The 57003-nt window shown below is 41.4% G+C and carries 65 protein-coding genes and 7 tRNA genes (1 of these 72 only partly in view); 5 read left to right on the top strand and 67 right to left on the bottom strand.

The window, feature by feature from the left end; all coding sequences use genetic code 11:
- The 29 genes from GPDM_RS16640 to flgB form a co-directional block, all read right to left on the bottom strand.
- Nucleotides 1-79 carry the 5' portion of an NUDIX hydrolase gene (locus tag GPDM_RS16640; protein WP_158004629.1) on the bottom strand. Its footprint begins 65 nt before the window's first position, so the window shows 79 of its 144 coding nt (coding positions 1-79); the start codon lies at nt 77-79; its stop codon lies off the left edge, out of view.
- Nucleotides 80-104: 25 nt separating this feature from the next.
- Nucleotides 105-569 (bottom strand): hypothetical protein, encoded by a 465-nt coding sequence (locus tag GPDM_RS12205; protein ID WP_008431787.1) that lies wholly within the window; start codon nt 567-569, stop codon nt 105-107.
- Between the two features lie 47 nt (nt 570-616).
- Complete coding sequence (locus tag GPDM_RS12200) at nt 617-1381, bottom strand: hypothetical protein (RefSeq protein ID WP_008431786.1); 765 nt, start codon at nt 1379-1381, stop codon at nt 617-619.
- A gap of 145 nt (nt 1382-1526) precedes the next feature.
- Nucleotides 1527-1877, bottom strand: coding sequence for a PilZ domain-containing protein (locus tag GPDM_RS12195; protein WP_008431785.1), 351 nt, complete (start codon nt 1875-1877; stop codon nt 1527-1529).
- A gap of 20 nt (nt 1878-1897) precedes the next feature.
- A complete protein-coding gene (locus tag GPDM_RS12190; RefSeq protein ID WP_008431784.1) occupies nt 1898-2335 on the bottom strand; it encodes a YaaR family protein in 438 nt (145 codons plus the stop codon).
- On the bottom strand, nt 2336-2773 hold the full coding sequence (locus GPDM_RS12185; RefSeq protein ID WP_008431783.1) for a DUF6115 domain-containing protein: 438 nt from the start codon (nt 2771-2773) through the stop codon (nt 2336-2338).
- Nucleotides 2774-2803: 30 nt separating this feature from the next.
- Nucleotides 2804-3562: a FliA/WhiG family RNA polymerase sigma factor gene (locus tag GPDM_RS12180; RefSeq protein WP_008431782.1), complete on the bottom strand. Its 759-nt coding sequence runs from the start codon at nt 3560-3562 to the stop codon at nt 2804-2806.
- 35 nt (nt 3563-3597) lie between these two features.
- The gene (locus tag GPDM_RS12175; RefSeq protein WP_008431780.1) at nt 3598-4467 is read right to left on the bottom strand and encodes a MinD/ParA family protein; all 870 of its coding nucleotides are present in this window, start codon (nt 4465-4467) and stop codon (nt 3598-3600) included.
- Nucleotides 4460-5569, bottom strand: coding sequence for a flagellar biosynthesis GTPase FlhF (flhF, locus tag GPDM_RS12170; protein ID WP_008431778.1), 1110 nt, complete (start codon nt 5567-5569; stop codon nt 4460-4462). Before flhF ends, GPDM_RS12175 begins: the two co-directional genes overlap by 8 nt.
- The gene (gene flhA / locus GPDM_RS12165) at nt 5566-7605 is read right to left on the bottom strand and encodes a flagellar biosynthesis protein FlhA (RefSeq protein WP_008431777.1); all 2040 of its coding nucleotides are present in this window, start codon (nt 7603-7605) and stop codon (nt 5566-5568) included. The genes flhF and flhA overlap by 4 nt, the downstream gene beginning before the upstream one ends.
- Nucleotides 7606-7629: 24 nt before the next feature.
- Entirely contained in the window at nt 7630-8718 is a 1089-nt protein-coding gene (flhB, locus tag GPDM_RS12160) for a flagellar biosynthesis protein FlhB (protein WP_008431775.1), read from the bottom strand.
- Nucleotides 8719-9498, bottom strand: coding sequence for a flagellar biosynthetic protein FliR (gene fliR, locus GPDM_RS12155; RefSeq protein ID WP_008431774.1), 780 nt, complete (start codon nt 9496-9498; stop codon nt 8719-8721).
- A gap of 6 nt (nt 9499-9504) precedes the next feature.
- Nucleotides 9505-9774: a flagellar biosynthesis protein FliQ gene (gene fliQ, locus GPDM_RS12150; protein WP_008431772.1), complete on the bottom strand. Its 270-nt coding sequence runs from the start codon at nt 9772-9774 to the stop codon at nt 9505-9507.
- A 16-nt stretch (nt 9775-9790) separates the two neighbouring features.
- The gene (fliP, locus tag GPDM_RS12145) at nt 9791-10480 is read right to left on the bottom strand and encodes a flagellar type III secretion system pore protein FliP (RefSeq protein ID WP_008431770.1); all 690 of its coding nucleotides are present in this window, start codon (nt 10478-10480) and stop codon (nt 9791-9793) included.
- Entirely contained in the window at nt 10477-11109 is a 633-nt protein-coding gene (locus tag GPDM_RS12140) for a flagellar biosynthetic protein FliO (RefSeq protein ID WP_008431767.1), read from the bottom strand. The genes fliP and GPDM_RS12140 overlap by 4 nt, the downstream gene beginning before the upstream one ends.
- A gap of 26 nt (nt 11110-11135) precedes the next feature.
- Nucleotides 11136-12191 carry a flagellar motor switch phosphatase FliY gene (gene fliY / locus GPDM_RS12135; protein WP_008431765.1) on the bottom strand — a complete coding sequence of 352 codons (1056 nt, stop codon included), beginning with the start codon at nt 12189-12191 and terminating at the stop codon, nt 11136-11138.
- Entirely contained in the window at nt 12181-13164 is a 984-nt protein-coding gene (gene fliM, locus GPDM_RS12130; protein ID WP_008431763.1) for a flagellar motor switch protein FliM, read from the bottom strand. The genes fliY and fliM overlap by 11 nt, the downstream gene beginning before the upstream one ends.
- Before the next feature lie 13 nt (nt 13165-13177).
- Complete coding sequence (locus GPDM_RS12125; protein WP_008431761.1) at nt 13178-13393, bottom strand: flagellar FlbD family protein; 216 nt, start codon at nt 13391-13393, stop codon at nt 13178-13180.
- 23 nt (nt 13394-13416) lie between these two features.
- A complete protein-coding gene (gene flgF / locus GPDM_RS12120; protein WP_008431759.1) occupies nt 13417-14184 on the bottom strand; it encodes a flagellar basal-body rod protein FlgF in 768 nt (255 codons plus the stop codon).
- Nucleotides 14185-14238: 54 nt separating this feature from the next.
- The gene (flgD, locus tag GPDM_RS12115) at nt 14239-14670 is read right to left on the bottom strand and encodes a flagellar hook assembly protein FlgD (protein ID WP_008431756.1); all 432 of its coding nucleotides are present in this window, start codon (nt 14668-14670) and stop codon (nt 14239-14241) included.
- 16 nt (nt 14671-14686) lie between these two features.
- The gene (locus tag GPDM_RS12110; protein ID WP_008431755.1) at nt 14687-15940 is read right to left on the bottom strand and encodes a flagellar hook-length control protein FliK; all 1254 of its coding nucleotides are present in this window, start codon (nt 15938-15940) and stop codon (nt 14687-14689) included.
- Between the two features lie 4 nt (nt 15941-15944).
- Entirely contained in the window at nt 15945-16430 is a 486-nt protein-coding gene (gene fliJ, locus GPDM_RS12105) for a flagellar export protein FliJ (protein ID WP_008431753.1), read from the bottom strand.
- Entirely contained in the window at nt 16417-17733 is a 1317-nt protein-coding gene (gene fliI, locus GPDM_RS12100; protein WP_008431752.1) for a flagellar protein export ATPase FliI, read from the bottom strand. Before fliI ends, fliJ begins: the two co-directional genes overlap by 14 nt.
- Nucleotides 17714-18511: a FliH/SctL family protein gene (locus GPDM_RS12095; protein ID WP_008431750.1), complete on the bottom strand. Its 798-nt coding sequence runs from the start codon at nt 18509-18511 to the stop codon at nt 17714-17716. Before GPDM_RS12095 ends, fliI begins: the two co-directional genes overlap by 20 nt.
- Nucleotides 18504-19517: a flagellar motor switch protein FliG gene (gene fliG, locus GPDM_RS12090; RefSeq protein ID WP_008431748.1), complete on the bottom strand. Its 1014-nt coding sequence runs from the start codon at nt 19515-19517 to the stop codon at nt 18504-18506. The genes GPDM_RS12095 and fliG overlap by 8 nt, the downstream gene beginning before the upstream one ends.
- Nucleotides 19518-19528: 11 nt before the next feature.
- Nucleotides 19529-21169 (bottom strand): flagellar basal-body MS-ring/collar protein FliF, encoded by a 1641-nt coding sequence (gene fliF, locus GPDM_RS12085; protein ID WP_008431746.1) that lies wholly within the window; start codon nt 21167-21169, stop codon nt 19529-19531.
- A 25-nt stretch (nt 21170-21194) separates the two neighbouring features.
- Nucleotides 21195-21491 carry a flagellar hook-basal body complex protein FliE gene (gene fliE / locus GPDM_RS12080; RefSeq protein ID WP_008431744.1) on the bottom strand — a complete coding sequence of 99 codons (297 nt, stop codon included), beginning with the start codon at nt 21489-21491 and terminating at the stop codon, nt 21195-21197.
- A gap of 292 nt (nt 21492-21783) precedes the next feature.
- Nucleotides 21784-22239: a flagellar basal body rod protein FlgC gene (flgC, locus tag GPDM_RS12075; RefSeq protein ID WP_008431742.1), complete on the bottom strand. Its 456-nt coding sequence runs from the start codon at nt 22237-22239 to the stop codon at nt 21784-21786.
- Nucleotides 22240-22244: 5 nt separating this feature from the next.
- Entirely contained in the window at nt 22245-22646 is a 402-nt protein-coding gene (gene flgB / locus GPDM_RS12070) for a flagellar basal body rod protein FlgB (RefSeq protein WP_008431740.1), read from the bottom strand.
- 387 nt (nt 22647-23033) lie between these two features.
- Between flgB and GPDM_RS12065 the strand changes: the two genes are divergently transcribed.
- Both GPDM_RS12065 and GPDM_RS12060 read left to right on the top strand, forming a co-directional pair.
- Nucleotides 23034-23870 carry a flagellar hook-basal body protein gene (locus tag GPDM_RS12065; RefSeq protein WP_008431738.1) on the top strand — a complete coding sequence of 279 codons (837 nt, stop codon included), beginning with the start codon at nt 23034-23036 and terminating at the stop codon, nt 23868-23870.
- Nucleotides 23871-23888: 18 nt separating this feature from the next.
- Nucleotides 23889-24731 (top strand): flagellar hook-basal body protein, encoded by an 843-nt coding sequence (locus GPDM_RS12060; RefSeq protein ID WP_008431736.1) that lies wholly within the window; start codon nt 23889-23891, stop codon nt 24729-24731.
- Nucleotides 24732-25100: 369 nt separating this feature from the next.
- On the opposite strand, the gene flgL is transcribed toward GPDM_RS12060, so the two are convergent.
- From flgL to GPDM_RS11995, 13 genes are all read right to left on the bottom strand, one after another.
- Complete coding sequence (gene flgL, locus GPDM_RS12055) at nt 25101-25982, bottom strand: flagellar hook-associated protein FlgL (protein ID WP_008431735.1); 882 nt, start codon at nt 25980-25982, stop codon at nt 25101-25103.
- A 27-nt stretch (nt 25983-26009) separates the two neighbouring features.
- Nucleotides 26010-27278, bottom strand: a complete 1269-nt coding sequence (flgK, locus tag GPDM_RS12050; protein ID WP_008431734.1) for a flagellar hook-associated protein FlgK — start codon at nt 27276-27278, stop codon at nt 26010-26012.
- 23 nt (nt 27279-27301) lie between these two features.
- Nucleotides 27302-27787, bottom strand: coding sequence for a flagellar protein FlgN (locus tag GPDM_RS12045; RefSeq protein ID WP_008431732.1), 486 nt, complete (start codon nt 27785-27787; stop codon nt 27302-27304).
- A 30-nt stretch (nt 27788-27817) separates the two neighbouring features.
- A complete protein-coding gene (flgM, locus tag GPDM_RS12040) occupies nt 27818-28087 on the bottom strand; it encodes a flagellar biosynthesis anti-sigma factor FlgM (RefSeq protein WP_008431730.1) in 270 nt (89 codons plus the stop codon).
- 19 nt (nt 28088-28106) lie between these two features.
- Complete coding sequence (locus GPDM_RS12035; RefSeq protein WP_008431728.1) at nt 28107-28523, bottom strand: flagellar protein; 417 nt, start codon at nt 28521-28523, stop codon at nt 28107-28109.
- Between the two features lie 70 nt (nt 28524-28593).
- Nucleotides 28594-29019 carry a flagellar basal body-associated FliL family protein gene (locus GPDM_RS12030; protein WP_008431726.1) on the bottom strand — a complete coding sequence of 142 codons (426 nt, stop codon included), beginning with the start codon at nt 29017-29019 and terminating at the stop codon, nt 28594-28596.
- A gap of 10 nt (nt 29020-29029) precedes the next feature.
- A complete protein-coding gene (motB, locus tag GPDM_RS12025; protein WP_008431724.1) occupies nt 29030-29800 on the bottom strand; it encodes a flagellar motor protein MotB in 771 nt (256 codons plus the stop codon).
- Nucleotides 29784-30584, bottom strand: a complete 801-nt coding sequence (motA, locus tag GPDM_RS12020; protein WP_039863381.1) for a flagellar motor stator protein MotA — start codon at nt 30582-30584, stop codon at nt 29784-29786. Before motA ends, motB begins: the two co-directional genes overlap by 17 nt.
- A 331-nt stretch (nt 30585-30915) precedes the next feature.
- Nucleotides 30916-31290 carry a flagellar export chaperone FliS gene (fliS, locus tag GPDM_RS12015; RefSeq protein ID WP_008431720.1) on the bottom strand — a complete coding sequence of 125 codons (375 nt, stop codon included), beginning with the start codon at nt 31288-31290 and terminating at the stop codon, nt 30916-30918.
- Nucleotides 31291-31308: 18 nt separating this feature from the next.
- Nucleotides 31309-31698: a hypothetical protein gene (locus GPDM_RS12010; RefSeq protein WP_008431719.1), complete on the bottom strand. Its 390-nt coding sequence runs from the start codon at nt 31696-31698 to the stop codon at nt 31309-31311.
- The gene (fliD, locus tag GPDM_RS12005; RefSeq protein ID WP_008431716.1) at nt 31698-33194 is read right to left on the bottom strand and encodes a flagellar filament capping protein FliD; all 1497 of its coding nucleotides are present in this window, start codon (nt 33192-33194) and stop codon (nt 31698-31700) included. The genes GPDM_RS12010 and fliD overlap by 1 nt, the downstream gene beginning before the upstream one ends.
- A gap of 18 nt (nt 33195-33212) precedes the next feature.
- Nucleotides 33213-33557: a flagellar protein FlaG gene (flaG, locus tag GPDM_RS12000; RefSeq protein WP_008431713.1), complete on the bottom strand. Its 345-nt coding sequence runs from the start codon at nt 33555-33557 to the stop codon at nt 33213-33215.
- 127 nt (nt 33558-33684) lie between these two features.
- Complete coding sequence (locus tag GPDM_RS11995; RefSeq protein WP_008431711.1) at nt 33685-34422, bottom strand: glucosaminidase domain-containing protein; 738 nt, start codon at nt 34420-34422, stop codon at nt 33685-33687.
- A 197-nt stretch (nt 34423-34619) separates the two neighbouring features.
- Here GPDM_RS11995 and GPDM_RS11990 point away from each other — a divergent pair, with 197 nt between their 5' ends.
- The gene (locus tag GPDM_RS11990; RefSeq protein ID WP_008431709.1) at nt 34620-35504 is read left to right on the top strand and encodes an LAGLIDADG family DNA endonuclease; all 885 of its coding nucleotides are present in this window, start codon (nt 34620-34622) and stop codon (nt 35502-35504) included.
- Nucleotides 35505-35547: 43 nt separating this feature from the next.
- Here GPDM_RS11990 and GPDM_RS16505 read toward each other — a convergent pair whose 3' ends face one another.
- From GPDM_RS16505 to GPDM_RS11955, 8 genes are all read right to left on the bottom strand, one after another.
- On the bottom strand, nt 35548-35724 hold the full coding sequence (locus GPDM_RS16505) for a YjfB family protein (protein WP_008431708.1): 177 nt from the start codon (nt 35722-35724) through the stop codon (nt 35548-35550).
- Between the two features lie 57 nt (nt 35725-35781).
- The gene (locus GPDM_RS11985) at nt 35782-35916 is read right to left on the bottom strand and encodes a flagellin (protein WP_008431706.1); all 135 of its coding nucleotides are present in this window, start codon (nt 35914-35916) and stop codon (nt 35782-35784) included.
- A gap of 321 nt (nt 35917-36237) precedes the next feature.
- Nucleotides 36238-37533 carry a flagellin N-terminal helical domain-containing protein gene (locus GPDM_RS16940; RefSeq protein ID WP_008431705.1) on the bottom strand — a complete coding sequence of 432 codons (1296 nt, stop codon included), beginning with the start codon at nt 37531-37533 and terminating at the stop codon, nt 36238-36240.
- 175 nt (nt 37534-37708) lie between these two features.
- Nucleotides 37709-37933 (bottom strand): carbon storage regulator CsrA, encoded by a 225-nt coding sequence (gene csrA / locus GPDM_RS11975; protein ID WP_008431704.1) that lies wholly within the window; start codon nt 37931-37933, stop codon nt 37709-37711.
- A gap of 3 nt (nt 37934-37936) precedes the next feature.
- Entirely contained in the window at nt 37937-38392 is a 456-nt protein-coding gene (gene fliW / locus GPDM_RS11970; protein ID WP_008431703.1) for a flagellar assembly protein FliW, read from the bottom strand.
- Between the two features lie 91 nt (nt 38393-38483).
- Nucleotides 38484-40313, bottom strand: coding sequence for an adenylate/guanylate cyclase domain-containing protein (locus tag GPDM_RS11965; RefSeq protein WP_008431702.1), 1830 nt, complete (start codon nt 40311-40313; stop codon nt 38484-38486).
- A gap of 10 nt (nt 40314-40323) precedes the next feature.
- Nucleotides 40324-40668, bottom strand: coding sequence for a DUF3307 domain-containing protein (locus GPDM_RS11960; RefSeq protein WP_008431701.1), 345 nt, complete (start codon nt 40666-40668; stop codon nt 40324-40326).
- Nucleotides 40665-41816, bottom strand: a complete 1152-nt coding sequence (locus GPDM_RS11955) for a GAF and HD-GYP domain-containing protein (protein ID WP_008431700.1) — start codon at nt 41814-41816, stop codon at nt 40665-40667. Before GPDM_RS11955 ends, GPDM_RS11960 begins: the two co-directional genes overlap by 4 nt.
- Before the next feature lie 453 nt (nt 41817-42269).
- Here GPDM_RS11955 and GPDM_RS11950 point away from each other — a divergent pair, with 453 nt between their 5' ends.
- On the top strand, nt 42270-44087 hold the full coding sequence (locus GPDM_RS11950; protein ID WP_008431699.1) for a putative bifunctional diguanylate cyclase/phosphodiesterase: 1818 nt from the start codon (nt 42270-42272) through the stop codon (nt 44085-44087).
- A 49-nt stretch (nt 44088-44136) separates the two neighbouring features.
- Here the strand turns inward: GPDM_RS11950 and GPDM_RS11945 are convergent, their stop codons facing one another.
- The 10 genes from GPDM_RS11945 to GPDM_RS11900 all read right to left on the bottom strand — a co-directional run bounded on the left by GPDM_RS11945 (nt 44137) and on the right by GPDM_RS11900 (nt 55019).
- Nucleotides 44137-44955: an STAS domain-containing protein gene (locus GPDM_RS11945; protein ID WP_008431698.1), complete on the bottom strand. Its 819-nt coding sequence runs from the start codon at nt 44953-44955 to the stop codon at nt 44137-44139.
- A 221-nt stretch (nt 44956-45176) separates the two neighbouring features.
- Nucleotides 45177-46979: a glutamine--fructose-6-phosphate transaminase (isomerizing) gene (glmS, locus tag GPDM_RS11940; RefSeq protein WP_008431697.1), complete on the bottom strand. Its 1803-nt coding sequence runs from the start codon at nt 46977-46979 to the stop codon at nt 45177-45179.
- 817 nt (nt 46980-47796) lie between these two features.
- Complete coding sequence (gene glmM, locus GPDM_RS11935; protein ID WP_008431694.1) at nt 47797-49146, bottom strand: phosphoglucosamine mutase; 1350 nt, start codon at nt 49144-49146, stop codon at nt 47797-47799.
- A 73-nt stretch (nt 49147-49219) separates the two neighbouring features.
- Nucleotides 49220-50188 carry a CdaR family protein gene (locus GPDM_RS11930; RefSeq protein WP_008431692.1) on the bottom strand — a complete coding sequence of 323 codons (969 nt, stop codon included), beginning with the start codon at nt 50186-50188 and terminating at the stop codon, nt 49220-49222.
- On the bottom strand, nt 50181-51017 hold the full coding sequence (cdaA, locus tag GPDM_RS11925) for a diadenylate cyclase CdaA (RefSeq protein WP_008431691.1): 837 nt from the start codon (nt 51015-51017) through the stop codon (nt 50181-50183). Before cdaA ends, GPDM_RS11930 begins: the two co-directional genes overlap by 8 nt.
- 102 nt (nt 51018-51119) lie before the next feature.
- A complete protein-coding gene (locus tag GPDM_RS11920; RefSeq protein WP_008431690.1) occupies nt 51120-51755 on the bottom strand; it encodes a zf-HC2 domain-containing protein in 636 nt (211 codons plus the stop codon).
- Between the two features lie 12 nt (nt 51756-51767).
- Nucleotides 51768-52331, bottom strand: coding sequence for an RNA polymerase sigma factor SigW (gene sigW, locus GPDM_RS11915; RefSeq protein WP_008431688.1), 564 nt, complete (start codon nt 52329-52331; stop codon nt 51768-51770).
- Nucleotides 52332-52579: 248 nt separating this feature from the next.
- The gene (gene rocF / locus GPDM_RS11910) at nt 52580-53488 is read right to left on the bottom strand and encodes an arginase (protein ID WP_008431686.1); all 909 of its coding nucleotides are present in this window, start codon (nt 53486-53488) and stop codon (nt 52580-52582) included.
- Nucleotides 53489-53558: 70 nt separating this feature from the next.
- The gene (locus tag GPDM_RS11905; RefSeq protein ID WP_008431684.1) at nt 53559-54122 is read right to left on the bottom strand and encodes a GNAT family N-acetyltransferase; all 564 of its coding nucleotides are present in this window, start codon (nt 54120-54122) and stop codon (nt 53559-53561) included.
- A 15-nt stretch (nt 54123-54137) separates the two neighbouring features.
- Nucleotides 54138-55019 (bottom strand): LysR family transcriptional regulator, encoded by an 882-nt coding sequence (locus tag GPDM_RS11900; protein WP_008431682.1) that lies wholly within the window; start codon nt 55017-55019, stop codon nt 54138-54140.
- A gap of 103 nt (nt 55020-55122) precedes the next feature.
- On the opposite strand from GPDM_RS11900, the gene GPDM_RS11895 reads away from it, so the two are divergent.
- The gene (locus GPDM_RS11895; RefSeq protein ID WP_008431681.1) at nt 55123-56202 is read left to right on the top strand and encodes a citrate synthase/methylcitrate synthase; all 1080 of its coding nucleotides are present in this window, start codon (nt 55123-55125) and stop codon (nt 56200-56202) included.
- Nucleotides 56203-56272: 70 nt separating this feature from the next.
- Here the strand turns inward: GPDM_RS11895 and GPDM_RS11890 are convergent.
- The 7 genes from GPDM_RS11890 to GPDM_RS11860 all read right to left on the bottom strand — a co-directional run bounded on the left by GPDM_RS11890 (nt 56273) and on the right by GPDM_RS11860 (nt 56943).
- A tRNA-Ala gene (locus GPDM_RS11890) sits at nt 56273-56345 on the bottom strand.
- A gap of 31 nt (nt 56346-56376) precedes the next feature.
- A tRNA-Lys gene (locus tag GPDM_RS11885) sits at nt 56377-56449 on the bottom strand.
- Between the two features lie 11 nt (nt 56450-56460).
- Nucleotides 56461-56535, bottom strand: a tRNA-Gln gene (locus GPDM_RS11880).
- Between the two features lie 20 nt (nt 56536-56555).
- Nucleotides 56556-56639: transfer RNA gene (locus tag GPDM_RS11875), tRNA-Tyr, on the bottom strand.
- A gap of 20 nt (nt 56640-56659) precedes the next feature.
- Nucleotides 56660-56735 (bottom strand) — tRNA-Val (locus GPDM_RS11870).
- Nucleotides 56736-56739: 4 nt separating this feature from the next.
- Nucleotides 56740-56814 (bottom strand) — tRNA-Glu (locus tag GPDM_RS11865).
- Between the two features lie 56 nt (nt 56815-56870).
- Nucleotides 56871-56943: transfer RNA gene (locus GPDM_RS11860), tRNA-Thr, on the bottom strand.
- Between the last annotated feature and the right edge of the window lie 60 nt (nt 56944-57003).

Genomic DNA, 57003 nt, shown 5'->3' with positions numbered 1-57003 from the left:
GTTCATGAACCGTCTGTCGACTCGCTACGCCTTGTGCTACTCGGTGTTCATCGTAAACACGTAACTGTTCTGTTTCCATTTTTATTGCCTCATTTTCCATAATATTAAGTATATTGATTAAAAAGAGTACCATCAGGTGCAACATGTTTAATAAACAACAAATCTTCTTCCGTTACATCCGGAACAAAAAATTCAGTTCCCCAATGCTCTGAAGAAAAAACATGTTGTTCTCCATTACTTAAAAACACGGAAAACCACGGTAGTCTTTTTCCTGCATTCACTGGTCGCGTGATCAAAAATTCAGCGATTTCTACGGTTAGTAAACCTGTAAAAATTGTCATGCCATTTTTTTCTGTAAGTTCGAACAATCCCGGCACATTTGACGTAAACTCTTCAATGGCGACCACTTCGTCATTCCAACAATGAATTTCAAAACTATCGGATTTGGCTAAAAAATACTCCATTAATAAGAGCCAATAATCATAATTGCCACGAGCCGGTATTCGTTCTTCTCCTCGATTGTCTGCAAACTCTGTCAGTTCAAACTGCAATTGTGTTTTAAGTTCCATACATATGTCACCTGCCCTTTTTTATTGCAGCTTATCGATACTATTATTCATTTTTTTAAATCTTTATAGTAACTTAAAGCTTCTAGTAAAAATTCTTTTTCATACTGTGTTTTTTCATGAATTCTTGCTACCCAATCTTGTAAGGTTTCAACATTTGAATCCCGATACAGCCCTGTTTTCGTACTCCAAAAGCTATGCCAATTATCAAATTCCCAGTGGACGGTTTCATCTTTAACCTGTAACCGAACTTCCACCAGCGGCTCCGGACGGATATGGTGTTGAGAATATTCGGCTGCTTCCCAAAAGTATTCACGTTCAATAGGTTCTGTCATATAAACTTGACTGGACTTTTTGCCATTCGGTCGAAAATACACAATCTCAAACCCTTTTTCAACCGGCCGTACTTGCACTTCCGCTCCCGGGAAAAAACCCGTCTGTTTATTGCTATCAAACGCTGTACTCGTAAAGTCGATTAAAATCGGTTGAATCCACTGGTCCCCCAAATCACATAAAAATCTCCGACCAGACTGATCTTCAGCTAGTATGGCTGCATGAGCTTGTTCTGTTTTCAAGTGGCTGCCTATTGGATACGCTTTGATCCCTGCCTCATCAAAAGCTGACAGCAACCAAATCGCCAAATCAAAACAATTTCCTGTGATCTTGTACTGATGGTAATGTGCCTGCATTTGTTCCACGCTACGTTGCTTATTTTTGCCTGAGCGCTGGTAGTACCAAGTCTTGGTCAACGTCTCCATTGGAAAGCCATCAAACTGGTGCCATACCGTAAGAATTGCTGCTGGTGCTTCTATCATATCCACCTTCTTCTTCTTATTCGCTTGGCTATTACTTCTATTTTTTCTTTAGAAATTCCTTCTCGCAAGTAAAACCACTTTCTATCTAATTTTACGAAACAAAAAAGAACAGGCACATGGCCTGCTCTTTTTTGAGGGGGTGAAGTTAATCCTCCAATAAACTTTTGCGCTGACGAATTTGATAGTAGTTTAGTTGCTTGAATAATTCCGAAGATGCTCCTTGGCTTACAGAAAATTCTACTCCGCATTCCACTACATCTACTCCTGTTGCTTTTCGCACAATAGCTCCTTCAAGTAAAAAGTCTTTCTCTAATAATTCAAAGCTACAAGACACGCTTTCTCCTATTGGGAGATTGAGGGGGGAAGAAAATACTAGGCCCCCTGCACTTACATCATAAATTTGAATCGGTAAAAAACTGCCTCCATACACTGAAACTTTTCCACTCAAAGCTTGATTGAAACTAACTCGAAAAAATTCACGACGATTTTCTGACATTTCGCCCTCTCCATCCTTACTCACATGTATAAGTTAATGAGCAACCCTTTGATTTCACCAACTAGATCTAAAGTACTGATACCTTCTTTTTCATTATCCAATATTTGGTCTTGAATTTCAATTAGTTTTTTATCGATAATTTTCACAATTTGTTGCGGCTTTATACTACCGTCTGAAGTAAAACTTTGTTCATCTGATAGATGCAGGCCATATTGAACCGATTCACTAACAAATTTCTTTACCGCTTGTTTGTAACTAACCAAATTTTCAAAGGTCCGCTGATTTGCTAGCTTTTGTCCTTGTTTGTCTACATGTTCCATTAACCGATTTAATGAGTCGTGATGTAATTTTGATTGAGACTTGTTCATAGCTGAGGCAAAAGGGGTGTTCGTTTTGCTATTGGTTAATTGTTTAGATACCCTGTCATTCTGAATAGTCGTTTGGCTATCAATGCGCAATTACAACACCCCGTTCCCTTTGGAGTTGCTTCGCTTCATGCTATTCATATGAACAATAAGATCTACTTTGCCATAATCGATTTGTAGCACCTTAGCAATTTGCTTAGGAGAAAATCCTTGTTTGGAAAGTTGCATAATTTTCTCTATTTCTATAGAAGTTTCATAAGGCATGGCTTTTTCAAGAAATGTTGATACTTCTCTTTTTTCCAATTGCTTGATCCGTTCTGATAGTTGCATTTCACTATTTTTTATATAGGTGGTTAATTTATCGTAAAGTTCATTGTTTTCTTCTTCGAGTTGCGTTACAAAATTGGCCATGCTTTCATAGACTCCATCTGAGCCCTCATCATTTCTCTTACTTTTGACTGTCAGCATCAACAAGAGATTTAGCAACAACAGAAAAATACTCGCAGCAATTAATAAATATTCCATTGTCATCACTTTGGCCTCCAATCTGTTTTTTTACTTTTAGTAATTGTCATGTACAGATAAAATTGAAGCGTGTAATCGAAGCATTGCTTTTGAGTGAAGCTGAGACACTCTAGAGACGCTAACATTTAGAATTTCAGCGATTTCAGTTAACTTCATTTCTTCAAAATAACACAAGGACACTGTAATTTTTTCTTTTTCAGGAAGTCGTTCAATCGCACGTACCAACGACTCTTTTCTCATTTGTTCTGATAAGTGTCGCTCTGGTGAATCTACATGGTAATTTACAAGCTTTCCTTGTTCTTCGAAATTGTCATCGTCCATTGATATCATTGTTGATAAAGCCGCTTCAGAAACGGTTTTATTGAGCTCTGCTTTCGTAATTCCTAAATAAGAACTCACTTCTTCATCCGAAACCGAGACGCCACTTTGCTGCTCTAATAACAGAAAGGCTTTTTCAATTTTTTTCACTTTGTCTCTAACAGACCTCGGGAGCCAATCACTTTGGCGGAGTCCATCAATGATGGCCCCTTTAATCCGCCAAGAAGCATAAGTTTCAAATTTCAAGTCTCTCTCAATATTGAATTTGCTGAGAGCATCAAGCAATCCCTCATAAGCATAACTGCGAACGTCATCTTTTTCGACAGTCTTGGGCAAACTGATCATGAATCGTTGAATCACGTAATCGACCAAAGGAAGATACTGTTCCACTAGGTATTCACCAGCATCTGGGTCACGGTGTTGTTGCCAGTCACTCCAACAAACGAGCTCTTCTTTTGATAATTTATGATTCAGCATGATTTTCACCACCATTTCCAAGCGGGAAGCCGCTATTATTTAAATAACATTTTCATGATAAATCCTTTAAGACCTAATTTATAAGGCATCCGGAGTTGTAGAAATTCCCCGGTCATTTGGCGAATGGCTATGGCCGATTCACTAGATGGATAGGCCAACATGAGCGGCTGCTGCTTTTTCACTGCTTCTGGAATGTGGGAATCGTTAGGAATAGATCCTAAGGTTCCAATTTCTTTTCCTAAAAACTGCTCAGCTGCTTGCTTGAAGTTGGCAGCTGTTCGCTGTCCTTCTTTCAAACTAACGCATTGATTTACCACTAACTTCATGTGAACATTGGGATCTTTTCCATGGACCATTTTTACAATCGAATAAGCGTCTGTAATCGAGGTTGGCTCAGGAGTTGTTACCAAAATCACATCATCCGCAGCCAAAATATATCGAAGGTTCTCATAAGACAACCCTGCACCTGTATCCAATATGATGTAATCAACTTGACCTTGAAGCGTCCCTAATTCTTGGAAAAACTTTTTAAGTTTCAAGTCGTCCATTCGAAACAACTCATTAAAGCCGTTGCCGCCGGAAATAAACAGCAAGCCATTCGGTCCTTCTTCAATGATGTCGTAAACCGTTAAATCTTTTTCAATCATGGTAGCAATGGTTTCCCGTGGCATTTGCCCGAGCAACACATCAATATTGGCAAAGCCAAGATCCACATCAAAAATCAATACTTTTTTATTTTGTTCTACGAGACTTAAACCAAAGTTTAGCGCGAAATTGGTTTTCCCCACTCCGCCTTTGCCACTCGTAACCGCTAATACTCTTGTTTTCTTTATGGGTTTTAAATCAAGGACTCCAGACTTCTTCTTCAGCATTTTTTCTCTTAACTGGCTCACTTGGTCAAGCATGATTTTCTTCCCCCATGACAAAATCCGCTACCAATTCAGGAGTGAGTGCCAATAAATCATCTGGCACATTTTGTCCATTCGCAATATAACGGATTGGAATATCGTAATGACAAATCAAGTTCAATATGGCTCCCGAAGAGCCTGTTTCGTCTTTTTTTGTTAGTAGCAACTCATTCGTTGAAATCGATTGGAAGTTGTCTATAATTCTTTTCATGTCTTCATATTTAGCGGTAAGGCTGAGCACTAAATGCACTTGCACATTGCTGTCAGCCGGCAATAAATTCTTTAACTCTTCGACATATTCCGTTTGTTGATAATTGCGTCCTGCAGTATCAATTAAAATAATGTCACAATCCTCGAAATCCTCAATTGCTTTTGTTAAATCCGCTGATGACTCAATCACCTGGACTGGGATATTCAAAATGCCACCGTAAGTTTTCAATTGCTCAACAGCCGCGATACGATACGTATCCGCTGTTATCAATCCTACTTTTTTATCGCTATTTAATGTGTGACTCGCTGCAATTTTAGCAATTGTTGTCGTTTTTCCGACACCGGTTGGCCCAATAAAGCACGTAATTCTTGGATTTTCAGCGGTAGAATGTGTTTGGTTTTCCACGATCATGCTGATTAGCTTTTCGCGAGCTACTTGCCACGTATTCTCTGTAGCAGGCGCTGTCTCCGACTCGTCTCTCGTCATTAACTTTTCAATTAATTTTTCTTGAACATCAGCTGAAACTTCTTGTTGCGTCAATCGCTCTTTCACTACTTGCAACTCTTTTGGAAGGCTTTCTTGTTTGATTTGGTGCACCATAAACTGCTTAATGTTCTTTAATTCGTTGATCAAGTCAGCCGAGGTATCTTGTTGCACGTCTAAATCTGTAGGGGGTTCTGCTTCTACTTCTTCAATCTGTTTGCGTTTTTTTGCTGCTCCTGGATCGATAGCAGCCGTAACTTCTAGCTTGTTTTTTTTGAAAAGCCCTAAAAATCCACCCGTCTTGATCTTTTTTGTATTTAGTATTAACGCGTCCTCACCCAAATCCCGTTTGATCATCGGAATTGCTTCAGCCATTGTGCTGACGATATATGTTTTTAATCTCATGAGATGTTCACCACTCCAACACTTTGAATTTCGATTTCCGGTTCTAATTCATTATAGGACAAGATGGGCAGGTCCGGTGCAAAACGCTCAACAAATTGCCTCATGTAAATGCGAATTGCAGGAGAGGTCAGTAAAATTGGCTGAACGCCACTTTGCTGAAGCTGTGCTGCTTGTTCTGTGATCCTCTGAAAAATCGTTTGGGAAGATTCTGGATCAATAGACAAGAAATTACCTTGTTCTGTTCGATGCACCGAATCAGCAAATTTCTTTTCTAAGCTTGCTCCTGCTGTGATGACTTGCAGCGGTTCTTTCGGTGTTGCGTACTGCAAAGTAATTTGGCGGGATAAGGCTTGGCGAACATACTCGGTCAACAAATCGGGATCTTTTGTCTGCGAGGAATAGTCAGCTAGTGTTTCCAAAATCGCTAGTAAATTGCGAATCGATACTTTTTCTTTTAATAACTTCATGAGTACTTTTTGCACTTCGCCAATAGTCATTAAGTTTGGCACCAATTCTTCGACTACCGCTGGTGCGGTTTCGCGCATATTTTCAATGAGTGATTTCACTTCTTGTCTGCCGATTAATTCATGAGCATGACGTTTGATCACTTCAGTTAAATGAGTGGACACAACAGATGGTGGATCGACAATGGCGTAACCTGCCATTTCTGCTTCTTCTTTCATATCTTCATCCACCCATAACGCTGGCATACCAAAGGCCGGTTCAATCGTTTCAATGCCTTCTACTGATTCGTCGTCAACACCCGGGCTCATAGCTAAATAATGATCCAGCATAATTTCACCTGATGCCACCCGGTTGCCTTTGATCTTAATAACGTATTCATTTGGTTGCAATTGGATATTGTCACGAATTCGGATGACTGGGACAACTATGCCTAACTCCATCGCACATTGACGACGAATCATAATGACACGATCGAGCAAATCGCCCCCTTGGTTTTTATCCGCAATCGGGATAAGACCGTAACCAAATTCAAATTCAATGGCATCTACGTGCAACAAGTCGATGACGCTTTCAGGACTTTTCATGCCTTCTATTTCTTTATCGTCTTTGCCTATTTCAACTTCTTGTTTTTCTTCAGACTTTAATGTTCGTTGCATTTGGAATGCGCCATAAGCGATAACGGCCGCAATCGGACCTACTAACATCGGGCTAATTGGCGTAAAGACTGCAAACATCACTAACGTTCCGGCAACAATGTACAACATCTTTGGATATGCAAAAAGTTGCTTTGTAATATCTGAACCTAAATTACCTTCGGATACGGCACGTGTCACAACAATACCCATCGCTGTTGAAATCAAGAGCGCAGGAATTTGTGAAACTAACCCATCTCCAATAGATAACAATGCAAACAACTGAGCAGCTTCTGCAAACGGCAAACCATGGACCATGACACCAATTAATAGACCACCAATAATATTTATGATAGTAATAATGATACCGGCAATGGCATCTCCTTTAACAAATTTACTAGCACCGTCCATAGCCCCGTAGAAATCTGCTTCTGAGCCGACTTTTTCACGGCGATTTTTGGCTTCTTGGTCCGAAATCATACCCGCACCAAGGTCAGCATCAATACTCATTTGTTTACCGGGCATCGAGTCAAGCGTAAAACGTGCAGCAACTTCGGCTACTCGCTCAGACCCTTTTGTGATAACAAGAAACTGGATAATCACTAAGATCAGGAAGACCAAAATACCAATAATGGCGCTTCCCCCGACCACAAACGAACCAAATGTCTCAATCACTTGCCCACCTGTTTGATTGGTTAAAATCGAACGAGTCGTTGAAACGTTTAATCCTAATCGGAATAATGTTGTTAACAATAGTAACGTAGGGAAAATAGAAAATTGCAGCGGTTCTTTTGTATTCATTGCCACCAATAGAATGGTTAAGGCAAGACTGATATTGATCATAATTAATACATCTAACAAGAGCGGCGGAAGAGGGATGACCATCATCACCACAATCATGATAACGGCTACCATGATGGCATAATCTCTTAATTTCACGCGGGTCCCCTCCTCTATCCTTTATTATCGAACTTTTCCTTTTAACCGGTAAATATATGCTAAAACCTCAGCCACGGCCAAAAATAATTCTTCTGGCACCACGTCCCCAACTTCAACTTGGGCATAGAGCGCTCGTGCAAGAGGTTTGTTTTCCATCGTCACAATGCCAAATTCTTTTGCTTTTTCTTTAATCTTTAACGCTAAGTAATCTTTCCCCATCGCAATGATGACCGGAGCCTCCATCGTTTCAGCATCGTACTTAATCGCTATTGCGTAATGCGTAGGGTTAGTGATTAATACATCTGCACTTGGCAAATCTTGAATCATACGGTTCATACTCATTTGGCGTTGCTTGTCTTTTATTTTGGATTTGATCAGCGGATCGCCTTCCGCTTTTTTGTATTCATCTTTAATGTCTTGTTTTGACATTTTAATGCCTTTTTCAAATTCGTATTTTTGATAAATATAATCCAGGACGGATAAACTCAACAAGATTAGCCCTGCAATCAAGCCCATTTGAAAAACCAGTGAGCCAATAAATGAAAATGAATAACCAATGCTTTTCTGCGATAAGGTGAACAATTCATCTTTGCCAACCCAGAGTACGCCGAATGCAGCACCTCCGATGATGGCAATTTTCAAAAGCGATTTCCCCAGCTCGACTAAAGCGCGAAGGGCGAAAATCCGCTTAGCTCCTTTTATCGGATCTAGCCGTTCAAACTTTGCCATGATGGGGTCTGCCGTGAAAATCGCACCTACTTGGATAAAGTTTCCTAGAAAACCAAAAATCATCCCAACTAGCATGATGGGCAACATCAACAAAAATGCATTCATTGCCATTTGCTCAAACAAAGTTCGAATCGTGGCAGGTGTTATTTCCCAGGAAATATATTGCGTAAAATGGATGCGGTAAATAGCTAAAATCCGGTCCATCATCCAGCCACCCATTGAATTCAGCAATACGATTCCACCAATAATAATCATAGCAGCGGCGACTTCCGGACTTTTCGCTACTTGGCCCTTCCGCTTAGATTCCTGACGTTTTTGCGGCGTCGCTTTTTCAGTTTTCTCACCAGCAAAAAATTGCAGATCTAAGGGATATCGTTTTACCACTTACGTTCCTCCTAATAAACTGATCAGTTGAGCCATGCTCACCAAGAGTTTCTCAAAGAGAATCTGCAAGATATAGAAAAACACAGGCATGGTTAGAAAAAGCATGATAAAGCCCACAAAAATTTTCAACGGCAACCCAACAGCAAAAATATTCAACTGAGGCACGGTTTTCGCTAAAATACCAAGCGCAATATCTACTAAAAATAACGCGCCTACAATTGGCAACGCAATTTGTAGTGCAATCATGAACATTTCTACAAATAAGCTTGTCATAAACTGTGCAATATCCCCAGCTTCCACCGAAATGGCTAACCGTTCTACTGGAAATACGCGCAAGCTCTGCATAACGCCATCAAGCATCAAATGATGACCGTTTACAGTTAATAAGAACAATAGCGCCATCATGTACTTGAAATGACCGATAATCGGTACTTGCGCACCTGTCTGTGGGTCTAGTACGTTTGCCATTGAGAATCCCATTTGAAAATCGATAAACGCTCCTGCAATTTGAACCGTATACAACACAAGTGCTGCGGTAAAGCCAAGTGCCAAACCGGTTGCTAACTCTTTAATAATTAATAATATATAAGATGAGTCCAGTAAAATTGTTTCTCCGATTGGCAAGGTCGAAACGGCAACAAATGCTAAAAAAGCAGCGATTCCTACTTTAAATTGCGTCGGTACACCTCGCATAGAAAAAACGGGAGCTAGTAAGAAAAAGCTTGTCAACCGAACAAGCATGAGTAAAAAATAAGGCAGGATGTCAAAAACTTCATTCATACCCGGTTACCCGATAATTCTTGGCAGCTGCTCAAACAAATCTCGTGTGTAATCTAGCAGCAAGGTCAACATCCATGGCCCAAAGACCACCAGTGCGATGAAGACCGCCAATATTTTTGGAATAAACGCCAGTGTTTGTTCTTGAATTTGCGTCATGGCTTGGAAAACACTGACCAATAATCCGACCGCTAACGCAATTAATAGCATCGGAGCAGATATAAGAATAACAGTAAAAATCGATTGTTCGGCTAGTTTGATCACCATATCTGGAGTCATTATTTTCTTCCTTTCGTCAAAAGCTGACCAGCAGCGATTCGATTATTAAGTACCAGCCATCCACTAAGACGAACAATAGAATTTTAAATGGCAACGAAATCATAACTGGCGGCAACATCATCATCCCCATCGCCATGAGTGTACTCGCCACCACCATATCGATAATCAAAAAAGGAATAAAAATAACAAAGCCGATCTGGAAAGCGGTTTTCATCTCACTAATGGCAAATGCCGGAACTAAAGAAGTGAGTGGAATCTCTTCAATGCTATCCGGTTTTTCTAGCTCTGCGTATTTAAAAAACAGGGCTAAATCTTTTTCTCGAGTGTTTTTCGCCATAAATTCTTTTAACGGCACAACGGCTGTATCTAGTGCTTCCTGTTGTTCCATCTCTCCGTCCAAATAAGGCTGGAGTGCTGTATCGTTCATTTCCACAACTATAGGCGACATAATAAAAAATGTTAGAAAAAGTGCTAAGCCGACTAGTACTTGGTTCGGGGGCATCGACTGTGTCCCGAGTCCTGTTCGGACAAATGATAAGACGATAATAATGCGCGTAAAACTGGTCATCATGATGAGAATGCCTGGCGCTAGCGATAAGACTGTTAATAACGCCAGCAGTTGGAGCGTGGAGGAGACATCTTCAGGTGATTCTGCGCCAAAGTCAATCCCCGGAATATTGATAGAAGATAAAATTTCCGGAATCATAACCGACGTCCTTCCTGTTCATACAGTCCTTGCCCAAACTCTTTTTCTAATGACTGTTGTTTGGTCTTTTGTTTGTTTAAGCTTTGGCTAAACAATTGTTCTAAACCTTCTTGATGTGGTTCTTTTTGTTTCAAATTCTTTTTCTTTCTAAACTTTTTGGAAAACGACGACTGCTGTTCAAAATCTTGTTCGATGGTGGTAATTTCCGCTGCATCTGAAAACTCCTTGATCAACGTAACTTCATCACCAACACCGATCAAGTAGATTTGGCCACCTACTTTTATCAATTGCAATGACTTGTTGTTGCCAAGAGGCGTTCCGCCCATTAGCTTGACTGCTTGATTGGGTTGAAGATTTTTTTGACGTGCTGCTAAAAACTTAATGAGTCCATAAATCAACACTACGATCAATAATGTATAAAGTGCTAACTGACCGATAATGCCTGCTAGACTGTTTTCTTTTACAGTTGTTTCCTCTACAGACTCCGCTGGCACTTCTTCTGTCGGTGTTTCGTTGTTTAGCCATTCCACCACATTGGGGCTGGCTTGAGCAGATAACGGTACCGACAATACACTAAAAAGTAGAACTGCCATGAGTAGCGACATGTAGACATAAAATAATTTGTTCACTCTTAGTAAACCCCTTTTATCAGTCATTACCGCAGTTTTGAAATTCGTTCAGCTGTGCTCAGTACATCTGTTACACGCACACCGAAATTCTCATCGATGACAACGACTTCTCCGACCGCAATTAGCTTGTTATTGATCAAAATATCAACGGGTTCTCCCGCTAATTTATCTAGTTCTATGATAGACCCTTGTGAAATTTCCAGTATGTCTTTAACCATGCGTTTCGTACGTCCCAATTCCACTGTAACTTGAAGTGGAATATCCAGTAACAAGTTTAGGTTGTTCGTTTCCGAAGACGCGACATCTGTATTGTCAAAGCTTGAAAATTGAACATTTTGTACCGTTGGTGCTTCTGGACTTTGTTCTTCTGATTGGAAGCCTGACGCTGACTGTTTTGGCATTTCACCTGCCTCCTTCGTTCCTTGTTCTTCTTCATCAAACTGTTCATTTAACATAGACACTAAAACTTTAACAAATAGCACAGGCAGGTATAGATGCAAGCGAATGTTTTGCTTGCTGCTAACATTTATCTGAAATTCTGATTCCGTAAACCATTGCTCTTTTGTGAAATTATCTACAGAAAAATCTTCGACTTGGTTAACGATGTCTACGCCCGTTAAAGAATGAGCTATTTCTTTTTCCATTAATGTGGACATCGATTGCGATACTGCAACAAACATTTGTTCAATTAGTTCTTGAACAGCTTTAAATTTAGTTTCTTCTTCTGTAAGGTCTTGCCCCGTTGCCAATGCTACATCGAGCTCTCTTTTTGAAACAGCTAAAATTTGCATTCCAGTAGCAGCACCCGTGTATTCTCCAAGTGCTACGTAAAACGGTGCAGTAGCAGAAGCGAAAATTTCGTCTTTTTCCTTGACCTTCAACGTTGGTGAAGTCACAAAAACCTGTTCGGAAAGTAGTGAAGACAACACAGCAGCAGACCCGCCTAGTGAAGTATTCAACAGCTCAGTGACTGCTTCTTTTTCGGTTTTCGTCAATGAACTTTCTGACATGGTCGTCACCCCCGTCTCTTTTTGATTCAGTAAGCTCGCGATTTCTTCTAAGGAATTTTGGCTATTCGTCATTGAAGAAAATTCCTTGCGCGGATACTTCTGTTACTTGTATAGCCATTCGCCCTTTTGAAACACCGGGCTGTGCATAAAATTTCAACTTATTATCTACCTGTAGCGTTACAGGAGAATCATACGATTCGTCCAAACGAATCACATCCCCTTTTTTCAAATTCAAAAAATCACCAAACTCAATCATGGATTGACCCAATACGGCTTTAATTTCCATTTTGGTGCCGTGAAGCTTTTCTTCTAAAGCAACCACTTCATGCGCTTCAATCGCTTTTTTCTGATTTGCTAACCAATGTTTTGCTGATAACTTCGGCAAAATTTGTTCTAGCACAACGTGGGGCAAGCAAATATTAATAACGCCTTCTACATTTCCTATTTTTGTTTGCAACTTAACCAGAATGACCGTTTCGTTAGGTGGCGAGGTAGTCAAAAACTGTGAGTTGACCTCAATCTCTTTAAGCTCTGGCGACAGTTTCACTACCGATAACCAAGCTTCTTGAAAACAATCAAGTGCTTTAGCAAAAACACGTTCAATAACGCTAATTTCGATTTCCGTTAATTCGCTGTCTTTTTCCAAAACATGTCCTTGTCCACCTAAAAGCCGATCGAACATCACATGGACCACATTCGGAGAGAATTCCATTACCATACTGCCTTGTAGCGGTGCGGCTTCGAAAACTCCTAACATTGATTTTTTTTGGACATTTTCAACAAACTCCTCATAAGAAATCTCCGCTACAACTTCCACTCCAACTTGGACATACGTGCGAAGTTGTGCTGAAAAATAAGAGGACAATAAACGAGAAAAGTTCTCGTGAATACGAGACAAAGTCCGAATTTGATCTTGTGAGAAACGTAAAGCTTTTTTGAAATCGTATGCTTGTACATTTCTTTTCTTTTCGATCCTTTTTGGACTTTTTTCCCCTAAGGTTGAAAGAATGGCTTCCATATTTTTGTCTGATAAAACATCTGTCAACTTGCTCGCCCCCTCATTCGTCCAAGTTCGGCTCATGCAAACGAGGTAAAATGTTCAGTTTCCGGTAATAAACGGTTACTTTATCCATAACTTCCTCTACTGTTTCCAATACATGGAGTTTCTTTCCTGTTGTTAACGTCACCAATGTATCGGGTGTCGATTCTATTCGTTCAATATAAATTGCGTTTAAAACGATAGCAGATCGGTTTAACCTAGTTAATTGAATCATATCGATTTGCTAAGCCTCCTCTATTAACGTTTCAAGTTCATAACTTCCTGTAAAATCTCATCAGAAGTAGTTATTGTTCGTGAATTTGCCTGGAAGCCACGCTGTGCAATGATCATTTCTGTGAATTCTTCTGTTAAGTCAACGTTCGACATTTCCAGCATACCCGAGCCAATTTCTGTATTCGCTAGTGCAGCTGTTTGTGTTGGTGTATTTGGTGGCACTTCGTACATAGAACCTCCGACTTTTTTCAAACCTTCAGGATTTTCAGGGTTGGATATCCCAACAAATGCAATTGTCGTTTCTGTACCGTCTGCTTGTCTTCCCACTACTTCACCCGAACGATTGATGCTGAACGAATCATAGCCCGCTACGTTGATTGGTGCTCCTGCGCTATTTAACACGTTGTACCCTTGAGCTGAAACTAAATTCCCAGCTGTTGTGACACTAAAACTGCCTGAACGAGTCAGAAACTGACCATCTGCACCAGGTGCTTCTGGATCTTGTACTACAAAAAATCCATTCCCCATAATAGCTAAATCTGTTTCAATGCCTGTAGACATAACTGAACCTGGGTTATGATTTACGTTGATGGCAGAAGTAGTTGTTCCAAGTCCAACTTGCATCGGGTTTGTGCCGCTATTCGACATGTTTTGGCTGAGTAAATCTTGAAAGTTGATTGTGCTTTTTTTATAACCAATAGTATTGACGTTGGCGATATTGTTACCGATAACATCTAATTTTGTTTGGAAATTTTTCATACCTGACACACCTGAGTACATTGAACGTAACATTTAATTTTCCCCTTTCAAGAACTAGGTTTATCACCTGGTTTCTTGTTCATTTACTTATCCTTCGTTTTTTTCAATGTGAATGATGGAAGCGATTGGTACTTTTGTATCCGATCCTTCAAGTTCAGCTAACAATTCCCCGTTCTTGCTAGACAAGGCCTTGACCATTCCTTCGCCTGATCCGGTTTCTGACTCCCATTTAACGGATGTTCCGATTAAATGCGCGTAATCTGCTAATGAAGAACTTCCTTGATTGCTAACAAATTGCGTCATCGTCTTATTTAAGTTAGTCAATTGCTCTAAGCTTGTAAACTGTGCCATTTGACCAATAAATTCTGTGTCTTTCAAAGGCTCCATTGGATCTTGGTGTTTCATTTGAGTTACTAAAATTTTCAAAAAAGCATCTTGTCCAAGTGCATTTGTCGGTTCTTCTTTAGTAGCCGAAGCTGACGCAGTAGCTATTCCACTTGTTGCTGTCGAAATGTTCATCTAAACACCCTTTCTTCTATACGGTGTAATCCACTTTCATCAAGCCTTCAGATAATGGTTTTCTCGCTTCTCTAACCAGGTCATCTTCAGATTGAAAATAGCTATTGTTGGTGCGCGTAGTTTTGCCATGCTGTTGTTGTGTGAATTGTTGTTGTTCACGAGGTTGTTGCTGACTAAAAGCTTGCTGTGAACTTTGCTCTAACACTTCAATTTTCTCTACTTCTACACCTTGTTGAACAAGCGAAACTCGAAGCTGATTTAACTGGAGTTCAAGCGCTTCTTTTGCCATTGGCGTGCTTGCCATAATTTGAGCGGCCAACTTGCCATTTGTGGATGTCAATAAAATTTCTAGGTGACCCAAATGTTCCGGGAAAATATTGACTCGCATTTTGGTGCCTTCTTGGCTTTCTACCATTCGCATTGAGTTTTTCAGCATCCCACTCAAATCTTCTAAAAGATTCGGTAATCGCACAACTGGTACAGGTTGTGTAGTAGCTTCCGCTTTACTAAGAGTTGCTCCAGATTTACCGGCATCTGCTGCCATAGACAAAGGCTGAGAAGGAGGTTCTTGAGCCACCTTTATTTCGGGTGCTTCACTTTCTTTTAGAACTTCTTTGTTTTCAACAGCTAATTTGGGAATGTCTTTTACCGGTTCTAGCAGCTCACTTACCAGCTTAGGAATTTCTTTTACTAAACGGTTTTCTTCACTTCTTGAAAAAACCGGCATTTCTTGTTCCATTGTTTTTAGCAATGAGGCTGCTTTTATTGCAGCCTGTGGTTTTTCAAGCATCCCGATTAATTCGTCTAGTTGTTTCGTGATACGTGCTAAGTCGCTAACTCCTAGAGGTTTATCGGTTTCCACCGTTGATTTACCGACTAAAGTTTGTAGTGTCTCTTGAATTTTCTCGAGCAGCTTAACTACTTCACTAGAATCGCCAGATGCTTTCACATCCGCCTGACTAATTCCTATTACTCCAGTTTGTTTGTTTTCCGCTTGAAACTCTTGCAGCTGAAAAATCGCGTACTGAATTTCCTGCTGTTCAGCTGATTCCTCTTCGACTGGTACTTCTTCTAAAGATGTTAAAAGGGATTCTAAGCTTGCGATCAATTCTTCTATCGATGCTTTTTCTGTGCTAGCATTAGGCATTGTTGGCTCCATACTTAATGAATCGAGTAAAGAAGCAAACATTGCTTTAGGTGCAACTGATCCAGCAGGCGTTTTTGCGGACAGGCTAATGGTTTGTTGAGAAACAGGCTTTAGCGCTTCCATGTCGTTATAGTCCTTCCGCTAAGTTATTCGCTTTGGTTAAGCGATAAAACCGCGTACTTGCCATTTCGTCGAAAAAGTTTTGTTCAACAGCTTTGTTTTCTTCTTGAAAATGAGTTAACTTTTGTTGTTTCAAGTTTTCCCACGTTTTTTCTTCCTTAGCCTTTTCTTGCAACACCCCTTGAGATGCTGAAACTTTTTTCTGCAAATACTCTAGTTCTCTTTCAGAAGAAAGCGATTGATCTTGAAGCTGATAAATATAATCTTCTAGCATTCGGAGCTCTGAAATATTGACGCCACTCTGCTGTTTGGCTATTTTTAATTGCTCCGCATCCGATATTTTCTTCTGAATCATTCTTTTTTGCTGATGCCCTACTTCATGTTGTTTCATGGCTTCAGCCATTTGGATCTGCGCAAAGCCTTTTTCATTTTCTTTTAAATCCAATATTTTTTGAAATCGAAAATTGAATTGTGTCAGTTTAAATCCCTCCAAATTGTGCTGATAGCCGCTCGACGCTTTCTTCTATTTTGGCTTTCTCATAAATGTCTTGTTGCAAGTATTCTTTAATCACAGGATATGCTCGAATGGCGTCATCAATTTCTTTGTTAGCACCACTTTTATAAGCCCCGATATTGATCAGGTCTTCAGACGTCTCATAAGCTGCCAACAGGCGTTTAAAGTCCCGCGCCGCTAGTTGATGTTCCTCCGAGACGACTTCGTGCATAACACGGCTTACACTGGCCATTACGTTGATCGCTGGAAATTGCCCTTTTTGAGCAATTTTACGATCTAACACAATATGGCCATCTAAAATTCCGCGAACCGCATCGGCAATCGGTTCGTTCATGTCATCGCCATCGACTAAAACCGTATAAAAAGCGGTAATGGAACCTTTGCTTGAAGTACCAGATCGCTCTAATAGCTTTGGCAGTAGCGCAAAAACACTTGGGGTGTAGCCTTTACTAGTTGGCGGTTCTCCTACTGCAAGACCCACTTCCCGCTGCGCCATTGCAAAACGCGTAACCGAATCCATCATTAACATGACATTTTTGCCTTGATCGCGAAAATACTCTGCAATAGCTGTTGCGGTTAACGCTGCCTTGATGCGCTGCATTGGTGTTTGATCGGAAGTAGCAGCGACGACCACAGATTTCTTTAGTCCCTCTGGACCCAAATCGCGTTCGATAAAGTCACGCACTTCTCGACCACGCTCTCCTACTAAAGCAATTACGTTAATATCCGCTTCAGTATTACGAGCAATCATTCCCATTAACGTACTTTTTCCAACACCACTCCCGGCAAAAACCCCGATACGTTGGCCTTGGCCAACAGTCAACAAACCGTCAATTGCACGAACACCCACTTCTAACGGTTTATCGATTCTTGGGCGTTTTAATGGATTCGGTGGTGCGTTATTGGTAGAATACTTTTTTAACCCTCGAGGCAATAAGCTTTCGTCAAGCGGCATTCCGGTTCCGTCCAAAACTTTTCCTAAAATAGAAGGCCCTACTTTGATCTGGAGTGGACCTCCCGTCGCAACGACCAAACATCCTGGTCCGACTTGTGAAAGATCCTGTAATGGCATGAGCATAATTCTATTTTCTTTAAACCCAACAACCTCTGCTTCAATCGGCGGCTCGTTGCGATTTGGATAAAGCAAACAAAGCTCACCAATTTTTGCATTTGGGCCACGTGATTCAATGGTTAAACCAATTACTTGAATTACTTTGCCGTGTTTTTTAATTGGTTCGATGTCACTCATCAATTCCAGGTATTCATCTTCCCACAAGTTCATCGTTGGTTTTCTCCTCACAGTAAGCGAGTAATTTGTTTTTGATTTCTTCGAGCTGATTATCAACCATGGCATCATAAGAACCGCTCGCTGTATGAATTCGGCAACCACCTGGCGTTAAATTTGCTACAGGAATTAGTTTTAGTTCTGAATCTGCTTTAATATAGGTTTTCAATTCCTCTAAAAAGGGAATGATGATTGGGTAATCTTCAGGAGACACTTGCATCGTGACGTCTTCTGCTTCTTCTACTTGCTTTAATGCTCGCTGTACAATGCTTAATAATTGCTGTGTGTCCTGACCCAACTCATTGTGAATCACTTTTTCGGCAATCGTCACACTTAACGACAATAAGAAAGGCTCTGCCTGCTGGATGATATTGGCTTTTTCTTCATAGGCCATTTCAAGCAACCGGTTCATCTCGGTTCTATGTTCGGCACTTTCTTGTTCAGCTAATAGCAATCCTTTTTCAAATCCTTCTTGGAATCCTTTTTGTGTTGCTTCTTGCCCGAGTTTTTCAGCATATTGCTGTGATTCGAGTTGTTTTTCATGCCACCAGTCATTTATTTCCTGTTGTGCATGTTCTTGCTCGCTTATTAATTGCGCCTGCAATTCTTCGCGGCGTGATTCCAATCCATGAATTTCTTGAAGCAATTGTTGCCTTTGCTTTTTCGGATCAAAATCTTCTTCAGCAAAGACTGCTTTTTTCGCTTCAATTTTTCGCGTTTGGATAATTTTCTTTTCAGTAGAATGAGCGTTCGAAAGACGAATGATATTAGACAATCATTTCCTCTCCTTCTCCACGCGACACATCGATTTCTCCTTTTTCTTCCATGTTTCGGATCAACCCAACAATGTTCGTTTGTGCATTTTCCACATCTTTCAACTTCACAGGACCCATTACATCAATTTCTTCGCGAATCACTTCAGATCTACGTGAAGACATATTGCGGTAAATAGCCTCTTTGACTTCTTCGCTTGCGACTTTCAATGCAAACGTCAAATCAGCGTCACTTACTTCACGCACAATACGTTGAACCGAGCGACTTTCCAAATTGACAATATCTTCGAAAACAAACATGCGTTTTTTAATCTCTGAAACCAGATCAGGGTTGTCTTTTTCAAGTTCAGACAAAATGGATTTTTCCGTACCACGGTCTACATTACTCAATACGCGAACAATTGCTTCTACGCCACCTGTTGCTGCATAATCTTGGTTCCCTGTAGCTGACAGTTTGCGCTCTAAAATTTGTTCCACTTGATGAATAACATCAGGAGATGTACTTTCCATCAACGCAATTCGCCTTGCAACTTCCGCCTGCTTCTCGCTCGGTAACTCAGATAAAATCTTCGACGACTGCTTGGCATCCAAATAGGACAGTACCAATGCAATCGTCTGTGCTTGCTCATGTTGAAGTATGTTCAAAATCTGAGTAGGATCCGCTTTTCTGGCAAAGTTAAATGGCTTAACTTGAAGTCGGTTCGACAACCGGCTAATGGTGTCCATCGCCTTGTCTTTTCCTAGCGCTTGCTCAAGGATATTGCGGGCATAAACCAATCCGCCTTCGTTCATATAATCCTGTGCCAAGATCATTTCGTAAAATTCATTTATGACTCTTTCAGTTTGGCTATTTCTCAACTTTCGAACATTCGAAATTTCCATGGTCAATTGATCAATTTCGGGTTCTGTCAGTTGTTTAAATATTTCAATTGAGACTTCAGGTCCTAAGCCAACCAATAAAATGGCCACTTTTTGAATCCCCGTCAATTCATTCATTCCTCTAACCATTTGACACTCTCCTAGTCATCCGCCATCCATGACCGCAACAATTTTGTAAAGTCTTCAGGTCGACCTTTGGCAAGCTTTTCAATCGTTTTCCGTTTAGGATTCGACCTGCTACTAAACTCGGACAAATCGATTTCTTCCTCTTCTATCTCTACTTGATTTGATTTAGCTAATGCCTGTTCAAAACCTTCAAAGCTATATTCTTCCTCTTCTACATCTACTTTTTTCTTTTTGCGAAGCAATAACAAGGCAACTACAATGATCATTACCAATACAATTGCAGCACCAATGACCATTAGTAAATTATTTGGAATCCCCGTTAAGAATGTTACTTCCGGTTCTTCTTCTACAATATCTGGACGTCCTTGGAATTCTGTTGCAAAGACAGAAATCCGATCTTCTAGTTCAATCTCAGTCGCTTGAACTTCATTCATACTCAATGACGTACTCACAGCGTTTTTCAGTAAATTACTTATATCTGTAATATTTTCTTGTGATAAACTTGCTGGATTATCAGGAATCGGTGGTTCTACTCCTACATTAATCGTAATATCGTCAATAACATAAGGACTCATTTCGATTTGTCGGTTGATCCGATTGACTTCGCTATTGATCCGCTCTTCTGTGCGTTCAGATTCGCTATTGCCTGTGCCGTCGACACCTGGATAATTGGCAACTTCTGTTTCGCCAGTTCCTGCCGCATCTTCAATAACTACCCCTTCACTTGAATAGGTTTCAATAATTCGTTCAACACTAATATCCAAACCTTTGTTGTTTTCAACATCAACTGGTTCAACCAATTGCTCTTCTCGTTTTTCTTTCGTAAAATCGATATTTGTCATAACGGAAACAACAACTTTATCCTGCCCAAGCAATAACCCAAGCATTTGCTGCAATTCACGTTGAATATCTTGCTCGATGCCTTTTTGGATTTCGCGGTGCTGCTGATAAACCGATAAATTAGTATCTAACTGATTTTCATCTTGCACTTCAAACACTTGCCCGTTTTGATCCATAATAACAATTTGATCTGCCGGCAAACTCGGAACGGATTTACTGATTAAATGGTACAAGCCATTAATCTGCTTTTGATCCAACTGCAACGTCGAATCACCCTTCACTACAATAGAAGCAGTTGAAGTTTGTTCTTCATCTGTAATCCAAATATTTTCTTTTGGAAGCGTAATCATGACATTGGCTTCGGTTACCCCATCAATTTGCTTGATCAAATACGCCAGCTCGTTTTGCATAGCGTCGCGCTCAACCACATCAAAATGACGATCGGTCATACCCAGTCCCATATTTTCACTAAATGTACCGTAATTGACATTGCCGTTTTTCGGGATACCTTCTGCAGCCAAACTGACTTTCAAATTGGCTAAATGCTCTTCGGGTACGCTAATGGTCTTGCCGTCACTCGATACTTCTACTGGAATCGCTTGTGCTTCAATGGCTGTCTTAATCTCGCCGGCTTCAGCTGGTGTCAAATCAGAATATAATACGGAAAAATTAGATTGATTGCTGAAAAATACAAAGACACCAAGAATAATTAAAGTAAGAAAAAAGGAGCCAATTACAGACCACTTTGTAACAGGAGAAAAACTGGTCCATGATTCACTCATTTTTGATTTGTATACCGAAATCTTTTCTTTCATTTCATCAACATCCTACCGGTTTCCATCATACTTGCATTCTCATAACTTCTTGATAAGCTTCAACCACTTTGTTGCGTACCTGCATTGTCATTTGCAATGACAAGCTGGCTTTTTGCGAAGCAATCATCACTTCATGAACGTCTTGCACTTCTCCTGTTATCAACTGATTGGTCAATTTATCGGATTCGTTCTGTGCAGCACTCACTTCTTGTAACGCATCTTTAAATATCTGGCCAAATCCTTCGACTTTGTTCTCGGGTTTAACGTTATTGAACAATTGATTTTGAATAAAAGGCGTTTGAATCCCACTTATTCTCTCCATAAGTGCCTCCTTAATGTTCTGTAGTTGGTTGAAATAATCTTCCATTTTATAAATCACGAAGTCATTACTAAATTCTTATTAAAATATTGATATGAAGCAAAACAGCGGAGACTCTCGGGGGAGCAGTGCAACGACATACAAGAAATCCACTCGGGCGATCAGCCCGAGTTAGTTCGGCGCAAGCCCTTGGCAGCTGATACCGCGACTTCCTGTCGCACCAGCTGCATGACTCATATCCTGTGAGCCCGAAAGCGCAGCTGTTTTGCGTAATATCACTGATGAAATTTATGAACTATTTCCCGATTTCCAATGCTTTCATAAACATGCTTTTTGAAGCATTTAGTGCCGTAACGTTGGCTTCATAAGAGCGAGTTGCTGACATCAAATCCACCATTTCTTGCAATGGATCGACATTGGACATGCGGACATAACCGTCTTCTCCCGCATCTGGATGTTCTGGGTCATATCTTAATGTAAAAGGCGTTTGATCTTCTTTAATTCCTGATGCTTTAACACCCGTCACAGCCGTGTTTCCTCTATTAATGGCGGATTGCAACTGATTAGAAAAAGGGGATGTGCCGCTTTGAGACAATTCCACCGTTTTTCGGCGATAAGGCATCCATTCGCCATCGACTAATTCGGCGCGATTGGTGTTGGCATTGGCAATATTGGCGGATACTACATCCATACGAAGCCGGTTTGCTGTCAGCCCCGATGAACTAATATTAAATCCCGTAAATAAGCTCATCTTTTTTATCTCCCTCCATTAATAACTGAACTGAGACTGTTGAGTTTACCGTTGACTCGTTCCGTCACGGCGTTATACCATAATTGGTTTTTTGCCAGTTCGGCCATTTCTAAATCCATGTCGACATTATTGCCGTTATGATTGTATTGAGTTGAGTTGTTTGTCAAAACCCGTGTTGTGCCTATTAATGATTCGTTGCTAAATGACACATGGCGACTATCTGTTTTGTAGCTAGACAAGTTTTGATTGGACATAGCTGTATTCAAAGCTGCTTGGAAATCGACTTTTTTACTTTTGTAATTGGCCGTATCCACATTTGCAATATTCGCCGAATGAACGCGTTGTTTGAGCGTCGCAGCTGATAAAGCTTGCTCCATCGATTCAATTGATTTAGGGAATATATTCATTGATAAACTCCTTTTTTTAACATTTATCACTAAAATAAAAATCCACCTCTGGGAAAAGATGGATCATAAATCTGTCGATCACAGTTCCTTATTCTCTAGTATAATGTTTAATAAGAATGATAGGGAATAGCTTTGATCTCTTAAATATTTTTGCCATTTCTGCAATGAAACTGATCTATTTTATGGTTAAACTAATTATTTTGTACTATTTTCGGAAATGTTATATCAAAGTGATAGTATCATGTTTCAATAATTTTGTATATTTTTCTTTTTAAAATTTTTAATGCTATTTTTTCCATATTAATATAAAAATCACTATTTTTTTTATATTTAAAATGTTATGATACGCGGTAAATATAAGATTCGGTTGTGAAAGGAAGAAACTACATGTTTCGTGGATTATACACTGCTACATCAGGAATGATGGCTAATAACAGGCAACAACAAATATTGACGAATAATCTTTCTAATGCAAATACTCCTGGTTTTAAAGAAGATCAAACCGTTTTCCGTGCTTTTCCAGAACAGTTAATTAAAGCAGTTGAAAACAGCAAAAAAGGTACAATAGTCCCTCATAATATCGGCACTTTAACTACTGGGGTGTATACGCAAGAAGGAATTCCTTCATTTCTTCAAGGTCCTTTGAAAGAAACCGGAAATCAAACAGATATTGCCTTGCTCGATGAGTTATTGCCAACAAATCCCGACACCCAACAAAAAGGTTCGATGGTTTTTGCGGTAGCTGCAGAAGATGGCGAAGTGCGCTATACCAAAAATGGATCGTTTGCTGTCGATACTCAAGGTTTTCTAACCACGAGTGATGGTTTCTCTGTGTTAGGTGAAGACTTGCAACCGATTCAAGTCGGATCTGCTGACTTCACGGTACAAGACAATGGCGAAATTCTTTTAGCGAATGGTGCTCAAGGGGATCGCTTGTGGGTAGGTTATACTGAAAACCCTCAACAATTTGTAAAAGAAGGCCAAAATCTTTTGCGCTGGGCGGGAGCTCCTGAAGCCTCTCCTCAATTTATCGATAACTTCGATTTACTTGATGGAACACCTAGCTTCATGAAACAAGGATTTGTGGAACAATCGAATGTGGATCTGACAAAGACCATGACAGACATGATGACCACATACCGCGGATTTGAATCCAACCAAAAAGTAATTCAAGCATATGATCGCAGCATGGAAAAAGCCGTCAATGAAATCGGGCGCGTATAAGGAGGAGAATTTAACAAGTTGAATATCCAGATGAATACAGCCAGCAACACAATGAGTGAGCTGCAAAAAAAATTAGATTTGATTGGCAATAATATCGCGAACGTCAATACCAACGGGTATAAGCGACAAGAAGCTAGCTTCTCTGACGCGCTCGTTCTGTCTCTTGAAAAACAAGTCGGACAAAAAAACGAAGTTGGACGCATTACCCCTAATGGGTTACGCATCGGTGCCGGTGCGATTCTTTCGCAAACTGCGGTTCGTAATGATCAAGGGTCTATTAAAGAAACGGGTCGCCCATTAGATTTCATGGTTCAAGGGGAATCTGCTTACTTCCGTATTGCATCCGATGGCGAAACGCTTTATACAAAAGATGGATCTTTCCAAGTTCAGCCGATTTTGAATTCAACACAAGTTGGCTTAGTGACAGCGAACGGTGATGCCGTATTAGGCGCTGATAACCAACCAATTGTTTTCGACGCTGATTTCGAAAACATCCGCTTGAATGGACAAGGAACTTTAGAGATTTCTTATAAAGATTCGGACAAGCAACCCACTGAAATTCAAATGGGCGTTGCACAAATTAACCGACAAGATTCATTAGCGAAAATCGGTGAAAATCGATTCCGCTTAAACGGAACAGAAGCTGAACAACTTGCAAACGGCAATTTGCAGTTTATCGACTTGTCCCAACCCAATGACGGAGCTATCCAAATTAAGCAAAACTTTTTAGAAATGTCCAATGTCGATTTGAGCGACGAAATGACTGAACTGATTACCACTCAACGATTATTTCAATCACAAGGTAGAGCCATTTCTTACGCAGATGACATGATGGGCTTAGTCAATACCATTAAAGGATAACGAAAAAAGCAGGCACCCCGCGGGGTGTCTGCTTTTTTGATTTAATTTCATAGTTGAAGAAATCGCTCCAGGCGGACGCTTTCCGGGGGGCACGGCTTCAGCCGCTTCCCTCGCTCTGCTCAGTCCAGGGTCTTCAGCTCGCGCTGTCCCCCCAGGAGTCGCCGCCTTCCACTCTTTCTTCTAAAAAGTTACGAATTGTATTTTGATTAGTAGGATATGGAGCAAACCAACGGAGACTCCCACGGGATAGCGAAGTGCCGAAATCCACTCGGGCATCGAGCCCGAGTTAGTTCGGCGCAAGCCTGCAGGAAAGCGTAGTTGGTTTGCGGAATATCCAAGTCAACTACTACTTATTAAACTACTCACTCATTATCTCAAAAAGTCCATTAAACTTGGTTGAATGATTTTTGATGTTGCTGCGAGGCTTGCTTGGTAAACACTTTCCTCACTCTTTAATCTGATAACCGCTTCTGCGTAATCAACATCTTCGACTCTTGATAACATCGATTGAAGTTCCAAGTTACTATCAAGCAAGCGATTTTCAACGGCTTCTACACGATTTTGACGTGCGCCGTTTTCTGCGCCTACCGACAACAACCGGTCAATTGCTGCATCAACTTTGGATACGTCACTGGCATTTCCAGCTTTTAAGTTAGCAGAAATGCTTTCCAATGTTTTGAAAAGGTTTGTTTCTTCATCCGAAGCTCCGAATAGTTCATCTGGCAAGACACTCGATTTAATGTTGATGCCTTCCCCGATAGTAAACTTGCGAGCTTCTAGACCTGTACTGTCAAATTCAAAATTACCTGCTACAGGAAACGGTGATTCCCCTGTTTTTTGACCATTGAATAATGAACGGCCATTAACTTTTGCATTGGCTAATCCTCGCATTTGCTCAGTTAGTTCTCCAATTTCAGCATCAATTGCCTGACGATCCAGTTCAGAATACGTATCACTATTTCCTTGAATCGCTAATTCGCGTACACGTTGCATGGCACTTACCATTGAATCAATGTTTTGACCGGTTTCGTCCATCCATAACTTTGATTCGCTAGTATTGCGCTCAAACTGAACATTCGCTGCCAGCGTGCTTTTTAAGTTCATCGCTTTACTGACACCGTTTGGGTCATCTGACGGTCGGTGAAGTAATTTGCCACTCGATACTTGACTGTTGGTTTTTTCAAAGCGGCTCAAGTTTTGGCTCATATTGCGTATGGAATTCTGGTTTAGCATCTGTTGCGTGACTCTCATGTTTTTCCCTCCACGTTCCTTCTGCTATCAGTTCGCCATTCGGTTAATAATGGTATCCAGCATTTGATCCGTCATTGATACTAACCGTGCTGCGGCATTATAGGAATGTTGATATTTTACTAAGTTGGCCATTTCTTCATCGAGTGAAACACCCGTTACGGATTGTCTGCGATTTTCTGTTGCTTGAAGAGTTGCTTCATGATTGGTAACCGAGCTAATTGCTGCCTGACTTTCTGCGCCCAGTTCACTTACCAGTTCTCGAAAGTAACTTTGTGCGTCTTCTGATGGTTTATCCGGTGCCGCCGGTTGTTTTAACGGCTTCGCTGCGTAATTTACTTTTAGCTCTGATAGGTTGAAGTTGTCAGCATCTCCGATAAACAAAGCTTGATCTGCGCCACCTGTTTTTGTCATCGTGTTTGCTTGCGCAAAATTTTTAACTACACTTATCAATTTGTCTTGATAATGGACTGCGCTGTCCATTGACGCGCCTAATCCGGCCAATTTACCACCGTAACTTTTCGGATCAGCGTTTACACTGTCCACATCGATTTCAGAAACTTTTTCACCTGCAACCAACGCTTGTTTGTTTGAAGAAAGGCTAATTGAATAACTGCCATCTGATTTTTCATCCACTTTGACAGCCATCAATTTCGACAGATCTTCTACTAGCGCGTCACGTTTGTCTTTCAAGTCATTAGACTGATTGCCGTTGCGGACGATGCTTTTATTGAGTTCGGCGATTTGCTTTAAATAACCATTAGCTTCAGCTACTGCATCTTGTGTTTGCTGAGTGAGTTCACTTTTTAAATTCGTCATCGATTTGTTCATCGATTGAGCTACTTCTACGAACCCTTGAGCACGTTCTTTCACAATTGCTTGTGCAGATAAACTATCCGGCTCATTTGCCAAGTCTTGCCAAGCGCTATTTAAGCTATTCATTGCACTGCTTAACCCACTATCACTCGGTTCGTTGACAATCGTTTCTAAACGATCTAGCGTTGTTTGTTTTGCTTGCCATTGTCCGAGTGTTTCGGAATGGTCACGAAATTGCTGGTCGAGAAAGCGGTCTCTCACACGGGTAATTGAATCGATCGTAACGCCGGTTCCAAGCTGGCCTGTGTTCGCGCCTTGGGCTGTCCAAACGCTTAAAGAAGGAGAGGCGCTTGAATTTACTTGCTGACGTGAATAGCCTTTCGTGTTTACGTTGGCAATATTCTGTCCAGTCGTTGAAAGGCTTGCCTGACCAACGGATAAGCCGCGTTTTCCTAATTCTAATCCATGAAATGTTGAAACCATGGTTCTTTGCCTCCCAACAATTTCTAAGCTCTTGTATCGAAAAAGCCTTGATTGTTTGATTGTGGTTTTTGTTGCCCTGCTGGTGATTGGTAGTTAAAATGTTGTTGTTTTGTTTTTGTGACTTCCGTAATCATATGTTGAACAAAGCTCATTGAATCTTCAAGCAGTTTTTCGTTGGTTTTGTTTTTTGCTTGAAGTTCAGTCAAAAGCGTTTGTAAGGTTTTCAATTGTAAGTGAAGATCTTGTTTTACAGCTTCATCTGGAATTTGTTCGGCAAACTGGCTAAAAGTTAACCCTGGATGCTCTTCCAATACGTCGGCTACAAGTTGCTGCCGCTCGTCTTCTAATTGGCCAAGTTGTTTGACCAGTTTTGCTTCTTCTTTTACAAGCTCTGTCAGTTCATCGACTTTTCGTTCGATCAACACCGTCTGTTTGCGCTCGGCATAACGGATAAGCTGTTTTTGTATGCTGATCAATTCGTCCAGCGTGTTTACTACTAAGTTCAGCATCCGATACCCTCCTCTTTTGCATGCGCTAACTTATTTATCAAACCAAAATTGGTGCACTTTATCTGCGACTTTCCCCGCATCTACTTTGTATTCACCTGATGCTACTTGTGCTTTTAAAAACTCAATTTTTTCTTGTCTTTCAACGTCTACACTGGCATTTTTCTCGAACATCGCTTTCGCCTCATTTGAAATCTGCAGCTCGTCTTCTTTTTGTAACGGCTTGGTCTTAGCTGCCGGAGTTACTTGCATTTTTTGATAAGATTGAATAAAGGAAGAACTATTTGTTTTATCGATATTCATTCCTTCACCACCCTGTCTTTTATTTTTTGGTGCCTTGTCGCATTTTCCATAGTTGTGGCTCCCCGGACATTTCTGGCGAGCCATCAAACTTTAATGTTCGTTCGATTTCTGTTGAAAACGAATCAAAGCAATTATGGCAAAGCATCTGTCTTTTTATGAGCTCACCACAATGTTGGCAAGGATACCCTAGATTGGGAAAATCCTCTGCGTAAATCCGGCCATTGCGGATAAAATCCGTAATTTGTCGTACCGATATGTTCGTAGCCCGACTAATTTCGTAAATATCTGCGTCGTGATTGCTGCTATCTTTCAGAAAATCATTTATTGCATTAAAATCATTTTCAATTTCTTTAAAACAGTCTATGCAATAGTCAGTGTAGTCCTTTAGGAATAATATACCGCAAAATCGGCAATTATCCAGCTGATTTGCTCCCACATGTACTCACCTGACCTTCTCTATCTATTTATATCGGCAACTTCGTCAAAATGTTTAGCGAAATTTAATATTATTGCAATTTAAATTCTGTTACCAGTACGCGTTCAACCGTGCCTTTTTCAAACACTTCGGCTAATCGGGTTACGAGTTCTTCCTCGATCATAGAAATGCCACTTTCTCCGATCAATTCTTCCTTTGTAAAACTTGCAACTGTCGAAATCACAGCGGCACGTACTTCAGCAGTACGCTTTTCAGCTTCTTCTTTTGTATCTTTGTCACTCAACAAAATATTAAACTGCACAACCCCGAAATTTCCAGCTGATGCCAAATTTGTGGTGATAATATCCGTGTCGATGCTCATTTCTGCTATTTCTTCAGCACTTAACGATTTATGCTCTTCCGCTTTTTCCTCTTTAGGCATAAAGTACAAATAAGCACCCGCACCAATCGCTGCCACCACGACAAAAGCGACAATTATTTTTATTATTTTCCCCATAATGCACCTCTTATTCTTCGGTTTCTATTTCAAAAGGTGAGATCAATACTTCAACGCGGCGATTTTCCGCACGTCCTTCAGGAGTATCATTTGAAGCGATTGGCTGATATTGACTATAGCCCGTCGCACTGAATTTCTGCGGACTCAGTTTATCGTTTTCAAGAAGGTTTCTCATAAAGTTAATCGCACGCGCCGAACTTAATTCCCAATTGGTCGGATATTCCGCTGTGCCTGCTGGGACATTGTCCGTATGACCTTCGATAAAAATCATTCGCGGAGGATCCGTGATCAATAAATTCGATATCTCGTCTGTAATCTTCTCAGATCCCTTTAGAATAGTGGCGCTTCCCGATTCGAACAGCACCCCTTCTTTTATAATAATCTTCAAGCCTTTTCGCGTCATATCGGTTTGTAAGCGAGGCGCTAACCCATTTTCATCGATATACGTATCAATCTTGTTTTGAAAATCTAACAACTCTTCTTGATCTTTTGCTTCAAATACTTCTTCTGGACTTTCGCCAGTAACAGGATCTTCACTCAACTCTGCAGTTGGCGATGTCTCAAAACTTTCAACGGGTGCTTGTTCATCTAATACGCCAGATCCGCCTTGCAACTCGCTATTAAATGATTCTGCGATCGCGTTGAATTTTTTGGCGTCCACTTGACTTGAGGCAAACAAAACAATGAACAAAGCAAGCAACAAAGTTAATACGTCGGCATAAGGCAAAAGCCACGCTTCATCTACATGTTCTTCATGCTTTTTTTTACGCTTCAACTTCAACACCGCTTCCTTCTTCATCAGATTCAAGATTACGGTCTTTCGCTGGTAAGTATGTTAATAGTTTTTCTTCTACTGTCCGGACTGGCAAGCCTTCTTGAACGGCAAGCAAGCCTTCTAGCATAATCATTTTTGTTTTTACTTCGGCTTCTGATTTCCGCTTTAGTTTGTTGGCAAATGGATGCCATAATACATAACCCGAGAAAATCCCGAATAGGGTTGCGATAAATGCGGCGGAAATGGATTTACCAAGTAGTGCTACATCGTCCAAGTGACCAAGTGCAGCAACGAGTCCGATAACGGCACCTAGTACACCTAGTGTCGGGGCGTATGTACCGGCTTGTGCAAAGATCTTCGCGCCCAGTTCATGACGTTCTTCCATAGCGGCAATTTCTTCTTCCATCAAATCACGAATATGTTCTTGTGACTGACCGTCTACCACCATTTTCAAGCCGCGTTGCAAAAACGGATCTTCTACTTCTTCTGATTTTTCTTCTAATGCCAATAAGCCTTCTTTTCGTGCCAGCATTGCCCATCCCGTGAACATTGGAATCATTTCCTTAACAGGAATTTTCTTCTGTTCGCTGAAAATCACTTTGAACAAGCTCGGGATTTTTTTAATTTCATCCATAGGAAAGGCAACAAGAAGACAGGCGATGGTACCCGCAAAAATAATGACTAGCGCCGCTGGATTGTAAAGTGCAATCGGATTTGATCCTTTAAGGATCATCCCCCCGATCAACACGACAAATCCCATGATGACTCCTATCCAAGATGTCTTGTCCACGTTTATACCTCATTTCATTACTTGTGTAGTTTCATTATTGTATGCATGATATTCCGTAAAACAACTCCGCTTTCCTGCGGGCTTGCGCCGAACTAACTCGGGCTAAATGCCCGAGTGGATTTCGGCACTTCGCTATCCCGCGGGAGTCTCCGTTGTTTTACTCCATATCTAATTTTCAAAGGTATAGTTAAATAGTTTTTTTCTTAATTAACTTCACCCACATGTTTAGCATCGGCGCGTCTTCGGGCTAAGCGAAGCAAGAAGACTGGCGTTCTTTGCCCGGCTTCTTACGAGAGCTATGCCCAAAGCGCAGATGCGACTTAGAATCAACTTATTTCTTCACCAAAGCCATAGCTTGTTTCCATGTGTTGCGAATATCTGTCATCAGCTCTTCTACTTCTTCTAATGCTGACACATCGTTTTTCATGTTGGCTTCTACTAGGCGGCTGTACATGTATTCGTACATTTGCTCGAGGCCAGCTGACATTTCGATGTCTGCTTTTAATGTACTGCGCAGTTCTTGAATAATGTTTTGAGCTTTAATGATATTGGTGTTTTTTTCTTCGATTTTTTTATCAGCCATAGCACGTTTTGCTAGTTTCATGAATTTTAGGCAGCCATTATAAAGCATTAATGTCAGTTCTTGAGGTGATGCTGTCATCACTGAGTTTTGCTGGTAAGTCTGGTACGGATTGATGGTGACCATTCTTTTTCCCCCTTGCGATTAATTGCGTTTGTCTATAAATGAACCTGCTGTTGCTACAGTTTGGTAGGCACCGCCGTATTTTTTGGAGATTTCTTTTGTTTGAGTAATGCGTGTGATTTGCGTAAAAAACGATTGGTGCAACCCGTTGATTAGTGGTTGAAGCTTATGTTCGATTTCTCTTAGTTGTTCAATAATCGTGTGTTCTTCTTCTGTCCATCTGAAGTTTCGTTGCTTCATGAAAGTTTCGAGTTGACGAATGGTGTCTTGACGAAGTGTGAACAAGCTTTCAAGTGATTCGACAATTCCTTCTTCGTTATCTTCCATTCGAGCGTTAATGTGTTGTGCTTTTTCGTATAGCTCACGTGTCTGTTTGAGAAAAGCATACATGATTGGCTTTGAATCACTCATCACGAACCACCGAATAAGCTTTGTTGCATCCACGTGCTTTGTGAGTTCATCTTGCTCAATGCTTTTTCCATCGCGGTAAATTGCTTCCAGTAGCGATCTTCAATACTTGTCAGCCGGTCTTGCCAGCGACTAATTTCGGTGTCCATTCGTTTCAACTTTTGGGAAAGGGTGCTGTTATCGACTGAGCTTGTTGAGCTCCCCGCTTTTGCGCTGAGTTTTTTAACAATGTCATTTAACGTGTCATAAACGCGTGCGCCCACACCGTCTCCTGCTGCGTCTCGTGTCGTGAACAACGCCATTACTTCATCTGGTTTTTTCGTCAATGCGTCTTTTAGCTTTTCTTCATCGATAAATAATTTCCCGCCCTCTGTATAGGAGCCGGTATTGATGCCAATTTGCGATAAATGATTAAGATTGCCATCTGCAACTCCTGTTACGGTGTCCATAAAGGCTCTTCGCAAGTCTTCTAAGGCTGATTTCATGATCGGGTCATTGCGTAATAACCCGCTCCGCGCTTTTTCTTCCCATAATTCGATTTCGGTTTCTGTTAGTTCTTTTTTCTGCTCGTCGGATAAGGGTTGGAAATCTGGGTAGCGTTTTTCAATGATTTTCTTTTGCAAGTCTTCGATTGCTTTATTATAGGAATCGACAAAATCTTTTATGACTTGAACAGGCTTCGCGGGATCAGATTGTACACGGACAGTCGATGAACTACCCGCTGCATCAACAGACTGCAATTGAATCGATAATCCGTTTATGACGGTCTGGTTGCTTTTCAGTCCATCTACTCTGACACCATCTATTGTTACCGAACCGTTAGTAGCGTTTGTAGACGTAAATTCATCTTGAGCTTTTCCGGTAATTTGTAGACCTAGGTCATCACTTTTCTTTCCTTGGTCGTCCGTAAAAGCGAGTGTGAAGTTTTGTGCGGATCCGAGTTCTTTTGAAGCCATGAAAAAGCGTGAAGTCGTATTATCAAAGTTAACACGTAAAGCGGGTTCGCTCCCAGCAGTGGCATCTTGCATTTTCTTTGCCACATCTGCATATGTCATCTCTGCTGTAATCGCTACTGCGACATCTCCTGTACTTCCTTTGACCGTAATCGTTCCAGCGACACCGATTAAATCGGTGGATTTTGCAGGATCGCCATTTGCATTTTCAATACCTAGTTCAGATGTCATTTTTGCCGAAGTCGCGAGCGCATTAACTCGGACGTCATAGCTTCCGTTCATCGCTTGAGGAGTCGTTGTAACTTTTGCACTCCCTGAACCTGTTGTCTCCGCACTATATGCATTGAATGTTGATTGCAAACGCATATTACTTGCGCTTGTGCGCAAATTTGAGAAAACCAGGTTTTGATCGCGCACTGCTTCTTGTTGCCATTCTGTGAATGTTTTTTGCTGCATCAATTTATCTAACGGTAGTTTTTGGATTTTCATCATATCTTTAACGATCGATTCCGTATCCATGCCTGATGCTAATCCGCCAATGCGCATACATAATTCACTCCAATCTTATAATTTCTCATCCACCATCAGGCCTGCCAAATCAGCCATCGAAGCGTACATATCTAAAAATTTTTTATTTGGAATTTCTCGTAAAATTTCTTCTGTTAACGAATTTACGACTTGCACATAATAAACATTCATCTCTTCGTGAAACTGAAATTTCACATTTGTTGTAGTTGACTCTAAGAATTTGTTCATGCTATCGACTTTATCGGTAAGCGCTTCTTTCGTAATTGGTTTATCAAACTCTTTATTTTGCTGTTCTTCTGCAGCAATTGGTTGTTTAGCGCCTATTGGATTTGGTTCGCTAACTCTCGGGAATTCGATAGCAGGTAGTTTTGTTACTTCCATGTGGGTTACACTCCTTGTCCTTCAGGTTGACTAAAGGGTTCTATATAGTAGTTATCGGCAGAAAAACCGATTTTTTTAGCAAAAAAGCAAAAAAAATAAGACAGGTTTGTGAAAACCTAGCCTTATTTTATGTCAGTTTAGAATATTGGTTGCTGACGCCATTAGTCCAGTGGTTATTCAACCCAGTTGGATCGTTCGCTGCTCCAACTGGGGCGTATTTCGCTCCGATTTTAGCGATGGTGTCTTTACCTTGATTTAAGTAATTTTGACGTAGATTACGCGCCATATCGAAAATGCTGTCTTCTACAGATGCGTAACTTCGTAAGCCGTTCTTGCCCATCATACCAGCGACATTGTTTTTGTCCTGTGCGGCACGCGATGAACCATTACCAGTTTCGTGAATCGCAATGGCTGACAATAAATTCGGATCTAAATCGTATTTTTTTCCGGCATTGATAAAGTGAGCTGCCGTCCCACTTAATTTGCCTTCTAATGTGTTGTCCAACTTGATAAATTGCGTAGGTTTGAATTTCAAGTCGCTTGTATCCGTCGCAGCTGTGGGAACTTCTTTTGTGTTGAGTGGCGGTATTGAAATTGCCGGATTATATGAGTTTGTTAGTGGAGCGGTTAAAGGCGTTGTTAAAGTTGGTAATGAAACTTGCGCTCCTGTTTGAGAAGCCGTGGAATTGTTTTCTTCGATGCTTTCCATCATAGCATTCATGAGCATAGCAAAAAATGTACTCGGACTTGTCGAACTGCCGATAGAACTGCTGTTGCTGTCGCTTTGGGTTAATTCCGGCATCGCTTTTGCCATCGAGGCGATTGTATTATATAAAAGGAAATTAGAAGAAATTGGACTGGTCAATCGGTTCTCACACCCTTTGTTAGAGTAATCTTGTTTAGTTTACAAGATAATGCGTGAAAAAAGAATAGGATAATTGTGGGAAAGAGAAATAATCTTTTATTCCAAAACAGAATATTGTGTATAAGATTAGACATTAAAGATCATGTCTATGTATATTTAAATAAGAACAACAGTTCCTTTGAGAGAGGAGTTTTGTTATGCATGATATGCTATGCGGAAAATTACTAGGAGATGGTTGCTTAACCAAACAGCTTCATAGAAAACCTCGTTTCCAATTTACTCATTCCAAAAAAGATACTGGATGGAGTCTATTTTGCTTTGAACAACTTTCACCCTTTATATCTCTAAATCCACCTAAATACATAAAAATTATTGATGCACGTACAATCGCTGGTTTCACAGAAAGCTATATTGTTCAGTCACGGACTTCAGATGAGCTTTGCGAGTTATATGAAACATGGTATCCGCACTCTAAAAAAGCATTGCCCTTCTCATATATTGAAAATCATTTTACTGATAAGACTTTGGCATGGTGGTATCAAGACGATGGACACTTAAAAATCCAAAATGGCATTCCAAGAAAAATCATTTTGTCTACTGATAGTTTTTCCTTAGCTGAAAACCACTTTCTAATTGAATTTCTCAATAAAAGATATGGTCTTCATTTTTCTATCGATGCTCAAAACCGACTTCTTCTGTACGACCAGTATCAGATTATGTACTTTTTGAAGTTGGTAGATCCATATATCCATGAATCGATGAACCGTAAAAGAAGACTCTCCTCTGATGTAAAGAAAATTGCTAACCGAACAACAATCTATTTGCCTAGTGACATCCAAATCAATAAACCTACGTTAGAAATAAATGAACAGTATAAAAAGCTAACTCTATTATTGTCTTTAAGTGACAACCATATCCATTTCTTTCAGCAAACCAAGACATTGCTAAATTCCAAAGCCATAACAAAACCTTATCAAATACAAATAGAAAATAGGTTTAAAGAAAATCTAATGCGCTTAAGAAATCAATCTGGTTTAAATATTAGTCAGTTAACTACGTTGTGTTTCAAATTAAATATGTAGATAAAAATAGAAGCGATTCCTAACAAAGGAGTCGCTTCTATTTTTATGCTCTAATGTCGAATTTCCCACCAATATGAGGCTGTACAGACTGTTCTAACATCTTTACAACATCGTTGCCATTCGTTTCCGCTTGGTCGATTGTCTTTTTCATAATCGATACATTGGCTTCTGTTTTCACGCTTGCCTGACTAAGTGCCATTGATAACGCCGCGATATCCACAGACTCGCCTCCTTATAGAAAAAGGAGCCTAAACTCAGGCTCCTAGATTTCTTAAAATTAACGTAGTAATTGTAATACTTGCTGAGGAGCCTGATTTGCTTGAGCTAGCATTGCTTGTGATGCTTGTGCAAGAATCGAGTTCTTTGTTTGTTCCATCATTTCTTTCGCCATCGTGCGAACATTTACTTTCATAAATGACTAGACTATATCTTCACCCTCTAGTGTTAGTAGGGGCCGGGCACTTCGGATCCACAGCACTGATGTATACTGTCTCACCTACGGATTTCATCACCATAGCTTGCGCCTTAGATGGTTTATCCTAGTCGTTGAACCTTCTCCACTCTTTCGAGACAGGAGCTTGGCTGCTGATTGCCCAATCTTTTATTTTTTCAGGGCCGTCACGCTTGTCGTTTCCAACTACGTTGTGGCAATAAAAGCTTAAGGGCTTTCCAGCAATTCACCCGGTTGTAATCTCTGATCGTTACCAATCAGGACGACTGTACCTCCACTCGCTTACGCGGCTTCGGCATAATCAACGTCGCGGATACGTGATTCCGCAGCTGTTAGGTTTTCAGCTGAGGTGTTCAAGTTGTTAATTGAATGTTCAAGACGATTTTGGACTGCACCTAGTTTAGATCGTTCAGAAGATACAGATTTGATAGCAGCATCAATACTAGTTATTGCAGATGAAGCTCCTTCATGAGTAGTCACATCTATATCCGCAACCCCGAGGTTACTAGCATCCATAGCGTTAATGTTAATACTGATTGATTGACCTTCATTCGAACCAATTTGCATAGTTAACTGATCACTGACATCAATCGTACTACCAATAACAGTAGCCGTAGTTGTACTACCCACATCTGCTTTCAAATTGAAGGTTAATCCTTCAAATCCTGCAGAACCGCCAGTTACCGTTACTTTATTACCTTCGTAAGAGAATGTAGTGTTAGCAGCATCTAGTCCAGATGCATTACTTCCAGTATCTGTTGCAGCAGTTGTAAAGTCTTTTGTGCCATCTAAAGCACCTAAAGTTGTTTCAGCAACAGAAATGCTTTGATCAGCGTTTGCATCATTTGACTCGAATTTAAATGTTCCAGCTGTAGAATCCCACGTTGCAGTGGCCCCATCTACAGTGCTTGTAATTTTCTTAGCTAAATCGTCATAAGTTTGACCTGCTGTAGTGCCAACATTATAAGTTTTTCCGTTAGCAATAATAGTTAAAGAATCGGACTTATCTACCGTATTAACACCAGCTGTAGCAGTCAATGTAACACTAGCTTTAGTGGCTAAAGTGGCATTGGAATTAATAAAAGTTAACGTTCCTGCCTGAGTCGAAGAACTCATTGACAGTCCAGTGATGTTCTGAGAATCATTTGTTTTCGTACCAATTTCTCCTGTAAGTAACTTTTTAGAGTTAAATTCAGTAGTATTCGCTATTCTATCAACCTCTTCAGTTAACTGGCTAATTTCTTTTTGAATCTCAGCACGATCGTCAGCAGTGTTAGTATCGTTAGCTGATTGAACGCTTAATTCACGCATACGCTGAAGAATATCTTGAGTAACACTTAAAGTACCTTCTGCCGTTTGAATCAAAGAAATACCATCTTGCGCATTACGAGAACCTTGTTCTAATCCACGAATCTGTCCACGCATTTTCTCAGAAATTGTAAGACCCGCTGCATCATCTTTCGCGCTGTTGATGCGAAGTCCTGAAGACAATTTCTCCATGCTGTCCATTTGCGCGCTTTGCGCCGAGCCCATTTGTCTGTGTGTGTTAAGTGCTGCGATATTGTGATTGATAATCATTGCGTATTACCTCCGTGTAATGTTTTTTTGTTTTTTGTAAGCGTCCAAATCCTTTTGCACTGCCTTACAGTAGTTATTATCGGAGGGCTTTGTTAAATGTTTAGTGTTTTTTGAAAATATTTCTTATTTATTTTTATTTACATAAAAAAGCCTGCAAATTCTGCAGGCTCTCGTGCTATTTCTTCCGCATACTCAAAAAATCACTCAAATTAATAACATTTGACGTTGCTTGTTTGTTTTCTTCTTGAATTTCTAAGTACACTTCTTTTCGGTGGATGGTGATTTGCTTTGGCGCGTTGATGCCGAGGCGTACCATGTCGCCTTCGATCGAAGTTACCGTGATTTCAATGTCGTCGTTGATGACGATGGTTTCGCCTTTTTTGCGTCCGAGTACTAACATCGTTTACACCTGCCTTGCAGCGGTGTTGTCGACTTGAAATAACGCCTGCTTGATTTGGTAGTCTTTATTGTTCAACACGATTTGCATGCCTTGTTGTTTTTTATTGTTTATGACTAGTGGTGCTTTTAAGTTGGTTGTTGCGTTGTTAATGTCGCCTTTGACAGTAACGGTTGTTAAGACGATGGCATCCGTCGGCTCTTCTAGTTGCAACCGCTCCACCATTTGCTCTTCTAGTTTAATGTCATAGTCTTTGAAAAACGTAAACGGATCGACTAAGAAAAAGCTCACTTCCACGTGTTCTACCGACTGCAAGAAAAAGAATGGCGACTCGCCTTCTGCGTCTGCCGGGATTAATACATAGTCTTTAACTTCTTCAAATCCTGGAATTCCTTTATCAAACGTAAGGACGCGATCTTCTGCTAGTTCGATTTCTCCGAATTGTTCTGTTTGAATTTTCATGTCCGACTCCCTCCGTAACAACTAAATGCCTTGTAAGATAAAGATATCTTACGAGGCATTTATTAACAATCAATTTTTATAGAGTTTTCAATTACCCAACCTGCTCTTCAACAACCAAACCTTCTCTCAGTCGCACGCGTACCAAGTCCACCGCTCCGTCAATTCCTTTTAACACAGCCGAAAATTCTTCTAACTCTAAATCGGCACCTGTCAGTAAGCTCGCTGACAAAGGTTGATCCAACACATCACGACTAATTACAATGTCGCCGCCTTCGCCTTGTCCTTGAATGCGCGCGGCGATGTTCACGGTGCGTCCGAAATAATCGAGTCGGTCGTTGGAATTTACCGCAATCGCCGCTCCGCTATACAAACCAAGTCGCAACACAATGTCTTCTTTTGCGGTTTGATTAAACGCGGCTAAGTTTTCTTGAATGGCGAGTGCTGCTCGCAGTGCATCTTCGGGTTTGTGGAACACGGCCATGACCGCGTCACCAATTGTTTTAACGATACTGCCAGAATTTCCGGCAATGTGCCCAGTTAAAAATTCAAAATGGTTGCGTACTTGTCCGTAAGCACTCGAGTCGCCGACAGTTTCATACAACATCGTCGACCCTTTTAAATCCGTAAACAAAATCGTCACGTGGCCAATATCGATTTTTTGTCCAGGTGACAATACTTCTGAAGAAAACAAATCACGAAACTCTTGCATCGCTGTCACTTTGGCGGCGGTTACGGTTTGTGCAGTCCAGTTTGCGTTTTCTAACGCCACGACAATGTCTGCGCTGCTGGAGTTTGTGACCACAACGTCACTTGCTCCCGACACCGAATCGTGCGACCAGCCCAAATCAGAGTAAACAAGCTCGTTTGATTCCACGCCAGTGTCTACCACTACTCGGTCGTTTGCTTGAATCACACGAAAGCGCAATGCTTTTTCGCTTTGGGGAATCATAAAGCGCTTAGACTCTCCCGACTCGATAATTTGTTGGGCTTGGACATGTGGCGTGATCGTTGGGCCACCGATGCAATACACTTCTGCGTAAGCTGTTCGGACCGCTTCATGAACTGAGAAGTTCAATTCCACAAACTGATCAAAATCCGCATCGTAATTCACGCCGCACAAGTCACAGTGGAACTGCTCTTCTAATTGAGCTAACGAATTGTGTTCGACTTTTGAGACACGGCAATTTGGACAAATAACATTCCAACTCAGATTTAACATGCCTGCTTTTGTGGCATACAGCAAAACGCGTAAGGTTTCGTCCAAATCGGCTCCCCAATGATGGGCTAATTCGACAGGTTCGATTTGCGCGACGTCTCGGTCGTCACGCTCGGCTAAATAGCGATGCAACAACTCGACAAACTTCTCGTCAACCGGCGACTTCGCCAGTAACGCTGACATCCGGTCGAGTTCAGGCAAATTGATTTTGCCCTTACTCGGTTTTTGCGGCGCTTCGGATATTTTATTCGCTCCAGACTGCAAATAATCATTCAAGTAGGTCATCATTTTCTTCACGGCAGGAATTCCGCTAATCAACACGCCTGCGTAGCCAATCGGATTGAGCGGCAAAAAACGAGCCGTTAATTTGATTCGCGTGCCGTTGTCTGCTGTGTCGAACAGTTCGGCTTGCATGCTGTATTGTTTGAGTGGTCCGGATAAATATCGGCGTTCAACAGTGTAGCTGTCGTATTTCTGCCACTGAAACGGAAACTCTTGCCACATGATTGGCACCAGTCCCAACGCTTTCGCATAAGCTTCTCGGTAAAAGATTTCCGTTCCGTCTTGCTTTGTCGGGCTGAACGTTACGGGGAACAACCCGATATACAAGTTCATTCGGTTATTATCCGCTAACAATTGCCAAGCGGTTTTTCGGTCCAACGCTATTTCTTTTTCTAACACGTATGTTTTCGTTTTAAATTTCATTTTTTCACTCCTAAGAAATTGCGATGGCAATGGCCAGTAATATGATGTGGAAAATTTGGTCTGCCATAATCGACAACCACCCTTTTTCTGGACCCTTCGCCATTTGAACGCGTTCTATCCAAAACATGACAAAGGTTTTTCGGTCTAACACAATATGGCCAATAAAAACAATGAGAATTGCGGGCAACGACAATCCGCCTGACAACGTCCCAAACAGTGCGATGATGACTGTATAAATCGACACATGCGTCAATAACGGCAGCCATTTTGTCGCTTTGTATTTGGCCATCCAACTTGTTTGCAGCAAAAAGTCCCCGATTAAATGCCCAATCAATAACACATCAAACTGACTCATAGTCGGTAGCCTCTTTCCTGTCCTGCTTCGTATTGCTCGATTTGGTAATCGCACTCTTCTAACATCGCCGCAAACGCATCGACTACTCTAGCGTCAAACAAAGTTTCTCTGCAGCGACGCAGTTCTTCTACGCCTAGTTGATAAGACAGTCCCTTACTATAAGAACGAGCCGTCGTCATGGCATCAAATGTATCTGCGACTCCGACAATGCGTGCGAACAATGGAATCGCATCACCAGCTAATCCATGCGGATAGCCGGTGCCGTCTAGTCGTTCGTGATGACACAACGCGGTTTCTACGGCATGAACCATGGCGTCTTTTGGTTCCACATTTGATAAAATATCTGCCCCGATCACTGTATGTTGCTGAATCGCGGCATATTCTTCTGCCGTTAAACGGTCAGGTTTTCGGAGAATGGCATCTATTATGCCAATTTTTCCGATATCGTGCAGCAATGCCGCTTTATACAATTCTTCGCAATCTGCTGCACTTAGTTCAAGCTTTTGCGCGATCCATAAGGAATATTTAGCGACGCGTTCTGAATGCCCTGCCGTATACGGGTCACGCGCATCTAACACTTTGGCTAATGTTCGAATCATGCTTAGTAACATTTGCTGCAATTCTTCGTACATTTGACTGTTATGAAGCGCGAGCGCCGACTGACTTGATAGCGCGTCCGCTAAACGAATGTCTTGTTCAGAGAAAAAAGCGATATCTTGTTTGTTTAACAACTGCATCGCCCCAAGAACCTTGTCTTTGACCGCGAGCGGCACGGTAATCATCGACTTGGTGACAAACCCACTCGATTGATCGACGCGTGCGGTCCAGTCTGGGTTGTTAGCCACGTTTTCGATTAACTGCGCTTGTCCTGTCTGAATGACTTTGCCGACAATGCCTTCATCTTTATCCAATTCGATGTTTAGTATGGTAGCCGCTGATGGCCCGTACGCGGCTGATACTTTGATTTTTTGGCGTTGTTTATCGAGCACCCATAACGTGCCTGCTTCCGCTCCGACAATCTGCACCATTTGCAACAAAATGCTTTCTAGCACTTCGCCCATTTCTAAGTTTGAATTTAATTGCTTGGACGCTTCTAGCAAGGTAACGAGTTCTTGAACTTTAAATTCCAATTCTTTTATATGCGTCATGCGGTTCCTCCGGTTGCTTATTGGTTGAATATTTAGCATTTTATTGTTTTTGTTTAGTATTTTTCTATTTCTTGTCGATCATATCTTGTTGTGAACCATTAAGCAATATTATCCATTATTAAAATAATGCCCAGTCTATCGGCACCACAGCTTGGCACGTCTTTGTTCGTATTCTTTTTCCTAAAGAAATTATTTACTGATCTAAATTTCATTGTCCTTTCGAATTAGATGTAGGCTATACTAGTTTTTGTTGAGCGCTTCACGTGAATACGGAATTTCACAAAAGTCACTCGCCGAACAAACGCAATAATTACCAATAATATGTAATAAAATTTTTATCAATTCGCATATATTTTTGTGATATGATATGTAAACAATAAGCTGAAATATGGTTAACCTTATAGATCAAGCTCGTTACACTACCTATTTTGTAAAGGAGGCTCCTCTTTTTTCATGGCTACTTTTTTACTTTCCGATCCTTTGCTTATGCAATTATTATCTTTTATTTTATTAGCTCTTTTATTATTTATTGGGTTACTCGTTGTTCATTTACGAAATAGCCAAAAACTCCAGAAAAAAAGCAATTCCACTGAATTAGAGTTGAAGTTTGAATCGGTATTCGAATCGACTTCAGATGCAGTGATTGTTGCCGATCAGCATGGAACCATCTTGCAATGGAATTTAGGCGCTGAAACCATTTTTGGCTTTAAGAAAAAAGAAGCGATTGGAGTTAACCTAGAAATTATTATTCCGGAGTCTTTAATTGACGGACATCGTAAGGGCTTACAACAGTTTTCGGAGACAGGCGTTCCTAGTGTGATTGGCAGACGCGTTGAATTAGTAGGTCGCCGCAAAGATGGGCAGGAAATTCCGATTGAAATGTCTGTGGGGACATGGAAAACAGAAGACGGATTGTTTTTCAGCAATATCATTCGGGACATCACCGAACGAAAAGAAACAGAAGCAAAAATCAATAGCCTTGTGTACCGAGATCCGTTAACGGGCTTGCCAAACCGACGGATGCTTAGTGATCAACTGGCTCTAAAAATCAAGCAACAGAGCGGCAAAAAACAAAGCATGTCCTTGCTATACATCGATTTAGACCATTTTAAATTGATCAATGACACATACGGACATTACGCTGGCGATCAAATGCTCATTGAAGTGGCCAAGCGTTTCCAAAGCATCGCGCATGCGGAAGATACGATTTCTCGCCTTGGTGCAGATGAATTTATACTATTATTGCCGAATACTGATAGTTTCAAAGCAACTGCTCATGCACAAAAAATATTAGAGCTGTTTAAAGAACCTTTTCGCTTCCAACAAGAAGATTTATTTGTCACCCCTTCTATCGGCATCAGCATCTTTCCGAATGACGGAATCGACTTGGATACGTTAGTAAAAAATGCAGATATCGCCCTTTCTCAAGCAAAAAGTCAAGGCAAAAACAATTTTCAGTTTTTCACAGAAAGCACTAACCAGGCAGCCTTGCGAAAATCGAAATTGGCTATCGATATCCGGAAAGGTTTGGAAAAAGGCGAATTTTTTATCCATTACCAACCCCAAATCGATTTAAAAACCAACAAAATAGTCGGACTCGAAGCTTTAGTTCGCTGGGTACACCCAAGACTTGGGAACATTTCACCTGCTGAGTTTATCCCCGTCGCAGAAGATACGGGGAGTATTATTCAAATCGGTGAATTTGTTTTACGGCAAGCTTGCTTGCAAAACAAAGCATGGCAAGATGCTGGACTTCCGCACTTCCGCGTCGCAGTCAATATTTCGTCTCATCAGTTTTCACGGTGCAATTTAATGGAAACAATACATACGGCGCTTTCGGAGTCCGGTCTACATCCCAAATACTTGGAACTTGAACTGACGGAAAGCATTATCCAAAGCTCTACTAGCGCCATAGAAACTATGCAAACTTTAAAAGCCATGGGCATTCATTTATCTATTGATGATTTCGGTACCGGCTTTTCATCGCTTCGCTATTTAAAGCTGTTCCCAGTCGATACCTTAAAAATCGACCAATACTTTATCCGCAACATCATTACCGACCCGAAAGACGCTGCACTTGTCGATACCATCATCAAAATGGCCGAAAACTTGCAGTTGAACGTTATTGCTGAAGGCGTTGAAACATTGGAACAACTGCAATTTTTGCAACAAAAAAATTGCGACCAAGCGCAAGGTTATTACTTTAACCGACCGTTGCCACCTGAAGAAATCGAACGACTTTACCAACCGGCCTCATCACCAATTAATTAAAACCACAAAAAAGCCAGCTTCCTCAGCAAAAGGAATCTGGCTTTTTTCGTTATTTTACGCTTTCCAACGCTTGTTTTACAGTCGCGTACGACTCTGTATCAAGCATATCAATGCCACTGTGAACAATCGCTTGCACAAGGTCGGGCCTTAATCCGGCAATGACCACATGAATGCCCATCAATTGAAGCGTGCTGCCAATTTGCTGAAGCGACAGCGCCACATGATCATCAATCGTCAAAACACCTGAAAAATCCGTAATAACGTGAAGAACTTTTTTCTCAGCGATTTTTGGGATCACGTTATTCATAATATGCGCAATTCGGTAACTGTCTATCACCCCAATAAGCGGTAGCACAACGACGTCTTCTAATACCGGCACAATAGGCGCTGATAGATTTAATAACTCTACACGCGTTTCTGCCTGCTTTCTTTCCGATAGCTGCTCAAACGCAAAAATGGTCTCATTTAAACTTACATCAAGAACTGCATGAATGGCTTGAATCGCTTTAGCGTTTTCAACAACCGTTAACTCAAATTCTACACTCAGCCGTGTAAAAATCTCTGAAAACACTTTGCGCGTTACCGGGTACCGAATCGCAATCATTGAAAGAGCACCGCCCGAAGCGATTTGCATCTCCGCATTCTTTTTACTCCATTCGATCAACGCGTCCGGAACTTCAATTTGTCCACTCTCGAGAAGAGCTTGTCCAAAAAACTCAAGCAACTGAACATACATACCAGCAGCCCGCTCTTTTTCCCACTCAGGAATGGTCAAGCTCATTTCCTGCACCACCGATTCAACCACTTCCGCTGATAACGATCCAGCATTTTCACTTATGTATTTGGAAAAGTCTTTAAAAGAAGACATTTGTTTCACACCTTTTCTTATGTTGTATCTATTATATCATTTGGTAAGGCGTAAAATGGCAACGAATCGTCAAACTACAAACGATAAAAACGCTCTTTTTTTACGGTCACTCAAGGATTCGGAGCACTAAGCGGCGAAGGGCAAAGATATGATTTAACTATTTTTTTATAAAATAGAAGACCCTTCTGGAATTTATCCAAAAGGGTCTTTCCTAAAAGCTATTATTCAACTGTTACTGATTTTGCTAAGTTACGTGGCTTGTCAACGTCACAGTCGCGGTGAAGCGCTGCGTAATAGCTGATCAACTGCATCGGAATAACTGATACAAGTGGTGATAGCAACTCGTTCACTTTTGGCAAGACCAAGCTATCGCCTTCTTCTTGTAAGCCTTCCATTGAGATGATACAAGGGTTTGCTCCGCGTGCCGCTACTTCTTTCACGTTTCCACGGATGTTCAAGTTAACCGCTTCTTGCGTTGCAAGTGCGATAACCGGTGTTCCTTCTTCGATCAATGCAATCGTACCGTGTTTTAATTCGCCGCCTGCAAAGCCTTCAGCTTGGATATACGAAATCTCTTTTAATTTCAATGAACCTTCAAGTCCAACGAAATAATCCATTACGCGACCGATAAAGAAGCAGTTACGTGTTGTCGACAAGAAATCTGTCGCAATTTGTTCCATTTCTTCTTTCGAATCCACTTGTGCTTGAATTGCATTTGCAACGATTCCTAGTTCTTGAACCAAATCAAAACCGATATCAAGGCCGCGTGCTTCAGCTGTTACCGCTGCTAAAATCGACAGGACTGCCAATTGTGCAGTGTACGCTTTTGTAGAAGCAACCGCGATTTCTGGACCTGCATGCAACAATAACGTATGGTCAGACTCACGAGATAACGTAGATCCTGCAACGTTTGTTACCGTTAATGACGCATGGCCTAGTTCTTTGATTTTCACCAATACTTGACGGCTATCCGCTGTTTCACCTGATTGTGAAATAAAGATGAACAATGGGTTTTCCGACAACAATGGCATATTGTAACCAAATTCACTTGATACATGCACTTCAACCGGAATTCCAGCTAATTTTTCAATATATTCTTTACCGATCAATCCAGCGTGATAGCTTGTTCCAGCCGCAATGATGTGAATGCGGTCAGCCGCTTGCATTGCTTCTAAAATTTCTGGTTTGATCGTTAATTTATCATTTTCGTCTTGGTATGCTTGAACGATTTTGCGGACAACTGCTGGCTGCTCGTCAATTTCTTTCAACATATAATGCGGATATGTGCCTTTTTCAATATCGCTCATATCAATTTCTGCAGTGAATGGTAGGCGGCTTACCGACTTGCCATCCAATGTTAAAATTTCCACGCTGTCTTTGCGGACAATAACGATTTCTTGGTCCATCAATTCAACAAACTGGTCAGTCAATTGCAACATTGCCATTGCATCAGACGCGATAACGTTGAAATCTTCGCCAAGTCCTACTAATAACGGGCTTTTGTTTTTCGCTACAAAAATCGTTTGCTCTTCTTCAGCGTCAAGCAATGCAATTGCATATGAACCTTTTAGTAAAGTAAGAGTTTTAGTAAATGCTTCTTGAGTTGTCATGCCTTCTCCAACAAATTTACCGATCAACTGAACAATAATCTCTGTATCCGTATCTGACTCCATTTCCACGTCAGCTAAATAATCGCGCTGAATGTGGTGGTAGTTTTCAATAACGCCGTTGTGCACAAGTGTGAAACGGTCAGATGTATTTTGATGCGGGTGAGCATTCGCACGTGTTGGTTTACCATGAGTCGCCCAACGCGTATGACCGATCCCAGTTGAACCCATAACGTCATTTTCTACAACTCCGCGTAAATCTGCAATACGTCCTTTTTCTTTAAACACTTTCACGCCACTACCGTTGCGGACAGCGATTCCTGCTGAATCATAACCGCGGTATTCCAAACGCTCTAAGCCTTTTAACAAAATTTCCTTTGAATCATTTTCTCCAATATATCCTACAATTCCACACATAATTAAATTCCTCCATTTGTCTCGTTCATATAAGTGATGAGCCTATCCATCTTGTTGGCCAATCGATCACTCGACTGTTTTAAGAATGGACATCACGACCAGGCTTCATGGCCGGAAGGGATCCGCCGAAAATTCGATACTCCTTCTCCTCGTCTACTAGAGATGACTTGTCCGTCCAATTTCTCTAGTACAGGCGCTATAATTGTTTTCCTGTCACTCAACTTCTATCCTCCTTTTTCAGTGGCCGTAAACCGACTCTACTATCATACAGCCTCAACACAATCCCGTCAATTAAAGCAAATAGTTATTTAGGTCTATTTCATCACCTTTTTCCGTATACTGGTCTATTTATCTATCAAAATCCATTTTCGAAGCTTTAAAAATTTGATAAATAACAGGCTGTTGTTAGTTTTATGGCTTTTTATTTCTCAAACCATTCAGCTACAATCTATTCCGCAAACTAGCTCCGCTTTCCTGCGGGCTTGCGCCGAACTAACTCGGGCTATACGCCCGAGTGGATTTCGACACTTCGCTATCCCGCGGGAGTCTCCGCTAGTTTGCTTCATAGCTAGAGAATTATACTAAGAAGAAAGTGCGCAAGGCGGCGACTCCTAGGGGATCAGGACGAGCTGAAGACCCTGGACTGAGCAAAGCGAAGGAAGCGGCTGAAGCCGGCCCCCCTGGAAAGCGTCCGCCTGGAGCGCTTTCTTCGTTTCTATCCTTTCCACTCATTTACCCCAAATCGCCCTCACAAAATCAAAAAATATAAAAAAGCCCGTAAGCAAAGATGCTCACGGACTTGAAATAATTGATTTGATTAGCTTAAACCCATTTCGCTACGTACAACCACTGCAATGCGTTCTACGTACTCTTCGCAGTCTTCTGCTGAAGCTGCCTCTACCATAATACGTACCAATGGCTCTGTACCTGAAGGACGCACAAGCACACGGCCGTTGCCGTTCATTTCTGCTTCAACTTCAGAAATCACTTCTGCCACTTTTGCGTTATCTGTTACCGCATGTTTATCCGTCACACGAATATTTACAAGCTTTTGCGGGAAAATCGTCATTTCAGACGCCAACTCAGACAATTTCTTGCCAGTAATTTTCATGATATTCACTAATTGAAGCCCTGTTAACAAACCATCGCCAGTTGTATTGTAATCTAAGAAAATGATATGACCGGATTGTTCGCCGCCCAAGTTGTATTCATTTTTCTTCATTTCTTCTACGACATAACGGTCACCAACAGCTGTTTTGTTGCTCTTCATGCCGTGGCTTTCCAATGCTTTGTAAAAGCCCATATTGCTCATTACAGTTGAAACAACTGTATCTTTCTTCAAACGACCTTCTGAATGCAAATGCATTGCACAAATGTACATAATTTGGTCGCCATCGACAATATTGCCTTTTTCATCTACTGCAATTAGACGATCGCCGTCGCCATCAAATGCCAAACCAATGTCTGCCCCTTTTTCAAGAACAAGTTCTGCTAATTTCTCAGGATGTGTAGAACCTACGCCCGCGTTAATATTCAAGCCGTTTGGCGAAGCACCCATTGATGTAATGTCTGCATCTAAATCCGCAAATACATGCGTTGCTAATGTAGACGTAGCACCGTGTGCACAATCAAGCGCTACTAAAATACCGTCGAACTCTTCATCCACTGTTTGTTTTAAGTATTGAAGGTATTTTTGTCCGCCTTCAAAATAATCTGTGATGCTCCCAAGGTCGCCGCCAGTTGGACGTGGCAATAGATCTTCAGCGCTGTCTAACAACGCTTCAATTTCTGCTTCTTGTGCATCCGACAATTTAAAGCCGTCTGAACCGAAGAATTTGATGCCATTGTCTTCTACAGGATTATGCGAAGCTGAAATCATAACGCCCGCCTCTGCACTCATCACACGCGTCAAATACGAAACGCCTGGTGTGCTAATAACGCCGAGGCGCATAACTTCCGCTCCGACAGAAAGTAGTCCGGCAGCCAAAGCGCCTTCTAACATTTCACCTGAAATTCGTGTATCACGGCCAATTAGCACTTTCGGTTTGTCTTTTGCGCTTTTTGTTAAAATGTATCCGCCTATACGACCTAATCTAAAAGCCAATTCAGGTGTTAGCTCGCTATTGGCAACTCCCCGTACTCCATCTGTTCCAAAATATTTTCCCATTACAATATTCGCTCCTTCAGTCAGTTGCTACTATTTTTTTAAATCTATTTTTTCTCTTTTATACTATTGTTTATTAGTCTACTGGCAGCTGTGCCGAATCATCGCTTACTACTTCTGCTTCCACCGTTACTTGAGCTGGTGAAACTGCTGAAGCTCCCGGTGGAATACTCAATTCTACATCTACTGTACTATCTTCTGCAGTTATGCTGGCAGCGTCTACTTCTACTACATATTCTGTCATTTCATCGACAACCGTTTTCGGACCATAAATCCGAATTTCTTCAGTGGATGTGGTCAAATTGTTGATGCTAATGCCTGTTCGGACTTCTCCAGTTGGCTCAATTCTGACAGGCACTGTTTTGCTATATTCAACAACTTTAACAGACACTTCAACTTCTTCCGGTTCGATTTCTGCATTTTCCAGTTTCGTCAAATCTTCTGCTAGTACTCGTACACGTGCTGCCGTCGTAAAAGATTCATTGACACCTTGCTCGCCAGAAACCGTGGCTTTTACAAAGCTGATGGCGTCAATCATACTTTTAGGACCCGTCACCACTACTGTTTCTGGTTCGACCGTCACTTTATCTAAAACAAAGCCTTCTGCGAGCATGCGGTCATTAATATCAGGGTCAATGCGGAATTCTTGCGACACCCGCTCTTCAATCACGACGTTCACAAACGCTGGATCTACTCGACTTGTTAATTGTTCCGAGACATTTTCAGTTTGAATCGGGACTTGGTGTTCGCCAAGCGGCAAATTACGCAAATCCACAAACAACGTAAAATCTTCTAACTGACGCGCCGCTTGAACTATGCTGACTGGGCCTGTTAAATGCAAGTCAGCTGTTTTTGGCACCCCACTAACCATTAGGTCGTTGTCATGGTATACCTCAAGCTCTACATCTTCAATCACTTCCGACACTCGACTAGTGTCCGTCGACCCCGTGGAATTATCTTCCGCTTGAACGGAGAAGAACAAAAGGAAGGCTAACAACAGCGCCGTAATTCGCAAAAACCAGCGATTGTCCATCATCTTATCCATTCTTTTTCCTCCTCCAATTCCACCAAGAAGAAGTGACTTCTTGCTGTGCTACGCCAAACCAAATGCGGCGTAACTTTACTTCAAAGTCTTCGAGTGATAAATTACGGTGCAAGTCACCATTTGCCGTCAAGCTGATGGCACCGGTTTCTTCTGATACGACAATTGTAATCGCATCAGTCACTTCACTAATGCCAAGAGCGGCACGGTGACGTGTTCCAAGCTCTTTGGAAATAAACGGACTTTCAGACAGCGGCAAATAACAAGCAGCTGCGGCAATCCGATTTTTTTGAACGATCACCGCTCCATCATGCAACGGAGTATTTGGAATGAATAAATTAATCATCAGTTCAGATGTAAGGTCCGAGTTCATCGGAATTCCCGTTTCAATATATTCACTCAAACCGGTTTCGCGCTCAATCGACACAAGTGCTCCGATTCGCCGTTTCGCCATATAACTGACGGACTTGGACATCGCCTCAATCAGTCGGTTGCGTTCAGATTCTTCGTTCAGCGTACTGCTTGAGAACAATCTCCCACGACCAAGCTGTTCAAGTGCACGGCGCAACTCTGGTTGGAAAATAATAATGATTGCTAAAAAGCCCCATTCCAGTACCTGTTGCATAATCCAGCCTAATGTTTCTAGGTTGAGCGCTTGCGTCACGAGGCGTGCAATAATAATGACAAAGATTCCTTTCAGCAATTGAACGGCTTTCGTCCCTTTGATGACCGTTATCAATTTATAAACAACGAACCACACCAATAAAATGTCGATGATATTTCCTAGAAGTCTAAATGGTGTTTGGTCTGTTAAACTTTCAAAAAAAGGCATCTGCAACCCTCGCTTTTCTACATCTGCATATGCATTAAGTATATCATAAGTGAATTAGGCTTGCCTTCATAGAAAAAACCCATCCTTTAGGAGAGGATAGGTTTAATCGTTTGTTTGACTGTCATTTGTTTCAAAAATTGCGGCTGCATCTTTAAAACCTTCTTTAATCGTAAACCATAACCATTCAAAAGCTTGATCGATTTCTTCAATTTCCCCGGTAATTACACCGCTCGATGCCATGTACTGACCATTGACGATCGTGACGTCTCCTTGAAGCTCACCTTCTACCCGTAAATCGCCATTGCGTACAGTTAAGTTGCCTACCACAGTTTCCCCTTCAGGAACAATAACCGTTTGTCCTTCCACAACCAAATTTGGTTGTTTCGTAAATGAAAACTGTTGGTCGTCATTAAAGTTTGTAAACAACGCTGTGCTCATTAATAGACAAAACAACGCGGCGGCTGCAAGCATGGGATGTCTTCTTAACCAGCGCTGAACACCCGCGCGCTGTCTTTCTTTCGGCAATCGTCCCATGGTCTTTTGGACAAAATCAGACGGCGCCTGTATATGAGATGCACTTTGGACAAATGCAACGGTTTTGCTTAAAGCTTGGTACTGCTCTCTGCAGTCAGGGCAGCTTTCCAAGTGCTCTTTTAATTGCTGTTCCTCGCTTGGATTAATATCCCCGTCGAGGTAATGATTCATTAACTCTAACACGTTTTCCGGACACGTATTCATCGTGCTCGCCTCCTACAAATTGCTCAATTGCTTGCGAAGAGCTTCTCGCCCTCGGTGTATACGCGTCTTTACCGTTCCTAACGGCAAATCCAAAATTTCACTGATTTCCGCGAGCGGCAATTCTTCAATATACTTTAATACAATAGCGGCACGGTACTTATCTGGCAAGCGGCTGATTTCGTACTGTACCCGCTCTTGAACTTCCATCCGCATTAACTCTTCTTCTGGAAGTTCGTCATCATTGGCAATTTTCGAGTACATATTCAAGCCTTCCGTCCCGCGCACTTCAGCATCTAAGTGATAATCCGGCTTTTTCTTACGGATTCGATCGATGCATAAATTGGTGGCGATGCGGTATAACCAAGTAGAAAATTTCCGATTCTGATCAAACGTATGAATATTTACATACGCACGCATAAAAGCTTCTTGAGCAATATCTTCTGCTTCCTGCTTGTTGCCAAGCATTCGGTAACAAACTTGATACAGCTGATGCTGGTAAAGCTCCACGATTTCGGCGAATGCGTTCTGATCGCCTTTTATTACTTTTGCTATTCGTTTATTCACTAACGCATCCATGATCTCATTTCCCTCCGCCTATGCGGCTGTACTTTATATACGTATCTCTATAAAAAAAGTTTCAATTATTTTTTCTTATTCTATCGTATCAAACAATACCCAAATAAATCCAACTAATTTTTTAACGATTTAGATTTGAAAAAGTTGCGAGTTATAGCTATTTTTTATTTTTTATTACTAAAACTTTAAATAATAAAAGACCGAAGACAACTCCATTGAGTTGTCTCCGGCCTTCTATCTAAATGAACTTATAATAATTTTTCGCCGAACAATGAACCGATTAACGCCACTGCTACATCAGCTGTTTTGTTTTTCTCGTCAAGAATCGGGTTAACTTCAACAAATTCTGCAGACGTAATGATGTTTGCATCAAACAACATTTCCATTGCTAAATGGCTTTCACGGTAGCTAATGCCGCCTGGAACTGGTGTCCCAACGCCTGGCGTGTACATCGGATCAATGCCATCAAGATCTAATGATAAGTGAACCGCATCTGTTTTGCGTTCTTCTTTTAAGTACTTAATCGATTCTTCGATTACGGCATGCATACCCATTTTATCAATTTCGTGCATGCTGTAAACGCGAATGCCGTGTTCTTTGATCAGTTCGCGCTCACCTGGATCTACTGAACGAGCTCCGATGATGACAATGTTTTCAGGTTTTACTTTTGGCGAATACCCGCGAATGTTTGTCAGTTTTTCATGACCATGTCCAAAGCTTGCTGCAAGCGGCATGCCGTGGATATTGCCTGATGGTGACGTATCACTCGTGTTCATATCTGCATGTGCATCATACCAAATAACGCCTAAGTTTTCGTGACGTTCTGAAATTCCAGCAAGTGTACCAATCGCAATACTGTGATCGCCGCCCAGTACTAATGGGAAATTCCCAGCTTCTGCTACGTTAAATACTTTATCGCCTAGTGCTTCAGTTGCTTTAGTAATCGCTTTCAAATTTCGTAAGTTTGTTTCTGTATCTACACTGCCGTCTGTTTGACCAATCAGGATGTCCCCTTCATCTGTAACGCGATGGCCTAACTCTTCGATGCGGTCTACAACACCTGCATAACGGATAGCGCTTGGTCCCATATCAACACCACGACGAGTTTGACCGTGGTCCATTGGAACTCCGATAATAGAAATATTTAATTTATTCATTATTTTATACCCCCTTAGCAAGATAGACTTATTGTAACCGCTAAGGTCTCTTTGGCTCAACTGTACAATTTTACGTATATTTATTCGCTTTTTTCGCCAAATCTTTTTTCACTTTTGGCCACTCTTTATCGATAATGGAATAGACTACCGCATCTCGCGGTTTGCCATTTGACCGAATTCGCTCATTTCGCAGAACTCCTTCTTTAACCGCTCCGATCCGTTCAATCGCCTTCTGCGAGCGCACATTTTCAGCATCTGTCTTAAACTGAACACGAATCATGCCACGTTCTTCAAAACAATAGCTAAGTAACGCACGTTTAACCGATGTATTGACATGCGTCCGCTGCGCTGACAACGCATAAAATGTTGCGCCCATTTCACAGCTTTTATTGGTCTCATCAATTGCATATATACGAGTCGTACCGATAACTTCTGCTGTTTCCGGATTTTCCACCGCAAAAATAAGTACATTTGACTGGTTCATTCCCGCTTCTAACCACGCTACCATATCTTCAAAAATTTCGACTTGATTGAGCATATGCTCAAAAATTTTCGGTGTATACAAAGCCCATAACGCTTCAAAATCTTCTCTCTTTAATAACCGTAAACGAATGCCATCTGATTCAATAATCATCGCAATCTCTCCTTTTTACGTAAAGTATACCGACTGGATGCATTCCACAAAATCTTCTTCAAGTGCACCCATTTGTTTTGTTAGAAAATAAGTAGAGACTGTGGGCAGCGGAAACAAATCAAAATGCGCTTCCATTAAGCGACCTTCCACCAATTCCCGCCGCACCATGGATTTAGGCAAAAACGATGTGCCTAACCCTTCTTGTATAAAGCGTTTCACAATATGTGCTTGTGTCACTTTCATCGTTCGAATACCAGGCATCTGGAGGCGTAATTTTTCTAATAGCTCTTCCCAAAAAACAGGATGATGATGCGTAAACAAAATCGATTTGCGTAAAGTTTCTTCTATTGAAATGGCTGGTCCTGTTTCATCGTCATAAGCGTCTCTTGGCAAAATAAATAACAATGGGTCCTCATACACAACAAGCGGGTCGATCGTGCGACCAATAGGTGGCAAAGCAGAAATTCCAGCAGATACTTCTTCTGTTTCAACCAAATCCTCTATAGCTTCTGATTCTTCCACACGAATGACTAGCTCGACTTCTGGATGTTGTTCTGTAAAAGACCGCAGCACATAAGGCAAAACCGTCTCGGCCATTAACGGGGAAATCGCCAATGTCCATTTTTTTCGGTAGCCTTGAGCAAAAGCGTGCAATTCTTCCACACTGCCATCTAATTGCTCTAACACTTTCTGTGCTTTTCCTTTAAAATGTCGACCTTCTTCTGTTAACGATACCCGATTATGGCTGCGCTTAAATAAAGAGAGTCCTAAATTTTCTTCCAATAATCGAATGTGAACCGTTACACTAGGCTGCGACATCAACAAGCGCTCTGACGTTTTTCTGAAATTCAAGGTTTCTGCCGCATCCACAAACGTTCTCAACCATTGAACTTCCATAACATCCCTCATTTCGATTAATATTTTTAATTGCCTTAATTATATATCTTTAATTTTTATTATCAATCGCTAGGAGTAAACTAAAAGAAAAGGAGGAATTCACATGTTTCAAAAAGGATTGAAAGGCGTAGTAGCTGTTCAAACTGCAATTGCTTCTGTGGACGGGGACTTAGGGGAATTACGCTATCGTGGCGAACTGGTTGAAGCGGTTATCCAAAAGAAATCATTTGAGGAAACAGCTTATTTTCTTTGGTACGGCCAATCACCAAACACCCAACAACTCGAGCAACTTCAACAACAATTGCTGTTTTACCGAAAACTACCTGAGCATATTGTTCAAATTACAGAGCTTTTGCCAAAAGAAATCTCATTAATGGATGCCATGCGAACATTGGTATCCGCTTATACACATACAAAATTTCAAACCTTATCACCTCAAGAGCAAGCCGTCGCGCTCACAGCAGCCTTACCGGTAATGACCGCGGCTTTTTACCGCATTCAAAACGGACAGCAACCCGTTGAACCGAGAGATGATTTGGGGCACACCGCTAATTATCTTTGGATGATCAACGAACAACTGCCTTCTGCTGTACAAACAGAAGCGCTCGAAACTTATTTAAAACTAACGATGGAACATGGCATGAATGCTTCAACGTTTGCGGCCCGTGTTACCATTTCAACTGAGTCCGACTTAGTATCCGCCATTACTTCAGCTCTTGGCACCATGAAAGGCCCTCTTCACGGTGGTGCCCCGTCAGGTGTTATCGATTTACTGAATACGATAAAAACGGAAGATCAGATCGCTCCAATTATTGAAGAAAAATTAAATAATGGAGAAAAAATTATGGGCTTTGGTCACCGAGTTTACCGGACAGAAGATCCACGGTCCATTATCCTTCGAAAAAAATGCCTAGCACTTCAAGGAGAAGATGCGTGGCTCGATTTAGCAGTGACAGCAGAAGCCTATATTGTTAAAAAGCTCAATGAACAAAAGCCTGGTCGGGCACTTTACACCAATGTAGAGTTTTATGCAGCGGCGATTATGCGATCCATCGAAATGCCAACGCAATTGTTCACACCCACTTTTAGTGTGGCGCGCATCGTGGGATGGACAGCTCATACACTTGAACAACAAGAAAATAATGTCATCTTCCGCCCACAATCTGAATACATCGGAACCTAAAAAAAACCCGTATCCAAATGAATGGATACGGGTTTTTTACACATGGATAGTACAAATACACATGGAACAATGGAGCCTAGGGGGCTCGAACCCCTGACCTCGTCACTGCCAGCGACGCGCTCTCCCAGCTGAGCTAAGGCCCCGCGCTGAACAGGCGCAAGGATGTTAAAAGAATGAGCCATGAAGGATTCGAACCTTCGACCCTCTGATTAAAAGTCAGATGCTCTACCAGCTGAGCTAATGGCTCACAATAAAAAATGGCTGGGGTACCTGGATTCGAACCAGGGCATGACGGGATCAAAACCCGTTGCCTTACCGCTTGGCTATACCCCATCGGTACTCATAAATAAAACTGGTGGTGGGGGGCAGATTCGAACTGCCGAACCCGAAGGAGCGGATTTACAGTCCGCCGCGTTTAGCCACTTCGCTACCCCACCGTATAAAGTTATAAGAAAAATGGTGGAGGATGACGGGATCGAACCGCCGACCCTCTGCTTGTAAGGCAGATGCTCTCCCAGCTGAGCTAATCCTCCAAAATGGTGACCCCTACGGGATTCGAACCCGTGTTACCGCCGTGAAAGGGCGGTGTCTTAACCGCTTGACCAAGGGGCCTTGCATAATAAAATGATTTATTTTATTCCCTATTAGAGAAACCTTGTAAAAACAAAAGCTTCCAACCGGATTCGAACCGGTGACCTCTTCCTTACCATGGAAGCACTCTACCTGCTGAGCTATGGAAGCAAGGTAAAAGAATCATTAGGAATAAAAAATAAACATAGAATAGCCCAGCGATGTCCTACT

The sequence above is a fragment of the Planococcus donghaensis MPA1U2 genome (assembly GCF_000189395.1).
GTDB classification, from domain to species: domain Bacteria; phylum Bacillota; class Bacilli; order Bacillales_A; family Planococcaceae; genus Planococcus; species Planococcus donghaensis_B.
Note: the sequence above shows the minus strand (reverse complement) of the source record. Positions and strands in the feature narration are given on the sequence as shown.

Bases quoted from the DNA above. Each gene is read 5' to 3' on its own strand.
- flgD (WP_008431756.1), bottom strand. From the start codon at position 14,670: ATGAACATTTCGACAGCAACAAGTGGAATAGCTACTGCGTCAGCTTCG.
- GPDM_RS11905 (WP_008431684.1), bottom strand. From the start codon at position 54,122: ATGATTATTGAATCAGATGGCATTCGTTTACGGTTATTAAAGAGAGAA.
- flgB (WP_008431740.1), bottom strand. From the start codon at position 22,646: ATGAATATATTCCCTAAATCAATTGAATCGATGGAGCAAGCTTTATCA.
- GPDM_RS12205 (WP_008431787.1), bottom strand. From the start codon at position 569: ATGGAACTTAAAACACAATTGCAGTTTGAACTGACAGAGTTTGCAGAC.
- fliF (WP_008431746.1), bottom strand. From the start codon at position 21,169: ATGAAAGAAAAGATTTCGGTATACAAATCAAAAATGAGTGAATCATGG.
- GPDM_RS11920 (WP_008431690.1), bottom strand. From the start codon at position 51,755: ATGAATACGTGTCCGGAAAACGTGTTAGAGTTAATGAATCATTACCTC.
- GPDM_RS11965 (WP_008431702.1), bottom strand. From the start codon at position 40,313: ATGAAATTTAAAACGAAAACATACGTGTTAGAAAAAGAAATAGCGTTG.
- rocF (WP_008431686.1), bottom strand. From the start codon at position 53,488: ATGAATAAATTAAATATTTCTATTATCGGAGTTCCAATGGACCACGGT.
- GPDM_RS11985 (WP_008431706.1), bottom strand. From the start codon at position 35,916: ATGAAAGTAAATGTTCGCACGATGGCGAAAGAAATGATGGAACAAACA.
- fliQ (WP_008431772.1), bottom strand. From the start codon at position 9,774: ATGACTCCAGATATGGTGATCAAACTAGCCGAACAATCGATTTTTACT.
- fliG (WP_008431748.1), bottom strand. From the start codon at position 19,517: ATGGTTAGAGGAATGAATGAATTGACGGGGATTCAAAAAGTGGCCATT.
- GPDM_RS11930 (WP_008431692.1), bottom strand. From the start codon at position 50,188: ATGGATAAGATGATGGACAATCGCTGGTTTTTGCGAATTACGGCGCTG.
- fliS (WP_008431720.1), bottom strand. From the start codon at position 31,290: ATGGTCACCATCAATCCGTACCAGACTTACCAGCAAAACTCAGTGATG.
- flgF (WP_008431759.1), bottom strand. From the start codon at position 14,184: ATGTTACGTTCAATGTACTCAGGTGTGTCAGGTATGAAAAATTTCCAA.
- fliY (WP_008431765.1), bottom strand. From the start codon at position 12,191: ATGACGAATAGCCAAAATTCCTTAGAAGAAATCGCGAGCTTACTGAAT.
- fliD (WP_008431716.1), bottom strand. From the start codon at position 33,194: ATGCGCATTGGCGGATTAGCATCAGGCATGGATACGGAATCGATCGTT.
- GPDM_RS11950 (WP_008431699.1), top strand. From the start codon at position 42,270: ATGGCTACTTTTTTACTTTCCGATCCTTTGCTTATGCAATTATTATCT.
- cdaA (WP_008431691.1), bottom strand. From the start codon at position 51,017: ATGCCTTTTTTTGAAAGTTTAACAGACCAAACACCATTTAGACTTCTA.
- csrA (WP_008431704.1), bottom strand. From the start codon at position 37,933: ATGTTAGTACTCGGACGCAAAAAAGGCGAAACCATCGTCATCAACGAC.
- GPDM_RS11960 (WP_008431701.1), bottom strand. From the start codon at position 40,668: ATGAGTCAGTTTGATGTGTTATTGATTGGGCATTTAATCGGGGACTTT.
- glmM (WP_008431694.1), bottom strand. From the start codon at position 49,146: ATGGGAAAATATTTTGGAACAGATGGAGTACGGGGAGTTGCCAATAGC.
- GPDM_RS12125 (WP_008431761.1), bottom strand. From the start codon at position 13,393: ATGATTCAATTAACTAGGTTAAACCGATCTGCTATCGTTTTAAACGCA.
- GPDM_RS12180 (WP_008431782.1), bottom strand. From the start codon at position 3,562: ATGCTGAATCATAAATTATCAAAAGAAGAGCTCGTTTGTTGGAGTGAC.
- GPDM_RS11945 (WP_008431698.1), bottom strand. From the start codon at position 44,955: ATGTCTTCTTTTAAAGACTTTTCCAAATACATAAGTGAAAATGCTGGA.
- GPDM_RS12200 (WP_008431786.1), bottom strand. From the start codon at position 1,381: ATGATAGAAGCACCAGCAGCAATTCTTACGGTATGGCACCAGTTTGAT.
- fliP (WP_008431770.1), bottom strand. From the start codon at position 10,480: ATGATTCCGGAAATTTTATCTTCTATCAATATTCCGGGGATTGACTTT.
- GPDM_RS12185 (WP_008431783.1), bottom strand. From the start codon at position 2,773: ATGACAATGGAATATTTATTAATTGCTGCGAGTATTTTTCTGTTGTTG.
- fliR (WP_008431774.1), bottom strand. From the start codon at position 9,498: ATGAATGAAGTTTTTGACATCCTGCCTTATTTTTTACTCATGCTTGTT.
- sigW (WP_008431688.1), bottom strand. From the start codon at position 52,331: ATGGATGCGTTAGTGAATAAACGAATAGCAAAAGTAATAAAAGGCGAT.
- GPDM_RS12195 (WP_008431785.1), bottom strand. From the start codon at position 1,877: ATGTCAGAAAATCGTCGTGAATTTTTTCGAGTTAGTTTCAATCAAGCT.
- fliW (WP_008431703.1), bottom strand. From the start codon at position 38,392: ATGAAAATTCAAACAGAACAATTCGGAGAAATCGAACTAGCAGAAGAT.
- flaG (WP_008431713.1), bottom strand. From the start codon at position 33,557: ATGGAAGTAACAAAACTACCTGCTATCGAATTCCCGAGAGTTAGCGAA.
- GPDM_RS12110 (WP_008431755.1), bottom strand. From the start codon at position 15,940: ATGGAAGCGCTAAAGCCTGTTTCTCAACAAACCATTAGCCTGTCCGCA.
- GPDM_RS11895 (WP_008431681.1), top strand. From the start codon at position 55,123: ATGTTTCAAAAAGGATTGAAAGGCGTAGTAGCTGTTCAAACTGCAATT.
- GPDM_RS11990 (WP_008431709.1), top strand. From the start codon at position 34,620: ATGCATGATATGCTATGCGGAAAATTACTAGGAGATGGTTGCTTAACC.
- flgC (WP_008431742.1), bottom strand. From the start codon at position 22,239: ATGAGCTTATTTACGGGATTTAATATTAGTTCATCGGGGCTGACAGCA.
- GPDM_RS11900 (WP_008431682.1), bottom strand. From the start codon at position 55,019: ATGGAAGTTCAATGGTTGAGAACGTTTGTGGATGCGGCAGAAACCTTG.
- GPDM_RS12065 (WP_008431738.1), top strand. From the start codon at position 23,034: ATGTTTCGTGGATTATACACTGCTACATCAGGAATGATGGCTAATAAC.
- flgK (WP_008431734.1), bottom strand. From the start codon at position 27,278: ATGGTTTCAACATTTCATGGATTAGAATTAGGAAAACGCGGCTTATCC.
- GPDM_RS11955 (WP_008431700.1), bottom strand. From the start codon at position 41,816: ATGACGCATATAAAAGAATTGGAATTTAAAGTTCAAGAACTCGTTACC.
- glmS (WP_008431697.1), bottom strand. From the start codon at position 46,979: ATGTGTGGAATTGTAGGATATATTGGAGAAAATGATTCAAAGGAAATT.
- GPDM_RS12045 (WP_008431732.1), bottom strand. From the start codon at position 27,787: ATGCTGAACTTAGTAGTAAACACGCTGGACGAATTGATCAGCATACAA.
- GPDM_RS12175 (WP_008431780.1), bottom strand. From the start codon at position 4,467: ATGCTTGACCAAGTGAGCCAGTTAAGAGAAAAAATGCTGAAGAAGAAG.
- flhF (WP_008431778.1), bottom strand. From the start codon at position 5,569: ATGAGATTAAAAACATATATCGTCAGCACAATGGCTGAAGCAATTCCG.
- GPDM_RS12010 (WP_008431719.1), bottom strand. From the start codon at position 31,698: ATGAGTGATTCAAAGCCAATCATGTATGCTTTTCTCAAACAGACACGT.
- flgL (WP_008431735.1), bottom strand. From the start codon at position 25,982: ATGAGAGTCACGCAACAGATGCTAAACCAGAATTCCATACGCAATATG.
- fliE (WP_008431744.1), bottom strand. From the start codon at position 21,491: ATGGAGAGAATAAGTGGGATTCAAACGCCTTTTATTCAAAATCAATTG.
- GPDM_RS12030 (WP_008431726.1), bottom strand. From the start codon at position 29,019: ATGGGGAAAATAATAAAAATAATTGTCGCTTTTGTCGTGGTGGCAGCG.
- fliI (WP_008431752.1), bottom strand. From the start codon at position 17,733: ATGAACTTGTGGGAAGATGAATACCTGGAATTGATGAGTGACATCGAA.
- GPDM_RS16940 (WP_008431705.1), bottom strand. From the start codon at position 37,533: ATGATTATCAATCACAATATCGCAGCACTTAACACACACAGACAAATG.
- flgM (WP_008431730.1), bottom strand. From the start codon at position 28,087: ATGAATATCGATAAAACAAATAGTTCTTCCTTTATTCAATCTTATCAA.